The 49,315-nt window shown below is 73.5% G+C and carries 41 protein-coding genes and 1 pseudogene; 19 read left to right on the forward strand and 23 right to left on the reverse strand.

Annotation, left to right across the window (positions count from 1 at the left end):
* Positions 1-155: 155 nt before the first annotated feature.
* Genes eccB through ACYVPE_RS24115 form a run of 3 tightly spaced genes read left to right on the forward strand, consistent with a single transcriptional unit; the run spans position 156 to position 3,465 of the window.
* Entirely contained in the window at positions 156-1,613 is a 1,458-nt protein-coding gene (gene eccB / locus ACYVPE_RS24105) for a type VII secretion protein EccB (RefSeq protein ID WP_461035781.1), read from the forward strand.
* Positions 1,610-2,794, forward strand: coding sequence for a type VII secretion protein EccE (locus ACYVPE_RS24110; protein ID WP_461035782.1), 1,185 nt, complete (start codon positions 1,610-1,612; stop codon positions 2,792-2,794). Before eccB ends, ACYVPE_RS24110 begins: the two co-directional genes overlap by 4 nt.
* Positions 2,791-3,465: a hypothetical protein gene (locus tag ACYVPE_RS24115; protein ID WP_461035783.1), complete on the forward strand. Its 675-nt coding sequence runs from the start codon at positions 2,791-2,793 to the stop codon at positions 3,463-3,465. The genes ACYVPE_RS24110 and ACYVPE_RS24115 overlap by 4 nt, the downstream gene beginning before the upstream one ends.
* Here the strand turns inward: ACYVPE_RS24115 and ACYVPE_RS24120 are convergent.
* On the reverse strand, positions 3,442-3,948 hold the full coding sequence (locus ACYVPE_RS24120; protein ID WP_461035784.1) for a hypothetical protein: 507 nt from the start codon (positions 3,946-3,948) through the stop codon (positions 3,442-3,444). The genes ACYVPE_RS24115 and ACYVPE_RS24120 overlap by 24 nt on opposite strands.
* A gap of 263 nt (positions 3,949-4,211) precedes the next feature.
* Entirely contained in the window at positions 4,212-7,103 is a 2,892-nt protein-coding gene (locus ACYVPE_RS24125; RefSeq protein WP_461035785.1) for an AfsR/SARP family transcriptional regulator, read from the reverse strand.
* Positions 7,104-7,237: 134 nt separating this feature from the next.
* Here ACYVPE_RS24125 and ACYVPE_RS24130 point away from each other — a divergent pair.
* Positions 7,238-7,432: pseudogene (locus tag ACYVPE_RS24130) on the forward strand (transcriptional regulator); the annotation flags it as partial.
* Between the two features lie 33 nt (positions 7,433-7,465).
* Here the strand turns inward: ACYVPE_RS24130 and ACYVPE_RS24135 are convergent.
* Both ACYVPE_RS24135 and ACYVPE_RS24140 read right to left on the reverse strand, forming a co-directional pair.
* Positions 7,466-8,671, reverse strand: a complete 1,206-nt coding sequence (locus ACYVPE_RS24135; RefSeq protein WP_461035786.1) for a heparan-alpha-glucosaminide N-acetyltransferase domain-containing protein — start codon at positions 8,669-8,671, stop codon at positions 7,466-7,468.
* A gap of 37 nt (positions 8,672-8,708) precedes the next feature.
* Positions 8,709-9,665 carry a LysR family transcriptional regulator gene (locus ACYVPE_RS24140; protein ID WP_461035787.1) on the reverse strand — a complete coding sequence of 319 codons (957 nt, stop codon included), beginning with the start codon at positions 9,663-9,665 and terminating at the stop codon, positions 8,709-8,711.
* Positions 9,666-9,761: 96 nt separating this feature from the next.
* Here ACYVPE_RS24140 and ACYVPE_RS24145 point away from each other — a divergent pair, with 96 nt between their 5' ends.
* On the forward strand, positions 9,762-10,766 hold the full coding sequence (locus ACYVPE_RS24145; protein ID WP_461035788.1) for a YeiH family protein: 1,005 nt from the start codon (positions 9,762-9,764) through the stop codon (positions 10,764-10,766).
* Positions 10,767-10,817: 51 nt separating this feature from the next.
* Here the strand turns inward: ACYVPE_RS24145 and ACYVPE_RS24150 are convergent, their stop codons facing one another.
* Positions 10,818-13,991, reverse strand: coding sequence for an amidohydrolase family protein (locus ACYVPE_RS24150; RefSeq protein WP_461035789.1), 3,174 nt, complete (start codon positions 13,989-13,991; stop codon positions 10,818-10,820).
* A gap of 168 nt (positions 13,992-14,159) precedes the next feature.
* Positions 14,160-14,837, reverse strand: a complete 678-nt coding sequence (locus ACYVPE_RS24155; RefSeq protein WP_461035790.1) for a lytic polysaccharide monooxygenase auxiliary activity family 9 protein — start codon at positions 14,835-14,837, stop codon at positions 14,160-14,162.
* Positions 14,838-15,056: 219 nt separating this feature from the next.
* Between ACYVPE_RS24155 and ACYVPE_RS24160 the strand changes: the two genes are divergently transcribed.
* Complete coding sequence (locus ACYVPE_RS24160) at positions 15,057-16,799, forward strand: cholesterol oxidase substrate-binding domain-containing protein (protein WP_461035791.1); 1,743 nt, start codon at positions 15,057-15,059, stop codon at positions 16,797-16,799.
* 43 nt (positions 16,800-16,842) lie between these two features.
* Here the strand turns inward: ACYVPE_RS24160 and ACYVPE_RS24165 are convergent, their stop codons facing one another.
* The 3 genes from ACYVPE_RS24165 to ACYVPE_RS24175 form a co-directional block, all read right to left on the reverse strand.
* On the reverse strand, positions 16,843-17,253 hold the full coding sequence (locus tag ACYVPE_RS24165) for a hypothetical protein (protein ID WP_461035792.1): 411 nt from the start codon (positions 17,251-17,253) through the stop codon (positions 16,843-16,845).
* A 196-nt stretch (positions 17,254-17,449) separates the two neighbouring features.
* On the reverse strand, positions 17,450-17,836 hold the full coding sequence (locus tag ACYVPE_RS24170) for an ATP-binding protein (RefSeq protein WP_461035793.1): 387 nt from the start codon (positions 17,834-17,836) through the stop codon (positions 17,450-17,452).
* A gap of 11 nt (positions 17,837-17,847) precedes the next feature.
* The gene (locus ACYVPE_RS24175) at positions 17,848-18,195 is read right to left on the reverse strand and encodes a hypothetical protein (RefSeq protein ID WP_461035794.1); all 348 of its coding nucleotides are present in this window, start codon (positions 18,193-18,195) and stop codon (positions 17,848-17,850) included.
* 221 nt (positions 18,196-18,416) lie between these two features.
* On the opposite strand from ACYVPE_RS24175, the gene ACYVPE_RS24180 reads away from it, so the two are divergent.
* The 4 genes from ACYVPE_RS24180 to ACYVPE_RS24195 all read left to right on the forward strand — a co-directional run bounded on the left by ACYVPE_RS24180 (position 18,417) and on the right by ACYVPE_RS24195 (position 19,931).
* Positions 18,417-19,298, forward strand: a complete 882-nt coding sequence (locus ACYVPE_RS24180) for a helix-turn-helix domain-containing protein (protein ID WP_461035795.1) — start codon at positions 18,417-18,419, stop codon at positions 19,296-19,298.
* A complete protein-coding gene (locus ACYVPE_RS24185) occupies positions 19,288-19,491 on the forward strand; it encodes a DUF397 domain-containing protein (RefSeq protein ID WP_461035796.1) in 204 nt (67 codons plus the stop codon). The genes ACYVPE_RS24180 and ACYVPE_RS24185 overlap by 11 nt, the downstream gene beginning before the upstream one ends.
* A gap of 61 nt (positions 19,492-19,552) precedes the next feature.
* Positions 19,553-19,711 (forward strand): type II toxin-antitoxin system prevent-host-death family antitoxin, encoded by a 159-nt coding sequence (locus ACYVPE_RS24190; RefSeq protein WP_461035797.1) that lies wholly within the window; start codon positions 19,553-19,555, stop codon positions 19,709-19,711.
* Between the two features lie 22 nt (positions 19,712-19,733).
* Complete coding sequence (locus tag ACYVPE_RS24195) at positions 19,734-19,931, forward strand: hypothetical protein (protein WP_461035798.1); 198 nt, start codon at positions 19,734-19,736, stop codon at positions 19,929-19,931.
* Here ACYVPE_RS24195 and ACYVPE_RS24200 read toward each other — a convergent pair.
* Both ACYVPE_RS24200 and ACYVPE_RS24205 read right to left on the reverse strand, forming a co-directional pair.
* Complete coding sequence (locus tag ACYVPE_RS24200) at positions 19,897-22,038, reverse strand: glycoside hydrolase family 127 protein (RefSeq protein ID WP_461035799.1); 2,142 nt, start codon at positions 22,036-22,038, stop codon at positions 19,897-19,899. The genes ACYVPE_RS24195 and ACYVPE_RS24200 overlap by 35 nt on opposite strands.
* 43 nt (positions 22,039-22,081) lie before the next feature.
* Positions 22,082-23,257 (reverse strand): M6 family metalloprotease domain-containing protein, encoded by a 1,176-nt coding sequence (locus tag ACYVPE_RS24205; protein WP_461035800.1) that lies wholly within the window; start codon positions 23,255-23,257, stop codon positions 22,082-22,084.
* Positions 23,258-23,466: 209 nt separating this feature from the next.
* Here ACYVPE_RS24205 and ACYVPE_RS24210 point away from each other — a divergent pair, with 209 nt between their 5' ends.
* The 3 genes from ACYVPE_RS24210 (at position 23,467) to ACYVPE_RS24220 (ending at position 30,085) form a co-directional block, all read left to right on the forward strand.
* The gene (locus ACYVPE_RS24210; RefSeq protein WP_461035801.1) at positions 23,467-27,414 is read left to right on the forward strand and encodes a glycoside hydrolase family 2 TIM barrel-domain containing protein; all 3,948 of its coding nucleotides are present in this window, start codon (positions 23,467-23,469) and stop codon (positions 27,412-27,414) included.
* A 147-nt stretch (positions 27,415-27,561) separates the two neighbouring features.
* Positions 27,562-29,187 carry an alkaline phosphatase D family protein gene (locus tag ACYVPE_RS24215; RefSeq protein ID WP_461035802.1) on the forward strand — a complete coding sequence of 542 codons (1,626 nt, stop codon included), beginning with the start codon at positions 27,562-27,564 and terminating at the stop codon, positions 29,185-29,187.
* 10 nt (positions 29,188-29,197) lie between these two features.
* A complete protein-coding gene (locus ACYVPE_RS24220; protein ID WP_461035803.1) occupies positions 29,198-30,085 on the forward strand; it encodes a hypothetical protein in 888 nt (295 codons plus the stop codon).
* 63 nt (positions 30,086-30,148) lie between these two features.
* Here ACYVPE_RS24220 and ACYVPE_RS24225 read toward each other — a convergent pair whose 3' ends face one another.
* Positions 30,149-30,733, reverse strand: a complete 585-nt coding sequence (locus ACYVPE_RS24225; protein ID WP_461035804.1) for a TerD family protein — start codon at positions 30,731-30,733, stop codon at positions 30,149-30,151.
* A gap of 248 nt (positions 30,734-30,981) precedes the next feature.
* On the opposite strand from ACYVPE_RS24225, the gene ACYVPE_RS24230 reads away from it, so the two are divergent.
* From ACYVPE_RS24230 to ACYVPE_RS24240, 3 genes are all read left to right on the forward strand, one after another.
* The gene (locus tag ACYVPE_RS24230) at positions 30,982-31,488 is read left to right on the forward strand and encodes a SigE family RNA polymerase sigma factor (protein WP_461035805.1); all 507 of its coding nucleotides are present in this window, start codon (positions 30,982-30,984) and stop codon (positions 31,486-31,488) included.
* Positions 31,489-31,503: 15 nt separating this feature from the next.
* A complete protein-coding gene (locus tag ACYVPE_RS24235) occupies positions 31,504-31,872 on the forward strand; it encodes a cellulase (RefSeq protein WP_461035806.1) in 369 nt (122 codons plus the stop codon).
* 137 nt (positions 31,873-32,009) lie between these two features.
* Positions 32,010-33,266 (forward strand): mannosyltransferase family protein, encoded by a 1,257-nt coding sequence (locus ACYVPE_RS24240; protein ID WP_461035807.1) that lies wholly within the window; start codon positions 32,010-32,012, stop codon positions 33,264-33,266.
* Here ACYVPE_RS24240 and ACYVPE_RS24245 read toward each other — a convergent pair.
* On the reverse strand, positions 33,241-33,750 hold the full coding sequence (locus ACYVPE_RS24245; RefSeq protein ID WP_461035808.1) for a nuclear transport factor 2 family protein: 510 nt from the start codon (positions 33,748-33,750) through the stop codon (positions 33,241-33,243). The two genes, ACYVPE_RS24240 and ACYVPE_RS24245, sit on opposite strands and share 26 nt — an antisense overlap.
* A gap of 59 nt (positions 33,751-33,809) precedes the next feature.
* Positions 33,810-34,694 carry an AraC family transcriptional regulator gene (locus ACYVPE_RS24250; RefSeq protein WP_461035809.1) on the reverse strand — a complete coding sequence of 295 codons (885 nt, stop codon included), beginning with the start codon at positions 34,692-34,694 and terminating at the stop codon, positions 33,810-33,812.
* A 44-nt stretch (positions 34,695-34,738) separates the two neighbouring features.
* On the opposite strand from ACYVPE_RS24250, the gene ACYVPE_RS24255 reads away from it, so the two are divergent.
* Positions 34,739-35,209: a YbaK/EbsC family protein gene (locus ACYVPE_RS24255; RefSeq protein WP_461035820.1), complete on the forward strand. Its 471-nt coding sequence runs from the start codon at positions 34,739-34,741 to the stop codon at positions 35,207-35,209.
* A 25-nt stretch (positions 35,210-35,234) separates the two neighbouring features.
* Here ACYVPE_RS24255 and ACYVPE_RS24260 read toward each other — a convergent pair whose 3' ends face one another.
* The 3 genes from ACYVPE_RS24260 to ACYVPE_RS24270 all read right to left on the reverse strand — a co-directional run bounded on the left by ACYVPE_RS24260 (position 35,235) and on the right by ACYVPE_RS24270 (position 38,648).
* A complete protein-coding gene (locus ACYVPE_RS24260; RefSeq protein WP_461035810.1) occupies positions 35,235-36,395 on the reverse strand; it encodes an NAD-dependent formate dehydrogenase in 1,161 nt (386 codons plus the stop codon).
* Between the two features lie 116 nt (positions 36,396-36,511).
* Positions 36,512-37,429, reverse strand: a complete 918-nt coding sequence (locus ACYVPE_RS24265; protein ID WP_461035811.1) for a LysR family transcriptional regulator — start codon at positions 37,427-37,429, stop codon at positions 36,512-36,514.
* Positions 37,430-37,772: 343 nt separating this feature from the next.
* Positions 37,773-38,648, reverse strand: a complete 876-nt coding sequence (locus tag ACYVPE_RS24270) for an AraC family transcriptional regulator (RefSeq protein WP_461035812.1) — start codon at positions 38,646-38,648, stop codon at positions 37,773-37,775.
* Positions 38,649-38,739: 91 nt separating this feature from the next.
* On the opposite strand from ACYVPE_RS24270, the gene ACYVPE_RS24275 reads away from it, so the two are divergent.
* Positions 38,740-39,738, forward strand: a complete 999-nt coding sequence (locus tag ACYVPE_RS24275; protein ID WP_461035813.1) for an aldo/keto reductase — start codon at positions 38,740-38,742, stop codon at positions 39,736-39,738.
* A 10-nt stretch (positions 39,739-39,748) separates the two neighbouring features.
* Here the strand turns inward: ACYVPE_RS24275 and ACYVPE_RS24280 are convergent, their stop codons facing one another.
* The 5 genes from ACYVPE_RS24280 to ACYVPE_RS24300 form a co-directional block, all read right to left on the reverse strand.
* Complete coding sequence (locus tag ACYVPE_RS24280; protein WP_461035814.1) at positions 39,749-41,818, reverse strand: glycoside hydrolase family 31 protein; 2,070 nt, start codon at positions 41,816-41,818, stop codon at positions 39,749-39,751.
* A gap of 84 nt (positions 41,819-41,902) precedes the next feature.
* Positions 41,903-42,739, reverse strand: coding sequence for a carbohydrate ABC transporter permease (locus ACYVPE_RS24285; protein ID WP_461035815.1), 837 nt, complete (start codon positions 42,737-42,739; stop codon positions 41,903-41,905).
* Between the two features lie 8 nt (positions 42,740-42,747).
* Positions 42,748-43,596, reverse strand: a complete 849-nt coding sequence (locus ACYVPE_RS24290) for a carbohydrate ABC transporter permease (protein WP_461035816.1) — start codon at positions 43,594-43,596, stop codon at positions 42,748-42,750.
* Positions 43,597-43,796: 200 nt separating this feature from the next.
* The gene (locus tag ACYVPE_RS24295) at positions 43,797-45,011 is read right to left on the reverse strand and encodes a sugar ABC transporter substrate-binding protein (RefSeq protein WP_461035817.1); all 1,215 of its coding nucleotides are present in this window, start codon (positions 45,009-45,011) and stop codon (positions 43,797-43,799) included.
* Between the two features lie 92 nt (positions 45,012-45,103).
* Positions 45,104-46,087 carry a LacI family DNA-binding transcriptional regulator gene (locus ACYVPE_RS24300; RefSeq protein ID WP_461035818.1) on the reverse strand — a complete coding sequence of 328 codons (984 nt, stop codon included), beginning with the start codon at positions 46,085-46,087 and terminating at the stop codon, positions 45,104-45,106.
* 231 nt (positions 46,088-46,318) lie between these two features.
* Here ACYVPE_RS24300 and ACYVPE_RS24305 point away from each other — a divergent pair, with 231 nt between their 5' ends.
* A complete protein-coding gene (locus ACYVPE_RS24305) occupies positions 46,319-47,317 on the forward strand; it encodes a chymotrypsin family serine protease (protein ID WP_461035819.1) in 999 nt (332 codons plus the stop codon).
* Between the two features lie 25 nt (positions 47,318-47,342).
* Here the strand turns inward: ACYVPE_RS24305 and ACYVPE_RS24310 are convergent, their stop codons facing one another.
* Entirely contained in the window at positions 47,343-49,289 is a 1,947-nt protein-coding gene (locus ACYVPE_RS24310) for an APC family permease (protein WP_461035821.1), read from the reverse strand.
* Between the last annotated feature and the right edge of the window lie 26 nt (positions 49,290-49,315).

A 49,315-nucleotide genomic window follows, 5' to 3' on the forward strand; every position in this document is an offset into this window, starting at 1 on the left:
GGGCCACCGCACGCGGCTGGCGCGGCGGGCCGGGGCCGGAGGACGGCCGGGCGGCGCCCACCGGGCCCCGGCGCGCCGCCCCGAGCCTGCGCTGGCTCGACGGCGACGACGCCACCACGACCACCACGCCGCGCGGCGGGAAAGGGGACTGACGGATGGCCACGACACGCGAACGGGCGGACGCCTACGCCTACGACCACCTCCGCAGAAGCACCAGCGTCTTCCGCGGCGCGGACGAGGCCATCCTCGACCCCCGCCGCCGGCTGAACCGGGCGCTGGCCGGCGGAACGGCCATCGCCGTCCTGATCCTGGCCGGCTTCGGCGTCGTCGGCTGGCTCGGCGGCGGCCGGGGCCCGGCACTGCCCACGGCCGGCGCCGTCGTCGTCGGCGACGACGGGAACAGCTACGTCGTCAGCGACGGGACCGTGCACCCGGCGCTCAACCTCAGCTCGGCGCTGCTGGTCGGCGGCGGCCAGCTCACCAAGGTGCGGCAGACCACCCTCGACCAGGCGCCGCGAGGACTGCCCGTGGGCATCCCCGGTGCGCCCGACGCGCTGCCCGGCGCCGACCAACTCGTCGACGGCGACTGGACGTTGTGCGTCACACCGGCGGAGACCGAAGGGCCGCCCACCGCGACCGTGCTGTACGTGTCCGTGCCCGGCGTGGCGCCGGGCGACGGGGCGGCCGGCAGCACGGTGCTGGCGCGGACGGACGACGACGGTCTGTGGCTGCTCACCGAGGGCCGCAGGTACGCCCTGACCGAGACCGTGCGCGACCTGCTCGGCCTCCAGCGGGTGCGCCCCGTCCCGTTGCCTTCCGAGGTCGTCGAGACCGTGCCGGAGGGGCCGGAGATCGCCGTCCAGGAGTCCGGCGGCACCGGCCGCCCGCCCGAGGCCGAACTGCCGTTTCCCGCCGAGGTCGGGGACCTGGCCCACACCGGGGCCGGCGGCGCGGAGCCGCAGTACTACCTGGTGCGCCCGGACGGCCTGGTGTCCGTCTCGCCGCTGACGCACGCGCTGCTGGGGGCCACCGCCGCGGCGGACCACGAGCTCAGCGGCACCCAGGCGGCCGCCGCCCCGCGCTCCGCGGAGCCGTCACCCGGGAACGCGGCGTGGCCCGACGCCCTGCCCACGGCGGCGGAACCGGGGCGCGACCAGCCGGTGTGCGTGAGCACCCCGCCCGGCAGCCGGCCGGGCGACGCGCCCTGGCAGGCCACCGTCCACCTGCCCGAGGCGATGCCGGAGCCGCCCGGGCTCACGCCGGTCAGCCCGGCCAACGGCGACCCCCTCGGCCTCCTCGACGCCGTCTACCTGCCGTCCGGCGCCGGCGCCGTCGTGCTGGCCACCACCTCGGGGGGCGCCGCCGGCACCCACACGCTGATCACCGACGCCGGGATCGCCTACCCGTTCGTCTCCCCCGACGCGGTGCGACGGCTGCGCTACGCGCCCGAGGACGCGCCCTCGATGCCGCGCGCCTTCGTGGACCTGCTGCCCCGGGGGCCGGAACTCGACCCCGAGGAGGCGGCCCAGGAGCGACTCGTCCCGACCGCGAGCGAGGACGAGGACGACGATGCCGACGACGCCGCGGAGAGCGAAGGAGAGCCGACGCCATGAGGGTTCCCACCGCGTGGACACACTTCGGCCGGGCCCGGCTGGTGGCCGTGGAGAGCGGCCTCGCCCTGCTCGTCGCCGGGCTCGCGTTCACCGACCGCGGGGGCTGGGCCCCGGCCGCCGCCGGAGCCCTCCTCCTCACCGGGGCGCTGCTGCGGCGCCAGGGGGCCTTCGCCGACCGGCGGTTGCTCGACCGGCTGCGGAGCGACGCCTTCGCCCCCGCGACGCCCGCCACCCCCACGCCGTCCACGCCGTCCACGCCGCCCGAGTCGGGGGACGAGGAACCGCTCGGTCTCGCGCACACGCTGCTCCCCACGCTGGACGTCACCGAGGTCGCCGACCGCAACCTGCCCGCCGAAGCCCCGGACCTCGGCGTGCTGTCCGACGGGCGTGGCTGCGCCGCGGTCCTCGCGTTCCCCGCCGGCACGCTGCCTGGACTGCCCGCCGCCCCCGTCCGCGACTGGCTCGACAAGGACCCGGCGCGGCCGGCCGCCGCCCAGCTCGTGGTCGAGCAGTTCGGCCTGCCGCCCCTGGACTTCCAGCACGGGTACCGGCCCACCGTCGCCTACCGCCAACTGCCCGGCGGCCCGCGGCCCGTGGCCGTGCGCTCCTGGCTGGTGCTGCGCTGCGAGAGCTTCGGCGAGCCCGCCGCCGCCGAGCGGCGCAGCGGCGGCACGGCCGGCACGCGGGCGGCGACGGCCGCCGCCACCGCCCGCATCCGCGCCCGCCTCGCCTCGGCCGGCGCCCCCACCACCCCGTTGAGCGCCCCCGAACTCCGCGACCTGCTGCGCGGGACCGGAGACGCGGCCGGCGAGGGGCGGGCGCTGCGGACCAGTTGGGCGGGCATCGACTTCACCCACTGCTCCGTCGCCGTGCCGGTCGCCTCCCAGGAGGAGTGGTCGCGGCTGCTGAGCGGCCTGGCCGGCTGCGCGGCGGAGCGCGTGGTCGCCGCCGCCACCTTCACCAGGGACGGCTCGGCGCTGCGGGTCCTGACCGCGGTGCGGGTGGTCAGCGTGATGGCCCAGCACGCGGCGACCGAGCGCGAGCGCCTGCTGCGGGCCGGGGTCCTCCCCGACACCCCGACCGACCAGCGGGCCGGACTGCTGGCCACCCTGCCCGTCGCCCACCCCTTCCGCTCGCTGGTCGAGACGGCCGGTATCGGCTCCCCTGGAGTGCCACGATGAACCTCCGCGACCACCCGGAACCACCCACCACGCACTGGCGGGACGACGACACCGGGGCACCCTTCCGGCTCACCTGGGCCGACGCCGGCGTCCACCTGGGCACCAACCGCGACGGCCGGGTCGTCACGCTGCCCGCGGGACCGGCGCCGACCCGCATCGCGGTCCTCGGGGAGTCGCTGTTCGGCCGCCTCTTCGGCCTCCGGATGCTGGCCGTCGGCGCCCGGGTCACGGCGGCCACCCGCGTGCCCGACCAGTGGCGCCCGCTCGCGCGGGTGGCGGCCGACCGGCTGACGGTCGCGGACGGCGTGGCCGCCTGGCCGCCCGGCCCACCGCCCGCGCCGCCCGCTCAGGAGGGCGGCCCGCAGGCCCTCGTCTGCGACCTGCGCCGCCCGCCGTCCGCCGCGCTGGCGAACGCCCCCTGGCGAACGGTCCTGCACGTCACCAGGGACGCGCCCCGCCGCTCGTACTTCTGGTCGGCGCCCGACGCGCTGCTCGCCCTCGACGCCCGCTTCGCCGACACGACGGGCCGCCTCCTCGGTGAGGAGGCGGCCCGTCGGACCGCGAGTCTTTCCCCTGGCGAGATCATCCTCTTCCGCCCCACGGGCACGGAGATCCTCCGCCCCGACATCTCCCCGGCGGAGACGACCCTACTGACCCCGGGCCACGCGTGAGGACGCCGCCGAGAGCCGCCGGACGGCCCGCCGCGAGACCTGGTCCGGGTTTCCCCGGGCCGCGAGCTGCCAGGCGGCGGTGCCGCAGGCGGTGGCGAGGAAGGCGAGGACGAGCGCGGGCCGCCGCCACTGGTGCCAGGGGGCGGTGGGCTGGTCGGCGGGTTCCGGGGTGGGAGCTCGGTGCGGTGCCGGGTGGTGGGCCAGGGCGGCGACCGCGTTCCGGGCGAGGAGCCAGGAGCGCACGGTCTGTTCGTCACCGGTGCAGGCACGGACGAAGGCGGCGAGCAGTTCCTCGCTCGGCAGGGTGTGCCGGGAGAGCGCGCCGGCCAGCGTGCTGGACGGCAGGAAGTCCCCCGCGTCCCGGGCGCGGGCCGCGATCTGTCGGTAGGTCATGCCCGACTGGTCCTTCAACCGGTGCATCTGGCGGATCAGTTCGGCCGGAGTGGAGACGGCCTCGGGTCGCATGGTGCGGATGTCGGTCATCGGTCCTCCCGAGGACATGGAATGCCGGGGTCCCGGGGCACCGAGACCGTGGAGGGCCCGCGGTGCGCGGGCCGTCGGAGTCCGTCGCCTGTCCGCGACGGCCGCGGCCCAAGGAATCTGAACAGCCATGTCCTCAAATCCCCCCGTGAAGAGCCGTGTTCCCCCTCCAAGGTCCGCTCGCGACCTTGAGCTTTCCCTGTACCGACCTTGCACCGGGTGCCTGGACCTCCCGCCGGTCGCGGCCCGGCGGGAGGCCGCGTCCCTCAGAGCGGGGCCGAGTCCGTCAGGACGACGACGAGCCGGTCGCGCAGCTGGTCGGCGTTGGGGTGGCCGACGGTGTCCAGGATGGCGAGGGCCTCGTTCCAGGCCCGGAGCGCGGCCGGGGTGTCGCCGGCCGCCTTGTGGGTCTCGCCGAGCCGGGTGAGCGTCTCGGCCTCCCAGTACCGGTCGCCGACCTCCTGGTAGAGGTCGATGGCGTGCCGGTAGCAGTCGGCTGCCTCGGCGTGGTCGCCGTGCCACTGGTAGGCGCTGCCGAGGGTGTCCCAGGTGGCGGCCTCGCCGGTCCTGTCTCCGATGTCCCGCAGGATGGCCAGCGCCTGGCGGCACTGCTCGACGGCCCGCTCGTGGTCGCCGAGCCGCGTTCTCGACCAGGCCCCGGCGTTGAGGGCCCGTGCCTCGCCCACCACGTTGCCGCCGGCGCGGAACAGCGCCAGGGCCCGCTCGACGTTGTCGAGGGCCTCCCGGTGACGGTTCTGCTGGTCGAGCAGCCAGCCGAGGGAGAGGTGGGTGCGCGCCTGCTCGCCCTCGTCCCCGAGTTCGCGGAACAGGGCGAGGGCCAGGCGGCCGTGGTCCTCCGCGTTGGCGTGCCGCCCGAGCCGGGTCTCGATCCGGGTGAGGGCGCGGTGCGAGAGCGCCTGGCCGAGGACCTCGCCCGCCCGCTCGGCGGCCCGCAGCCCGGTGGTGACCGAGCTCAGCCATTCGTGGAGGTGGCCCTGGGCGGCGTGGAAGTGGGAGAGGACCCAGGTGAGCCGCCAGGTGTGGATGTCGAGCCCGGCCCTGGTGGTGGCGTCGATGAGGGTCAGGAGCACCGGGTGCTCGGTGGTGAGCCAGCCGAGACCCTCGGCGGCGCCGGCCGGGCGTTCTGGCACGACTCCCGGCTCGACAGGACCGAGGTCGATCCCCGACCGGTGTTCGTCAAGCTGGCCGACGGCCGCGCTCGCGGTGTGCGTGTAGTGGCTGACGACGCGGCGCAGCGCGGCGTCGCGTTCCCCGTCGCCCTGCCCGCCGCCTCGCCCGTCGCCTCGCCCGTCGCCTCGCCCGTCGCGTTCCGCGTCGTGGGCGGCGTCCTCGGCGAGTTCGACGGCGTAGGCGCGGATCAGGTCGTGGAGCGTGTAGCGGCCGGGTCGGTGTTCGGCGACCAGTTGGGCGCGGACCAGTTCCCCGAGCGCGGCCCGGGCCCGCGGGGCGGCGACCCCGGCGAGGCTGACCGCGGCCGACCGGCTGAGCTCCGGGCCCGGATGGACGCCGAGCAGCCGGAACATCCGGGCGGCGTCCCGGCTGAGCGTCCGGTGGGACGAGGAGAACACCGACCGCAGTCCCAGCGCGGTGCCCGCCAGGCCGAAGGCGTCGAGCCCGCCCTGGCCCTCCCGCAGCTCGTCGGCCAGCATGGTCAGGCTGAACTCGGTGTGGGTGGCCGCGCGGGCGGCGACGACGGCCAGCGCGAGCGGCAGTCCCGCGCAGGCGGCGACGATCGCGTCCGTCGCCCTGGGCTCGGCGGCCGTCCGGCGCTCGCCGAGCCGGCGGGTCAGCAGGGCGCGGGCGTCGTCGCCGCCGAGCACGGCCGGCGCGACCGGCAGGGCGCCGTCGGCCGCCACCAGCTCCGGCATCCGGTCCCGGCTGGTGACGAGCACCGCGCACGCGGCCGATCCGGGAAGCAGCGGGCGGACCTGGTCGGCGTCGCGGGCGTTGTCCAGGACGATCAACAGGCTCCGGTCGACGACGAGGCTCCGGTAGAGCCTGGTCTGGGCCTCGGGGTCGTCGGGCACCGCGTCGCTCGCCACACCGAGCGAGTCGAGGAAGCTCCGCACCGCCCCCTGGGGCGGGAGGGGCTCCTGGTGCGGTTCGAAGCCGCGGAGGTTGAGGTAGAGCTGCCCGTCGGGGAACCGCGCCGCGTTGTCGTGGGCCCACCGCAGGGCGAGCCAGGTCTTGCCGATGCCGCCGATACCGCTGAGCACGGCCACGCCGCCGCCGGTCAGCGTCTCCGTGAGCCGGACGAGTTCGCGCTGGCGGCCCACGAACTGGTCGGGCGCGGCGGGCAGTTGCCGCGGCAGCGGAGCGGGAGCCGGCTTCACGGCCGACGGCGGTGACGGCGGTGACGGCGGTGACGGTGTGACCAGCGGGACGGGGCGGTCGGCCGGCGGGTCGAGGTCCTGGCCGCCGTTGAGCATCCGCTGGTGGAGATCGCGGAGGTCGGGGCCCGGGTCGATGCCCAGTTCTTCGGCGAGGTGCTGCCGGGTCCGGTGGAACTGGTCGAGGGCGTCGGCCGAGCGGCCGCACCGGTAGAGCGCGAGCATCAACTGGCCGGCCACGCGCTCGTCGAAGGGGTGCTCGGCCGCCCTGGTGGTCAGCGTGGTCAGGAACTCGGTGTGGCGGCCGGCTCCGAGCATCGCGTCGGCGTGGTCGAGCTCCGCGGCCCACCGCTCCGCCTCGAGTAACTCGCGGACGCCGTCGAGCCAGGGGGAGCTGAGGCCGGCCAGCGGCTCGCCCCGCCACAGCCCGAGACCCTCCTCCAGCAGCGCCAGCGCGGCCCGGCCTTCGGCGGCCGCCCTGGCCCTGGCGGTCAGGCCGCGGAAGCGGTGGAGATCGACCGCGTCCTCGTCGACGGCGAGCAGATAGCCGGCGGTCGTCCTGGTGAGCCGGCCGCCGTCCGGGCCCAACATGCCGCGCAGTCTGGAGAGATAGGCGTAGAGCGTGTCCCTGGCCCGACGCGGCGGGACGTCGCCCCACACGCGGTGCAGCAGTTGGTCGGTCGACACCGGGCGGCCGAGGTCGGTCAGCAGCGCCGCGAGCACACTCTGCTGCCGGGCGTGACCCAGCGGCATGAGCCGGCCTTCGACGTGTGCCTCCAGCGGACCCAACAGCCAGAACGTCACCATGCCCCGTGTTTCCCCTCCGTGCCGTTCCACCCGCGGCGGAACGTGTTCGGACCCAGCACATCACTGATCTGACCTGCCGCATCAAGGTTTCCGCAAGGTCGCGGTCGGCGGGTGTGCGGGGCCGGGGGCCCGCGGCCGCCCTCTCCCAGCAACTCGCCGTCCTGCGCCGGGCGAACCTGGTCACCACCCGCCGCGAGGGCTCCGCAGTCCACTACCGGCTCGCCAACGACGAGCTGGCCGAACTCCTGCGCGTGGCCCGCGGCATCCTCACCGGCGTCCTCCAGAGCCAGGCCGAACTGCTGGCCGGCCTGCGCGCCGCCCCCCAGTAGCGGGCGGTCACCCGGGCCGCGCCGCCGGTGCGGTCATCGCCCGCGGGCGGCGCGTTGGCGGGTCATGGCGTGCATCAGGTGTTCCAGCGGGCCGCGGCCCAGGAAACGACGCCAGAGGAGGGCCACGGCCGCGGTGACGACCACGAAGCCGGCCAACACGGGCAGCCTGCGGTCCAGTTGCTCCATGCCCAGGAACTCGATGGCCAGCAGATGGCCCACGTAGGCGCTCAGCGACATGCCGCCCACCGCGATCAGCGGCGCGGCCGCCCGGTGGGCGGCCGGCCAGCGGTCGAGGGCGGTCAACGCGGCGGCGATCACGGAGATCGCGACCCCGGCGTTGCCCAGCGTCGCGAAGGTGGTCTCGGTGTGCGGGGCGCCGACCAGCAGCCAGGCCGGGTCGTCCGTGACGACGGTGATCTCGGCCTCTGACCACCAGGCGCTCGGCGCGCCGCTGATCCACACGACGTAGGGGAAGAGCTGGAGCGCCAGCCACGAGCCGCCGTAGCCGAGCAGCGCGAGCGCGGGACCGACCACCAGGAGCCTGGCACGCACCGCCGCGGCGGTGAGGTCGAGCCGGCCGAGTGCCATGCCCACGAGGAAGAACGGCAGCCAGGCCGGCACCGGGTAGTTGCCGGTGATCAGCAGGTCGACGACGCCGTCACCGCCCAGCCGGCTGGCCGGGTCGTGCGCGTACACGGCGCGCGCCCAGCCGGCGAGCCCGCCGGTCTCCTCGTACGTCAGGCCACGGAGCAGGTAGAGGAGTTGCGGGCCCACCAGCGCCGAGCCGGCGGCGATCGGTACGAGGGTCCTGGCGGGCAGCCGGGTGAGCGGCAGGGCCAGCAGCAGGCAGAGCCCGTAGTAGGGGAGGATGACCGCTATCGGTGTTCCCATCCTCGTCAGCAGGGTGCCGGCGACGATCAGCACGCCGGCGCGGATCGCGATCCTGACCAGCGCCCGCACCCGCTCCCCACCGACTTTCGGGGTGGGGCGACCGGCGAGGTACGCCAGGGTTATCCCCGCCAGCACGGCGAACAGCGCGGAGGAACGACCCCGGGTCAGCTCGGCGAAGAAGGCCGAGGCGCCGCCGAACGCCGGGTCGGGGGCGAGGTGCGCGGTGAACATCCCGAAGACCGCGAGCCCCCGGGCCAGATCGAGCCCGACGAGCCGGACCGTGGACGGCGGCCCGACCGGCCCCCTCGCCGTCTCGGCCGTCTCGGCCGTCTCGAGATTCCCGGTCATGCCCCCAGTATCCGCGTCCGCACCACCCACGACAGCGTCAACTCGGGCGTCGGGCGGGGGACATGGCACCGGAGGCCGCGGGCGGCGCGGCGTTGGGGCGGTGGCGTCTGGACACGGCGAGGAGTTCGGCGGCCGGGCCGGCCAGCGGGCGTTCCGCCGCCCAGACGGCGCGCAGCACCCGGCGCAGTTCGAGGCCCTCGACCTCGACCGCCACCAGGCGGCGGTCACCGAGATCGGTGCGGACGGCGAGCTCGCTGATCACCGCAGGTCCCGTGCCGGCGATCACGGCGTTGCGCACGGCCGTCGCCGAACCCAGCTCCAGCAGGGGCCTGGGCTCGGCCGCGCCCGCTCGGCGCAGCGCCTCGTCGAGGGTCTCGCGGGTGCCGGAGCCGCGCTCCCGCAACACCAGCGGCGCCGCGGCGAGTTCGGCGACGCTCAGCGGGCGCCGGCGCCGCGCCCAGGGGTGGTCGGGCGCGACGACCACGAGCAGCCGGTCGTGGGCGACCCGCCGGGTGGGCAGCCCGGCCGGGGCCCGCGGCGACTCGACGAAGCCGAGATCCACCACGCCCTCGCGCAGCAGCTCCGGGACGTGCTCGCTGTTGGTCACCTGGAGCCCCACGTACAACTCGGGCCGCAACCGCCGCAGTTCGCCGAGCCACCCCGGCACCAGGTACTCGGCCACCGTCATGCTCGCCGCGACCCGCAGCTCGGCGTCCCGCTTGGTGCGCAGCGCCTCAGCGCCGGTGAGCAGGGCGTCCAGGTCCTGGAGCACCTGCTGGGCCCAGCCCGCCACCGCCCGACCGGCGTCGGTGAGCCGGGATCCGCGCCGCGACCTCTCCACCAGCACCAGGCCCAGCCGGCGCTCCAGGGTGGACAGCCGCTTGCTGGCCGACGGCTGCGTGAGGCCGAGCCGCGCCGCCGCCCCGCTCAGGCTCCCCACGTCTCCGACGAGGACCAGCAGGCGCAGCGATTCCAGGTCGGGCAGCTGGCTCATCACCCCAGGGTAGGGCCGCCGGTCATGCCGCGGGGGAATGACATCCCACCGAATCGACCGCTACCGCGCCCCGCGCCGCGCGAAGACGATCAGGACATGAGCGGTGCGGGACTCCTCGTCGGGCGGCGGCTCCCGGAGCTGGCCCCCGGGCTGTTCGCGGTGTCCCTCGGCACGGCCGCCGCGTTCTGCCTCAACGCGCTGCTGCCCGCGGTCAGCGCGCTCACGGTCGCGGTGGTGCTCGGGGTCGCCGTCGGCGGCCGCCTGCCGGCGCGGACCAGGGAGGGTCTCGCCTGGGCGACGCGGCGGCTGCTGCGGCTCGGCGTGGTGCTCCTCGGCCTCCAACTCGGGCTCGGCGAGGTCGTCGGGCTCGGCGCCGGCCGGGTCCTGGCGGTCGTGGTCACCGTGCTGGTGGCCTTCTTCGGCACGCTGCTGCTCGGCCGGCTGATCGGGGTGTCGCGGGGGCTCGCGCTGCTGGTGGCGACCGGATTCTCCATCTGCGGGGCGTCGGCGATCGCGGCGATGGACAGCGTCACCGAGAACGACAGGGAGGACGTGGCGACCGCCGTCACCCTCGTCACGCTCTACGGAAGCGCCGCGATCGCGCTCGTGCCGTTCTTCGGCCAGGCGCTGGGCATGACCCCCGAGCACCTCGGGGCCTGGGCCGGGCTCTCCGTCCACGAGGTCGCCCAGGTCGTCGCGGCCGCCTCGCCGGCCGGCGCCGGGGCGGTCGCCCTCGCCGTCGTCGTCAAGCTGACCAGGGTCGTGCTGCTCGCCCCGATGGTCGCCGGCGTCAGCGTCGTGTGGCGCCGACGATGCGCGGCGGCCGGGACGGGGAAGCGGCCGGCGCTCGTCCCGCTGTTCGTCGTCGGCTTCCTGGCGATGATGCTGGTGCGCAGCGGCGGACTCGTCCCCTCGACCGTGCTGTCCGGCGCCGAGGTCGTCACCACGCTGCTCTTCGCCGCCGCGCTCTTCGGCCTCGGCAGCGGCGTCAGGATCGGCGCGCTGTTCCGCGCCGGCCGGCGCGGTCTCGCGCTGGGGGCGCTGTCCACGCTGCTGGTCGCGGCCGTGGGGTACGGCGCGCTGGCCGCCGTCGGCGGCTGAGGGCGGGGCGGCCCCGGCGGCGACCTGACGGCCGCCGCCGGGGCCCGCCGGTCAGCAGCAGGTGTGCGAGGCGTGCTCCTCGCGGTGCCACCAGTAGCGGTCGTGGGCGGGGGACTGGGGGACGTCGGGCAGGGTCGCGTGGGTGACGGTGGCGGCGGACGCGGTGCGGGCCGCCGTCGTGGCGGTGGCCAGCTCGTCGACCTGGTGCACGGTGCCGCCCAGCACGACCTGGCGGACGGCGGCGGCCGCCGCGATGTCGGTGAGCGGGTCGCCCTCGACCAGCGCCAGGTCGGCGAGCTTGCCAGGCTCGACGGTGCCGAGGTCGCGGCTGACGCCCAGGGTGCGGGCGCCCTCGACGGTGGCCGAGCGCAGCGCCTGGTACGGGCTCACCCCGTACCGCACCATGGCCTGCAGGTTCAGGTGGTAGTAGACGGCCGGCGGGACGAGCGGCGAGTCCGTGCCGACGGCGACCCGGCCGCCGCCGTCGAGCAGCCGGCGGATCGTCTCCACGTGCCGGCGGACGAACTCGGTCTCGGCCACCGGCTCCCTGGCCAGCGCGGCCTCGACGCCCTCGGCGAACTCCGCGTACTCGGCGGGGGAGAGCAGCGCCGTGAGGCGGGGGTCGTTCACCGCCCACTGGGCGTACCGGTAGAGCGCGCCCCGCACCGAGGGCAGCCCGAGCCCCGAGAGACCGAGGGTCGGGGTGACGGACATCCCGGAGGCGGCCAGCGGTCCCGTCACGTCCTGGTAGGTGTGGCCGAGGTGGGTCTCCTTCTGGCGGCGCCCGTAGCGGCTGGTGCCGCCGAGGTGCTCCACGCCGTCCCCGCCGAGGGCGAGCGGCCCGAACAGGTAGTGCGAGGTGGCGGGCAGGCCCAGGCGGTGGGCGCCCTCGATGGCCTGGCGTTGCAACTCGTAGGGCAGCCGCACGTACACCTTGACCAGGTCGTGGCCGAGCGCCTCCGCCTTGTCGAGCTCGCGCCGCAGTTCGGCGCGGCTGGTGATCGGGCGCCCCGAGGAGTAGTAGACCCGGGAGCCGTCGACCAGGTCGCCGGCCGAGAACACCCGGGGCCCGGTACGGCGTCCCGAGTCGACGGTCTCCTTGGCCTCGACGGCGTGGTAGTGCGCCGTGCCAGGGGAGCGCACGGCGGTGACGCCGAAGGACAGCCAGAGCCGGCTCGTGGCGTCGCGCTCCCACGGCCCGTGTTCGTGGACGGCGATCAGCCCCGGCATGGCGGTGAGGTGGGAGGCGTCCACGATCCGGTCGCCCGGCCTGGTGCGGCCGCGGCCGCGCGGGGAGACGTCGGCGATCCGGTTGCCCTCGATGGTGATGTCCACGTCGCGGCGCGACGTGGCCTCGGTGCCGTCCCACAGGGCGCCGGCCCGGATCACGGTGCGCCCCGACGGTTTGGCCGCCCGCCACGAGAGACGCAGCGGGACGGCGCGCGCCCGGCCGCCGCCGGCGGCGTCGGCGAGCCGCAGCCGGCCGTCGGAAAGGTAGAGCAGCGAGCGGGAGTCGCCGCTCCAGCTCGGCGCGTCCGCGGTCTCCCCGTTGAGCTCGCGGGGATCGCCGGTCGGCCGTCCCGCGGCGTCGGCCGCGCTGATCCGGAGCGTGCCGCCGACGACGTAGGCGACCTGCCGGCCGTCGGGCGAGTGGACGGGCCCGGCGTCGACGCGGTTGCCGAGCGAAGCGCCGGGCACCGGCTCGCTGTAGTGCGCCTCGCCGGTGGCGAGTTCGACGGTGAGGATGTGGTTGCGGCCCTCGCGGAAGCGCGGCGTGACGGGCACCAGGACGGCGGCGGACAGGTGCCGGCCGTCGGCCGAGAAGCTGGGCCGGCCAGGGGAGTTGAGGGGGCCGGCGACCTTGCGGACGGCTCCGCCCTCGACGTCGACCGTGTACAGGGTGCCGGAGTCGCCGACGAACGCCACCGACGAGCCGTCCGGGTGGAACGTGGGGGAGCCGGCGCTGCCGCCGAGGGCCGTGAGCTGGCGTCGGCTGTCGCTCGCGGTGTCGTACAGCCACAGCTCCACGGCGTCGCCTGCGCGGTCGCTGGCGTACACCAGGGCGGTGCCGTCCGGGGACCAGGCGGGCGAGGTGTTGTGGTGCCCGTCGGCCACCACGGCCCGCGGGGTGTCGCCGCGGCGCATGATCCACAGGTCGCCGAGGGCGGCGAAGGCGACCCGGCTGCCGTCGGGCGAGAGCGCCGGGCTGACGACACCCCTGACCTGGCGCGGGTTGGTGCGGTCGAAGTCCCGGGCGGTGGGCCGCTCCGCGACGCGGGGCAGGGTGAGCCGGGCGGTGAACGCGACGTCCTCGACCGCGCCGCCGAGGGTGCGGCGCCGCGGCTTTCCGTCGGCGGTGTAGAGGAGTCGGTCGTCCGAGATCCAGCGGGCGGGGAAGGGGAAGACGTCCTCGCCCTCGTCGCTGACGGTCTCGCCGTCGACGACCAGGGCGGTGCCGGCCGAGGTGAGGTGGACATAGGCCAGGCCGCCGGCTTCCGGGGAGTCGGCGGAGAAGGCCGGTGCGAGGGAGGGGCCGGCGAGGAAGCCGTCGGGGACGGTGGCCAGGGTGCGGCGCCGGCCGGCGGAGTCGACCAGCTCGATCGCCCGCGGCGCGCTGCCGGTGCCCGAGGTGAAGGCGATCGCGGAGCCGTCCGGGGTCCAGACCGGCTGGCCCTCCTGGGCCGTTCCCTCGGTCCAGACCTCGCTCTCGCCGCCGTCCGCCGGCAGGACGTGGACGGCGTAGCGGCCGCCGGTCTCGACCGCGCAGGCTATCCGGGTGCCGTCCGGGGAGAACCGGGGTTCGCGGTGGTCGGCCGCTCCGCTGGTCAGCCGGCGCAGCCCGGTGCCGTCCGTGTCGACGAGCCAGAGGTGGAAGTTGCCCTCGGTGTAGGAGACGAAGACGATCCGGCGGCCGTCGGGCGAGAAGTCCGGCTCGGTCGCCTCCTGTTCGACGCCGGTGAGGCGGGTCGCCTCGCCGCCGGAGGCCGGCACGGTCCAGAGGAGGTTGAGCAGGTCGAAGGCGATGGTCCGGCCGTCCGGGGAGACGGCGGCCGAGGCGTTGGTCATCTCGGTGACGGTGACCCGCTCCTCCCGGGAGCGGTTCCGTCCCTCCTGGGTGGCCGCCGCGGCCGGCGTCTCGAACGCCGCCGCCCCGCCGCCCAGCAGGAGGGCTCCGGCCGCGGCCTGCCCGCCACGCTTGGTGAAGGTCCTTCGGGTGATCTCCAAGACCCCTACCTCCTAGATCAGTTGCATCCGGGAGACCGTAGGGCGTTTTTCGGCCACGTGGGTATATGCGTTCGGAAATTGCCACGGGAAAGTAACGTGCGGCACACGAGGCCCACCGGGCCCCGTGGGGGCCCGGTGGGCGAGGGGTGGGGATCAACGCCCCACGGCTCAGGTGAAGTTCACGTCGCTGCAGATGAAGTAGGTCTGGTCCAGGTGCGATGCCTGCCAGATCGTGTAGACGATGTGGTGGCCGCTGCGGCCCGGGGCGCTGACGTCGAAGGTGATGTCCTGGGCCGGCGGGTAGCTGCCGGTCGTCGCCACCCGTTCCAGGTCACCCCAGCCCAGGGCGTCCGTGGTGGGGTCGAAGCCCTGCCGGGTGACGTACACCTCGAAGAAGTCGGCGCCGTGGCTGGCCGTGTCGTACAGGTGGACGCTGAAGTTGTTGCCGACGTCCGTCGTGGTCCAGGCGCCCGGCCGGTCGAGCGAGGTGGCGAGGCCACCCTGGGCGTCGTTGGCGCTGCACAGCTTCCCGTCGGGGATCGCGGGCTGCCAGTTTCCGGCCAGGTTCTCCCGGTACAGGCTCATCCAGTTCCACATGGTGTTCGGGTTGGCCTGGAAGGCCTGCCAGCACATGGGGTCTTCCTGCGCCATGGCCGGATTCAGGTGGTCGTTGCCCCAGCGCTCCCAACAGCCGTAGCTGCGGGACGCGGGGTCCACGATCGAGCCGTGCGCGCTGGCCGACTCGGTCCAGGGGCCGATGAACAGCGCGAGCAGGGCGACGATGCCGGCCAGCACCGTCGAGACCACCCGCGGCGTTCGGCGGCGTGTGGGGGTGTCTGCGTACATTGCGCGGTCTCCGTCTTCCGGAAGGGTGTGGGGGGTCAGGGTTTTCCGGTGCGGGAGCGCTCCCAATCCCGGGACCGTAGCCGAGGAAACACCGGCGAAACAGTCCCCTTCTCCGCCAACTTCGGCCCCCGGCCCCCGGGTCGGGGCGGAGGGGCCTGGCGGCGGTGGGCCGTGGCGGCGGTGTTCCCGTCGGCCGTCGGGACGCCTACATTCTGTGCCATGTCGACCAAACCTGGATTACCTGGATTACCTGGATTACCCTCGCGGCGCGGGGTGTTGCGCGCCGCCGCCGCTGCCGGGGCGGTGGGGCTGGCCGGTGGGCGGGCCTTCGCGGACGGTGCCGCGCCCGAGCTGCCCGCCGGGCTGACCGCGCACCGGCTGCCGTATGTCAACTGGGCCGGCGAGATCGCCCATCCCGGGCTGTGGACCTGCGCGCCGCGCACCGCCGCCGAGGTCGTCGAACTCGCCAACTGGGCGCGCGCCGAGGGCTGGCGGCTGCGGCCGCGGGGGAAGGCGCACACCTGGTCGCCGCTGACCATCACGCCCGACACCGCCCCGGAGGCCCGGGTGTTGCTGGTCGACACGACGGCGCACCTGACGGCGATGGAGCTGGTGGCCCCGCCGCCCGGCGCGCCGGGGGCGGTCAGGGCGGGGACCGGGGTGACGCTGGAGACCCTGATGGGGTTCCTCGCCGAGCACGGTCTCGGCGTGACCAACACCCCCGCGCCCGGCGAGTTGACGCTCGGCGGCACGCTCGCCATCGACGCGCACGGCACGAGCGTCCCGGCGGACGGCGAGACGCCGCGGCCTGGCCACACCTACGGCACGCTCAGCAACCTCGTGCTGGCCGTGACCGCCGTGGTGTGGGACGAGGCGAGCGGGGCGTACGTGCTGCGCACCTTCGAGCGCGGCACCGATCCCGAGTGCGACGCGCTCGCCGCCCACCTGGGGCGGAGCTTCGTGGTCGAGGCGGTGCTCCAGGCCGGCGAGGAGAGCGCGATGCGGTGCGTCAGCCGGGTCGACGTCCCGGTCGACGAGCTGTTCGCCGCGCCCGGCAGCCAGGCGGCGGCCGGCGGGCGGACGTTCGCGGACTTCCTGGCGGCCGGCGGGCGGGTGGAGACCATCTGGTTCGCGTTCACCGACCGGCCCTGGCTGAAGGTGTGGAGCCTCAGCCCGCAGCGGCCGGCGACCTCGCGTCCGGTGCTCGGGCCCTACAACTACCCGTTCTCGGACTCGGTGCCCACCCCCGTGTCGCGGCTCGCCGGGCGGCTGGTGGCCGAGGGCGCCTGGTATCTCGCGCCGACGCTCGGCGCGTTGCAGTACACCGTCGCGGCGACCGGCCTCACGGCCACGCTCGCCGGCGACCTGTGGGGCGCCTCGCACCACCTGATGTTCTATCTGCGGCCGACGACCCTGCGGGAGACGGCCAACGGGTACGCCATCCTCACCCGGCGGTCCGACGTGCAGCGGGTGATCGCGGAGTTCGCCGGCTTCTACCGGGAGCGCCTCGAAGCCTGGGCGGCGGCCGGGCGGTTCCCGGTGAACGGGCAGGTCGAGATCCGGGTCGGCGGCCTCGACCAGCCGGCCGACGTGGCCGTGCCGGGCGCGCGGCCGCCGCTGCTCTCGGTGGTGCGGCCGCACCCGGACCACCCGGAGTTCGACTGCGCGGTGTGGGTGGACGTGCTGACGCTGCCCGGCACCCCCGGCGCGGCCGAGTTCTACCGGGAGTTGGAGCGGTTCTGCCTCGCGACGTTCGACGGCGGCCACGCGCTGACCCGCGTCGAGTGGTCGAAGGGCTGGGCCTACACGGAGACCGCCGCCTGGGCGGACCGGGAGGTCATCGGGACCGCGGTGCCTGGCTCGTACGGCGCGGGCCAGTGGGCCGAGGGCACCGAGACGCTGCGCCGGCTCGACCCGCACGGCGTCTTCGGCAACGCGTTCCTCGACGACCTGACGACCTGACGACCTGACGGCTCCCCGCGGCTGAACGGGGCACGGCGCGGTGTCAGTCGTCCACGCAGCAGCCGAAGTCCTGGCCGTCGCGGTCGTCGTACTCCTGCCGTGACTCCGTCTGCTCGCTGCCGAAGACGACGTTCCCGGCCGCCAGTTGCTCCGGCCGGAACGTCAGGTAGCCGCGGCCGCCCCAGGCGAAGTCGGCGCGCAGGAGGTACGTGGCCGCGGCGTCCAGGGGGACGGTCAGGGGGTGGAGCGTCGTGTAGCCCTCGGTCGCGACGCCGAGGCGCACCTCGCGCGACGGCCCGCTGGGCCCGGCCTCGACGCGCCACAGCAGGAACTGCTTCTCGAACTCGATGTTCTCGCCCACCAGATGGAGGCTCAACTCGACGATGCCGTCGTCCTCCGAGCAGACGCGTTGGCCGACGACCGGATCGGCGGCGTCGCCCTGGATGTAGAGCATGTTGTACGGGGGTGTGCACGCGCTTGACAGGAGTGCCAGACAGAGGACGGCTAACGCTCTTCCCCACCGCATGCCTGGAGTCTAGGAGCGGCGGGGCACCGTGTGGTCCCGGGCGGATATCGGTCGGATCGCGGTCGCACGGCCCGTGGTGGCGGGGTGCGGCGCCGCACCCGTGCGGTGCTCGGCGTCGCACAGCTCAGAAAACGAGTTTGAACTCGGTCAACACGAGCTTGCCTGGCCCGTTTCTGGCGGTGACGCCCCAGCCGTCGGCGAGTTGCGAGACGAGGAGGAGGCCGCGACCGCCTTCGTCTGTGTCGGTTGGGTTGTGGAGGCGCGGCTGGCCGTCGCCGCTGTCATGGACTTCGGCCCGCAACCGGTGGTCCGCCAGGGTGAGACGCACCAGGAAGCCGCGGCCGGCAGGCGCCGCGCGCAGGGCGTTGGTGGCGAGTTCGGAGACGCAGAGCCGGACGTCGTCGGCGCGGTCGGCGACCTGCCAGAGGCGCAGGGTCGCGGCGGCGAAGTCGCGGGCCCTCCGCACCGCCGTTGGATGGCGGTTGAACAGTTCTTTGCGGTGTCGGTGCATGGATGTCGGCCTCATCTCTCGGGCTCGGTGGTGGCCCGCACGTGACGGGCGGCCCGTTCCAGGAGCAGGGCAAGGAGCGGTGCATGGTCCTCGACCGTGTGCTGTTCGGCGTCCAACTCGCGCCAGGCGCGGGCGATGACGAGGCGCAGGTCGAGCGGGGTGGTTACGTCGACGGCGGTTGCGTCCTCCGTCAACTCGGCGCAAGCCTCGACCACGTCGCGCACGAGCGTCTGGGCGGACAGGGGCAGTTGGGCGATGGCTGAGGCAACGGCGTAGATCAGCGCGCCGCACTCCTGGCAGTGCCGGCCGTCACCCTCGGTGGACAGCTCGCCGGGGTGGGGACAACCGGGGTTCGTCATACCGCCTCTCAGGGGGGAGTGCGGATCGCCTGTGTGTGCCCGGATCGACACACACGGCGACCATCACCAGTAGAGTGCACGCGGAACTCGCTACTTGCAACACTTCAAAACCCGTTTGTGTAACGAGATTTCGGCTCGGTTGTCGTGCTTTGCAGAACGGGGAATCACATGCTTTCATTTTGCTGCGACAAGGCGTTGCAGATCGCGACAGCGGAGGGGTTATGGCGGACGCAACGAACTCGACGGTTCCTCGTCGTCAACTTGGCCGGCATCTGCGGGAGCTGAGAAATCAGGCCGGCTACACCATCAAGGGCGCCGCGAAGGCGCTGGAGATGTCTGACACGAAAATCTGGCGTGTTGAGACCGGGCAGACCAGCCTGCGTAGCTTCGACGTGGAGGTCATGTGCCGCATCTACGGCGCACCCCCGGATCTGACCGAGGCGCTGATGGCTCTTGCCAAGGAGACGAAGGCGCGCGGCTGGTGGCACAGCTTCGGTGAGGTCATCCCCGAAGGCTTCAACATCTACATCGGGTTGGAGGAGGCGGCGGCACGCCTCGACTGGTACGAGCCGATTCTCGTGCCCGGGCTGCTCCAGACCGAGGACTATGCGCGGGCGATCATGCGCGCCCACCGCCCCGACGGGACGGAGGAAGAGATCGACCATCGCGTTGATCTGCGCATGAGGCGGCAACGGCTGCTCACTCGGGTTGTGTCTCCCCCTGAGCTGCGTATCGTGGTCGACGAGTCCGTGCTGCGGCGCCCTGTTGGCACTCCGGCCCTTATGGGGGCACAGCTTCGCAGGATGGTGGAGTTGGCCGAGTTGCCGACGATGGCCCTGCGTGTGACACATTTCGGCGGTGGGCTGCATATCGGCATGTTGAGCGGACAGTTCACCATCCTGCGGTTCCCAGTCACCGAGGGCGGCAGGGACACCGAACCGCCGACGGTTTACGCGGACGGCTTCACCGGCAGTCTCTATCTCGACAAGCCTGGGGAGATCGCCCGGTACGACGTGGCGTTCGGCAACCTATGGCATGCCGCGCTCGACGAAGCCGCGTCGGAGCGCCTCATCTTGAAAGTGGTAGGAGAGCATGAACGGTAAGAACACGGGCTGCCGGCACTGGTCCACGTCGTCGTACAGCAGCAACGGCGACCAGTGCGTCGAGGTGGCCCTCGGCGAAGCCGTCGGGATGCGGGACACCAAGCACCACGGCGACGGCCCGGAACTGTGGGTGTCGGCGGAGGGCTGGCAGGCGTTCGTCGCCGGAGCCATCGGCAGGGGACTGACCGCGTAGCCCCGCACGACGAACGGCGTCCCGGCGATCCGCCGGGGTGCGTCGCGCCACGGTGGCCGGCATGTCCTCCCAGCTTCCTGGCCAGGTCGACGAGTCCGAACTGCCTGCCCTGTTGCCCGCGCTGCTGAACCGAGCGGCCGACGGTAGCGCGACGGTGGTCACCCGTGGTGGGGAGCCCATCGCGGCGATCGTGTCGATGCGGGATTACGAGGTCGCGTGACGTGTACCGCTGATCGTGGGGCATGGGCGCTCCGTACCCGGCACTGCGCTCGCCGAGTGTGACGCTGGGCCCGTCCGAACTGGCGGATCGTGGGCCCGGCGTCACACTCGGCGTGGTCGGCGTGGTCGGCGTGGTCGGCGTGGTCGGCGTGGTCGGCGTGGTCGGCGTGGTCGGCGTGGTCGGGGTTACGGGGTCAGGTCGGCGTCGTCGGCCGCCGTGAGGACGGTGGTGTGTTCGGTGGGGGAGAGGAGGCCGGCCGACTGCCATTCGTCGGCGACGGCGCGGGCGGTGCGGAGGAAGGCGGGGCGGTTGCGGAAGGGGGCCTGGGACCAGAGGCGGTCCAGGTAGCTGGTGCCGGTGTCGTCGGCGCGGTTCGGGACGCCGGAGTCGGCGCCGCGGAAGGCGATGACGGTCTCGGCGCGGCGGAAGTAGGCGTGGTAGGGGGTGGTGTCGCCGATGTGGAAGGGCGCCAGGGTGCGGCCGTCCAGGGTGAAGTGGCCTGGCCGGTCGGCCGGTTGGACCACGGCGGAGAGGTCGCCGGTCAGGGTGAGGTGGGGGTAGAGGGCGTGTTCGAGGAGTTCCGTGGCGGGGTCGTGGGCGGCCAGCAGGACCGGGCCGTTGAAGAGTGACTGCACGGTCGGGTCGTCGGGGGCGGCCTCGGTGCGGAGGGTGTAGGGCATCTGGACGCGGATCACGTCGCCGCGGCGCCAGTCGCGGCGCAGGCTCGCGTAGCCGCCGGGGCGGGCGTCGACGCGTTGGCGGACGCCGTTGACGGTGACGGTGTAGCCGCCGGTGGCCCAGTACGGCACGCGGAGCCGCAGCTCCAGCGGGCCGCGGCCCTCGGTGACGGTCAGGACGGCGTCGCCCTCGTGGGGGAAGGGGCTCTCCTGGGTGAGGGTGAACCCCCGGTCGGCCCAGGTGAGGGTGGACGCGAGGTAGAGGTTGACGTACAGGGTCTGGCCGTCGGCGGAGCGGAGGTAGATCGTCTCCTGGTACTTGGTGTGGTTCTCCATGCCGGTGCCGCCGCAGCAGGTGCCGGTGTTGCCGAAGCCGCGGGTGACGCCGGGGCCCATGCCGATGAAGTAGGTCACCTGCGGGTCGCGGGTGGAGGGCCGGTCGAGGCGGGAGGCGAGGATCTGGTTGGTCAGCGCCCGCTCGTAGTAGTCCATCAGGGCCGGGTCCGGCTCGTGGAGGAACAGGTACCGGCTGAGCTTCAGCATGTTGTACGCGGCGCACGTCTCGGCGTTGTTGTCGTCGAGGGTGGCGGCGACGGCGTCGCGGGCGCGGAACATCTCGCCCTGTCCTGTGCCGCCGAGCGCGTAGGTGCGGTGGCCGACGACCATGCCCCAGAAGTTCCGCGCGGCCGTGAGGTAGTCGGCCTCGCCGGTCTCGTCGTGGAGCCGGACGTAGCCGGAGAACTGGGGGATGTGCTGGTTGGCGTGCCGGCCGTCGAGGATGTCGCGGTCCTCGGCGCAGGCGGTGAGCAGCGTGGTGTTGTCGAAGAGCCGGGCGGTGGCGAGGTGTTCCGGCTTGCCGGTCAGGGTGTGGAGGTCGACGAGCACCTCGTTCATCCCGCCGTACTCGCCGGCGATGTAGATGCCCCACATGCGTTCGAGCTGTGCGCGCGGCAGCCGGCTCAGCCTGCTGTGGGCCCAGTCGCCCATGGCGGAGACGATGCGCAGCGCTTCCTCGTTGCCGCCGAGCAGGTGGGCGTCGAGCAGCCCGCGCATGATCTTGTGGCAGGTGTAGTAGGGCGCCCAGATGGTGGGGTAGGTGGTGTAGCTCTCCAGCAGGACGAACTGGGTCTCTGGGTAGGCGGCCAGGTAGCCGGGGTGGCTGGCCGGGGTGTCGGACTCGGCGATGGCGGCCTGGCACTCGCCGAGGGCGGTGACGAGGTAGTCGAGCTTCTCGCGGAGCGCCGGCTCGCGGGTGTCGGCGTAGGCCTGGGCGACGAGGGTGAGGAAGTGTCCCGCGTAGTGGCCGCGGAGGTTGCCGTCGGCGGTCTCCCAGCCGCCCGGCGGGTTGGCGCCGCGGGTGTCGAGGCCGGCGTTGGCGCGGAAGATGCCGAGGATCCGGTCGGCCGGGTAGGCGCGCGCGTACTCGAGCATCAGGTCGCGCTTCTCCCGGAACACGCCGTCGCCCAGGGTGACCTGGTCGAGGCGGAACGGGTGGACGCGCCAGGTGTCGGGGACGGGGAGGGAGTTCGCCGCGGGGGGCGCCGGTGGTTGGGCGGCTGCCGTCGCGGTGGGCAGGGAGAGGTGTGGCAGCGCGGCGGCGCCGGCCGCTGCGGCGCCCAGGACCGTGCGGCGGGACGGCGGTCTGGTCATGAAGGTCCGCCTTTCGGGGTGAGGGTGTCTCGGGAGGGCGGGCTCACGCGGGGGCGACGGTGACGCGGAGGTCGTCGGCGCGGCCCGTTTCGAACGTGAGGACGGTGCCGGTGGCGGGGTCGGTCCAGGAGGTGCCGGGCTGGAACGGGGCGTCGTCAAGTCCTTCGGGGGAGCCGGGCGTGGCGTCCACGACCCGGATCGGGCCCTGGCCGGTGCGCACGGCGGTGTCGATGGTGTAGACGAGGGCGCCGGGGGTCAGCAACTCCCGGTCGTAGCCGATGCGTTGCCGGTTCTCGACGACGACGGCGCGGGTCTCGGAGACGGGCAGCACCAGCATCACGTCGTCGGACGGCCGGGCGGTGGTGGACTCCTCGACGGGGACGAGGGTGACGGTGGTCGGGGCGGCCGGCGCGCAGACCACGTGGCGGTCGGCCAGCCAGCCGAGTTGCCAGCGCTGCCAGGCGAAGTACTCGGGCGCCTGGCCGGAGATGAGCCCCATCAGGTCCCAGTCGCCCACGGCCGCGTGCCAGTTGGCCGGGTCCTCGGGCGGCGCCTCGAAGAGGTAGAGGTCGGGCAGGCCGAGGGTGTGCCCTGTCTCGTGGGCGAGCACCAGGCCGCCCCACCGCCACTGGTCGTAGCCGAAGGTGACGGCGTGGGTGAGGTGGTTGCCGTCGGCCGTGACGTCGAGGTGGTTGGTGGTGGGGGAGTAGGTGATGTTCTCGGCCTCCTCGGTGGCGACCACCCAGACCACGTCGGTGTCGGAGAAGTCGAACTCCGCGTCGGCGGCGGCGATCGCGTCGCCGATGTAGCGGACGTGGTCCTCGTAGCTGAGGCCCCGTTCGAAGGGGTAGGCGGTGGAGGGCTCCGGCATGCGGACCCAGCGGTCGGAGCCGGTGACGTCGATGTCGAGGGCGCCGCCGGAGACGTTCTCCAGGTACTCGATGCCGGAGCGCAGGTTGGACTCGGCCTTGAGCAGCGAGCCGCGCGGGGCCGGGTGGTCCTCGAAGTCGACGTAGATCATGGCCGCTTCGAGGGTGCCGACGGCGGGCAGCGCCTGGTCGTCGACGGGGAAGCCGGAGCCCAGGCCGTTGGTGGCGGAGGGGAGTTGGCAGCGGGTCGGGTCGGTGGCGGGGGCGGCCGGGGCGGCTGCCGCGACGCCGGTGGCGGCGGTGAGGAGGAGGGCGGCGAGCACCAGGGAGGTGGTTCGTCGTTCGGGCAACGTTCTCTCCTCTGCATCTTCGTGACGCGATGGGGGACGAGGCCGTGCGCGCGGGCAACGCAGGTGTCACGTGTGATATTGCACATGGCATTGGGGGTCTGTAAACCGTTGTCGCGCCAACATCGTTGAACAGAATGCGACATGTACATACCATTCCTCACGCGTTCCCCGCTCGCTTCTGCCCAAGATCGATCAGGGGGTTCACTCTCATGTCACCCGCGCATTCCGACGACCACCGGGCCACCTTCAGCCGCCGCCGACTCCTCGAGGTGGGGGCCGCCGGCTTCGGCGCGCTCGCCCTCGGCGGCCTCGTCGGCGCCGGCACCGCCCGCGCCGCCACTCCGCGGGCCGCGACGGCCGGGCCGGCCGGGCCGGCCGGCTGGGAGCCGCCGGCCAACGGCTATCCGGAGTGGAACAACAACATCGCCGTCTACGACATCGGTTCCGAGCCGCCGCACACCACGCTGATGCCTTACGCGGACGTCGAGCAGGCGCTGGCCGCCGACCGCACCCGGTCGCCGTGGCGGCTCGACCTCGACGGCACCTGGCGGTTCGCCCACGCCGACCGCCCGGAGGACCGCGACCCCGAGTTCCACCGCACCGACCTCGACGACAGCTCCTGGGACACCCTCCCGGTGCCGTCCTGCTGGCAGGTGCACGGCTACGACCGCCCGATCTACGTCAACATCACCTACCCCTGGTGGGGCCCGAACGGGCTCGGCGAGGAGGCCCAGCCGCCGTTCGCCCCGACCCGCCACAACCCGGTCGGCCAGTACCGCCGTTCGTTCACCGTGCCGGCCGACTGGGCCGACCGGCGGGTCTTCCTGCACTTCGAGGGCGTCAAGTCCGCCCACTACGTGTGGATCAACGGGCAGCCGGTGGGCTACCGCGAGGACTCCTACACCTCCGCCGAGTACGACATCACGCCGTATCTCACCGAGGGCGCCAACCAGATCGCCGTCGAGGTCTACCGCTTCTCCGACGGCGACTGGCTCGAGGACCAGGACATGATCCGGCTGAGCGGCATCTTCCGCTCGGTCCACCTGTTCTCGACGCCCGTCGTCCACCTGCGGGACTTCAAGCTCGACACCCCGCTGAGCGCCGACTACACGGCCGCCGAGCTGTCCGTGACCGCCGCCGTCCGCGCCTACGCCGAGGACGCCGCCACCGGCCGCTACACCGTCGAGACCCAGCTCTACGACGCCGAGGGGCGCCCCGTCTGGTCGCGGCCGCTGAGCCAGCAGGCGGACCTCGGCTCGGCCCCGGCCGGCGAGGACGTCACCGTGCAGGCCGCCAGGGCCGTGCCACGACCGCGGCTCTGGTCCGCCGAACAGCCCTACCTGTACACGGCGGTGCTGCGGCTGCGCGACCCGCGCGGCCGGGTGATCGAGACGCTGTCGCACCGGGTGGGGCTCCGCGAGTTCGCGCTCAGGGACGGGCTGATGCGGATCAACGGGCGGCCGATCTCGTTCCGCGGCACCAACCGGCACGAGAACCACCCGGACCGCGGCCTCTCCCTGACCCGCGCCGACCTGGTCAGGGACGTCGAGGTCCTGAAGCGGCTGAACATGAACACGGTCCGCACCTCGCACTACCCGAACGACCCGCGGTGGCTCGAACTCACCGACGCCTACGGCCTGTACGTGGTGGACGAGACCAACCTGGAGACGCACGCCATCCGCGACCGCTTCCCGGGGAACCACGCCGACTGGACCGAGGCGTGCCTGTTCCGGGCCAGGAACATGGTGCACCGCGACAAGAACCACGCCTCGGCCGTCATCTGGTCGCTGGGCAACGAGGCGGGCGGCGGCTCCACCTTCGTCGCCATGCGTGACTGGATCCGCTCCTACGACCCGACCCGCGTCATCCAGTACGAGGGCGACGACCGCCCCGAGATCAGCGACATCCGCTCCGAGATGTACACCAAGCCGGCCCAGGTCGAGCAGCGCGCGCTCGACACCGCCGACCGCCGGCCCTTCGTCCTCATCGAGTACTCCCACGCGATGGGCAACTCCAGCGGCAACTTCCGGAAGTACTGGGACGTCATCCGCCGCCACGACGTGCTCCAGGGCGGCTGGATCTGGGACTTCATGGACCACACCCTCAGCTGGCCCACCCCGGAGCGCACCCTCCTCACCGAGGCCGGGCCCGGCGGGCTGCGCGGCGAACTCCTCGCCCCCAGCGGCTCCTTCGACCGCGAGCGCGGCGTGCGCGGCGGCACCCTGTTCGCCCGCGACGCCGGCCTCGACATCACAGGCTCGCTCACCCTGGAGGCGTGGGTCACCCAGGACGTGACCGGCGGCCACCAGCCGATCCTCGCCAAGGGCGACACCCAGTACGCCCTCAAACTGACCAACGCCAGGCTGGAGTTCTTCCTCCACGCCGACGGCCAGTGGGTCACCGCCGGCTGGCCGCTGCCGGCCGGCTGGACCGGCGCCGAGCACCACGTCGCCGGCGTCTTCGACGCGGCCGCCGGCACCCTGACCCTCCACGTCGACGGCGAGCTCCGGGCCACCACGACCACCACCCGGCGGCCCGCGGTCACCGCGGCGCCGCTCGCGCTCGCCACCGACGCCGACAGCCAGACCAGGGAGTTGAGCGGCACCGTCCGGCGGGCCGCCGTGTACGCCCGCGCCCTGACCGCCGCCGAACTCCGCTCCGCCGACCGCGGCCCAGGCGACGACGGCGTCCGGTTCTGGTTCGACGCCGCCACCGTCGAGGTCGACCGGGTGCGGCCCGCCGAGCCGACGTTCTACGCCTACGGCGGCGACTGGGGCGACAACCCCAACGACGGCGCGTTCATCGCCGACGGCGTCATCACCGCCGACCGCGGGTTCACCGGCAAGGCCGCCGAGGTCAAACGCGTCTACCAGGCCATCGACGTGGCGGCCGCAGACGGCGACGCGGCATCCGGGCGGCTCACCGTCACCAACGAGTACCTGTTCACCAACCTCCAGGAGTTCGCCGGCGGTTGGGCCCTCGTCGCGGACGGCGAGGAGATCCGGCGCGGCCGGCTCTCCCGCTCCCAACTCGACGTCCCACCCCTGTCCAGCAAGGAGATCACGGTGCCCCTCCGGCTGCCCGCTGAGCCGGCGCCGGGCACGGAGTACCTCCTGCGGTTGTCCTTCACCACCAGGGAACGCACGGCCTGGGCGGACGCCGGCCACGAGGTGGCCGCGTCACAACTCCCCGTCGACGCGGGCGCCCCGGCCGTGACGCCGCGACCCCTGGACTCCGTCCCCGCGCTGACCCACGAGGACGGCGACGACGCGGTGACGGTCACCGGCGAGGACTTCTCCGTCACCATCGACAAGGACACCGGCGTCATCACCTCCTACGAGGCCGGCGGCGCCCGGCTGATCACCTCGGGCCCCGCCCCCAACTTCTGGCGCGCGCCAACGGACAACGACCGCGGCAACGGCCAGCACCTCCGCAACCAGACCTGGCGCGACGCCGGCACCCACCGGACGGTGACGGACGTCCGGGTCCGCGCGCTGCGCGACCGGGCCGTGGAGATCACCGTCAGCGGCACCCTGCCCACCACCGTGGAATCCGCCTACACCACCACCTACACGGTGTTCGGCAACGCCGAGATCCGGGTCGACAACACCCTGCGCCCCGGCGCCGCCAGCCTCCCCTACCTCCCGGAGGTCGGCACCCTGCTGTTCCTGCCAGGCCGGCTCACGCACGTGCACTACTACGGGCGCGGGCCGCACGAGAACCACTGGGACCGCAACACCGGGACGGACGTGGGCCGTTACTCCGCCACCGTCGCAGACCTCTGGACCCCCTACCTCCGGCCGCAGGAGAACGGCAACCGGACGGACGCGCGGTGGGTCGCGCTGACCGACGGCCGCGGCGCCGGGCTGCTCGCCACCGGCGAACCGCTGCTGGAGTTCAACGCCTCCCACCACACGCCCGAGGACCTGTCGGTCGGCGTCCGGCACGACTACCAACTGGAGCCCAGGGAGGACGTCGTGCTCCGGCTCAGCCACCGCCAGATGGGCGTCGGCGGCGACGACACCTGGGGCGCGCACACCCACGACGAGTTCAAGCTGTTCGCCGACCGCGAGTACGCCTACACCTACCGGCTGCGGCCGCTCGCCGACGTCCGCGACGCGACGGCGGCCGCCCGCCGCCCGACGGGGACCGAGTAACCACCGACCGACCGCCGCGGCCCGGCGCCTCCCGCGCGCCGGGCCGCGGCGGACGTCGGGTCCAGCCGTCACGGACCGGGGGACACCAGCCGCCTCGAACCTGGTGGTCGGCTGCCCGCCCGCCTTCGGAAGACCGAGGTATGCCCCATGTTCATCGAGTCCCGATTTCGTGCCCGGGTGATTTCCAGACCTGCTCTGCCCGCCGCGTTCACCGCGGCCACCCGCCGACGGTTCCTGACCGTCACCGGCGCGGCCGCCGCGCTCGCCCTCTCCGGCGCCCTGCCCGGAACCGGTCCGGCCTCGGCCGCGACCACCGCCCGCCCCGCGGACGATCCGTTCACCCTCGGCGTCGCCTCCGGTGACCCACTGCCCGACGGCGTCGTCCTGTGGACCCGGCTCGCCCCCGACCCGCTCGCCCCGTTCGGCGGCATGGACCAGCGCACCTACTCGGTCCAGTGGGAGGTGGCCACCGACGAGCGGTTCCGCCGGGTCGTGCGGCACGGCACCACCCGGGTCGCCCCCGAGTTCAGCCACACCGCCCACGTCGACGTCCGCGGCCTGGAGCCGTGGCGCGAGTACTTCTACCGGTTCCGCAGCGGCGGCTTCATCAGCCCGGTGGGCCGGACGAAGACCGCGCCGTCCCCCGAGCAGCAGGTGCCGAGCCTGTCGCTCGCCTTCGCGTCGTGCCAGGCGATCTTCGACGGCTGGTTCACCGCCCACCGGGACCTGGCCGCCCGCCACCACGACGTCGTGCTGTTCCTCGGGGACTACATCTACGAGTTCGGCAACAACAAGGGCATCCGCCCCGGCGACGCCGACGAGCACAACGCCCGGCAGACCGTCACCCTGGACGACTACCGGCTGCGCTACGCCTACTACAAGCTCGACCCCGACCTCCAGGCCGCCCACCGGTCAGCGCCGTGGATCGTCGTCTTCGACGACCACGAGGTCGTCGACAACTGGGCCGACCTCAACGCCGGGAACACCCCGTCCGACCAGTTCCTGGTGCGCCGGGCCAACGCCTTCCGGGCGTACTGGGAGCACATGCCGCTGCGCGCCCCCCAGTTGCCGCAGGGCCCCGACATGCAGTTGTACCGCAGGCTGCGTTACGGGCGGCTCGCCGAGTTCTCGATGCTCGACACCCGCCAGTACCGCGACGACCAGGCCAACGGCGACGGCACCAAGCCGCCGAACGACGCGACCGCCGACCCGGCGCGCTCCATCCTGGGCTTCCCCCAGGAGCGCTGGCTGCTCGACGGACTCGCCGAGTCGCCGGCCAGCTGGAACGTCCTCGGCCACCAGACCGCCATCACCCTGCTCGACACGGTGGCCGGGCCGAACGTGGCCGTCCCGATGGACACCTGGGACGGGTACAGCGCCTCGCGCGACCGGCTGCTCGGCGGCATCGCCGACCGGGGGATCCAGAACGTCGTCAGCCTCGCCGGCGACCTGCACCGCAGCGTCGTCAGCGACCTCGCACTCGACTTCCACGACCCGGACTCCCGTGTCGTGGCCACCGAGTTCGTCGGCACGTCGATCTCGTCCGGGGAGGACGGGCAGGACCTCGACGCCGGTGGACAGGTGCTCCTCGACGAGAACCCCCACATGAGGTTCGGCAACTTCCAGCGCGGCTACGTCAGTTGCGAGATCACCCCGGATCTGTGGCGGTCCGAGTTCCGGGTGTGCGACCGGGTCACCGTCCCGGACGGCACGGTGAGCACCCGTACCGTCCTCGCCGTCGAGAACGGCGTCGCCGCCGTCCAACAGGCCTGAGGAGCACCACATGAAGAAGACCCTCATCTCCACCGTGGCCGTGGCCATGCTCGCCACCGCCATCGCCGCCGGCGGCCCGTCGGACGAGGCGCGTGCCGCCGGCGGCCAACCGCGGGGCGGCCCCGCTCGCCCGGGCGTCGTGCTCTCGGCGTCACCCACGAGCCTGGTCGCCAACGAACTCCCCTGCCTGCCCACCACGCTCGCCGTCAGCATGACCAACACCGGCGCGGAGCCCGTCTTCGCCGACGCGACGATGGCCGCCGAGGACCCGATCGTGCTCACGGACACCGTGTTCTCGACCTACCTCCCGGCCACCGACCCGGACCAGCCGGTCTCCCGCGACGTGGGCGTCCGGGTGCCCCGGGGCACGGCGCCAGGAACGTACGACATCACGCTGGCCAGCGGGCGGCAGCGGGTCGTCGTGCCCCTCACGGTCGAGGCCGTTCCCGAGCCGGGGCCCGGGACCAACCTGGCCTACGGCCAGCAGGCGACCGCCTCCTCCACCCACGGCAACTTCCGGGTCTGCGGCGCCGTGGACGGCGACAGCGACTACCGCAACTGGTCGACCAGGACCGGGTGGAACGACGCGACCAGGGGGACGTTCCCCGACTGGCTGGCGGTCGCCTGGCCCGAGCCGGTGGAACTCGGGCGGATCGAGACCGTCACGTACGGCACTCCGACGCGTCCTGCGGCGCTCCAGGGCGTCAAGGACTTCGACGTCCAGGTGCGGTCGGGCGACGAGTGGCTGACCGTCGGCTCCTACCGCGGCAACACGCTCGACCGGATCGTGACCACGTTCGATCCGGTCACCACGGACGCGATCAGAGTCGTCGTCCACGCGTCGAACAGCGGCGACTACTCGCGCATCCTGGAACTGGAGGCGTTCGCGCCGCGGTGAGCCGCCGTCTCCCGCTCCCGGGCACCTCGCGGGCGCCCGGGCAGCGGGGCGGGCCCCCGGGGGCTACTTGCTGGTGGCGAAGCGCATCAGGGCGTGCTCGTCACCCTGCTTGATCTTGCCCGTCTCGTTGATCACCTCGAGCTTCCAACTCCCCGCGACCCGGATGGCCTTGGCCACCGCGCAGCCGTTGTCCTGGCCGAGCAGGCTCGGCCAGATGTCGGCGACCTGCTGCGGGGTGCCGCCGGTCGCGTCGTACACCTTGAAGCTGATGTTGCGGGCCTTCTGGAAGGAACTGCCCTTCTTGAAGGCGGCGGCGACGAACACGATCGACGTGATGTTCCCCGGTATCCGGGCGAACTCGACCGTCACCGTCTCGTCGTCGCCCTCCCCGCGGCCGGTCTGGTTGTCACCGCTGTGCACCAGGGATCCGTTGCCCATCGGGTCGAGCGAGTCGAGGCCGGCGAGCCGCACCGGGTCCCCGCCCTGTAGGGCGATGGCGATCAGGTCGAGGTCGGTGCCCTTGCCGCGGCGGAGCATCCCCATCATGCCGCCGCTGGTGCCGGCGGTCGGGTCCCAGGACACCCCGATGGACATGTGCGTCACCCCGTCGAGGTCCGCCGGGCCGTCTTCCTTCGTGAGCGTGATCATGCGTGGTCATCCTTCTGATCAAAGCGAGACAGCTATGCGCACAAGTGTGCCGATAGTCGGCGAAGTTCCACACAACGTTTCCGTTTCGCCCTGAGACGCCGCGTGTCGGAACGACCTCCCCCGAGAGGGGGACGCGTGATCAGGGTCACAGGTTGCGTGTGCATAGTGCGGTGGATGCCAGTGTCTCTCCCAGGACGGAGGCGTCGGAAGAGGCGCCGGAGGCGAGCGGTGAGGGCGGGGCGGCACGGATGGACCGGGCGTGGGCGGGTGAGTTCGACGAGTTCGTGGCGGCCCGCTGGCCGGCGCTGCTCCACCTCGCCCGGCTGCTCACCGGCGGCGACCGGCACCGCGCCGAGGACCTGGTGCAGGAGTCCCTGGTCAAGCTCTGGTTCGTCTGGCCGAAGGTCGCCGAGGGCGCTCCCGAGGCGTACGTGCGGAAGGTGATGGTGCGGGCGGCGGCCCGCTCGGCCCGCCGGCGCTGGTGGGGCGAGCGGCCCACCGAGCGGCTGCCCGAGACGCCGGTGCCCGGCGACGTGTCCACGACCGTCGCCGAGCGGTCCCGACTCGAGGCGGCCCTCGGCCGGTTGCCGGCCAAGCAGCGGGCCGCGGTGGTGCTGCGCTACTACCAGGACCTGCCTGAGGGCCAGGTGGCGGCCGCGCTCGGCTGCCCCGTGGGCACCGCGCGCTCGCACGTCTCGCGCGGCGTCGCCCGGCTGCGGCACCTGCTGTCCGACGCCGTCGAGCCGGTGGGCTGAGGGAGAGGCGAAGCGATGGACGAGTTCGAACAGCGGCTGACGCGGCTGATGCGCGGCGGCCAGGAGCCCGCCCCCTTCGAGGCGCGGCACCGGGAACGCCTGCGGGCCGGGGTCAGGGCCCGCCGCCGGGCCCGGGCGGCCCGGCGGGCCGTCGGCTCGGTGCTCGCGGTCACCGCGATCGCCGTCGGCGCGTTCCTGCTGCCCGGCGCGCCGTTCGCGCCCGCGCCCGCCGAGCCGCGCCCCGAGCCACCCGCGTCACGCCCGTCGCCCGGCGAGACCAGCGCCCCCGAACTCCAGGACCCGGCCCCCGGCGTCACTCACCCGCCGCCGACGACCACGTCGGAGGCGACCGAAGCCACCGAAGCCATCGAAACGACCGACTGAGCAGTCCCGTTGAAGCCCGACGTGGCGCCCCGGGCGGATCCGCCACGTGGACGAGACGGGACACAGCCGGCTCGTGGTCGTCCGCCGAACCGCCAGCGCAGCGCCTCGCACCACCGTCCCGAAGGAGCGGACGCCCCATGAGCACCACCACGTCCATCGACCCGGCGCCGGCCGCCGCGCCGGCGCGCCGGCCGATCGGCGAGACGCCCACGGGCGCCCGGGCGGTCCTGGGCCGCCGCGACGTGGGACGGCGGCTGCGCGGCCTGCTGACCCCGGCCGACCGCCAGGTGCTGTGGATCTACCTGCTCACCAGGCTCGGTCTCGTCGCCGTCTCCTACGTCGTCACCTGGCTGGTCCCCGGGCCCGACCCCAGGACCCCGGCCAACTGGCTCTCCGTGTGGGAGCGTTGGGACTGGGGGCACTACCAGGCGATAGCCGAGCACGGCTACTTCGGGTCGACCCCCGGGGTCGACCCCGCCCTGGTCGACCGGGTCGCGTTCTTCCCCGGATTCCCGCTGGCGCTGCGCGCCGTGCACGCCGTCGTCGGGCACTGGACCGTCGCCGGCCTGCTGATATCCCTGGTGAGCGGCGCGGTCGCCGTGGTCGCGCTCGGCCGGCTCGCCGGACTCGGCCGCCAGGAAGGCCCCCTGGCCGGCCGGCGGGCCGTCGCCTTCCTGCTGCTCTCGCCCGCCGCGATCTTCCTCGCCGCCGGCTACACCGAATCCCTCTTCCTCGCGTTCGCGCTCCCCGCCTGGCTCGCCGCCCGCCGCCACCACTGGGCGCTCGCCGGCCTGCTCACCGCCTGCGCCACCACCGTGCGGATCAGCGGCGTGTTCCTGGCCGCCGCCCTCGTCGTCGAGTTCCTGCTCGCGCACCGCGGACGCTGGGCCAGGGCGCCGCGCTCCGCGCCCTGGTGCCTGCTTCCCGCGCTGCCGGTCGCCGGCTACTTCGGCTACCTGTGGGCCAGGACCGGCGACCCGATGGCCTGGAAGCACGCCCAGGAACGCGGCTGGCACCGGGAGTTCCACTGGCCGCACGAGGCCTTCCAGAACACCTGGCGGGCCGCCTTCGACAACCTCCAGACCGCTGGGTTCGCGCTCGGCTTCCAACTGGAGCTGCTCGCCGTGACGGTCGGGATCCTGCTGCTCGCCGCGCTGCTGCTCCGCCGCCGCTGGGCGGAGGCCGTCTACGTCGGCCTCACGCTCTGGGCGCTCACCACGTCCTACTGGTTCTTCTCCGTGCCGCGCGCCACGCTGCTCTGGTGGCCGCTGTGGATCGGCCTGGCCCACCTGAGCCTGCGCCGCCCCTGGGTGCGGGAGGCGTATCTCCTCGTCGTGGCCCCGCTGATGGTCGTCCTCGCCGTGATGTTCACCTCGGGCCGCTGGACGGGCTGACGGGCGGGCCGACGGGCGGCGCGAGGCGTTCCGTGGGGCCGCCGAAGGTCAGCGTCAGGGTGCGGTGCGCGAGCAGCCACTCGCCGTCGAGCCGGCGGAACGTGTCCGTGTAGTGGCCCATATTGGTCGGGGCCCGGGGCGGCAGCAGGCCGCCGTGGTAGCCGTCGACGCGGTAGGTGGCGAAGTAGGAGGTCGCCCGTGCCGTGGTCGGGGAGTCGACGGTGACCAGCAGATTGGTGCTCATCCGGCGGGAGAGCCGGTCGGCCGGGCGGCCGGCGAAGTAGTCGCGCAGGGCGTCCCGGCCCGCGAAGCGGCGGCCGTCCGCCGGCCACTCCCAGACGCCGTCCGGGGCGAACAGCTCGGCGACGCTGCCCGGTTCGCCGAGATCCAGCCGGTGGACGAGCTCCAGGATCAGCCGCTCGCAGGCGCGTTCGGCGAGCAGCCGGTCGATCGGGCTGAGGGTGGCGTGGGCTTCCTGGTCCATGTCCCAGTGGTACCAGCCGACTTCGCGGTGCGCGCGGTGTTTTTCCCTGTCCCCGGCGGCTACGCCGGCGCGCACTCCGCGCCGACGCAGTCGGCCTCGGGGCGGCAGGACGCGCGGTACGCGGTCGGGCTGCGCCCGTGGAACCGTTTGAACGCCGCGCTGAAGCCGAACGCGTCCGCGTAGCCGACCCGGCGGGCCACCTCGGCGACCGTCGTGTCGGGGGACTCGGTCAGCAGGTCGGCGGCCAGCGTCATCCGCCAGTCGGTCAGGTACGCCAGCGGCGGCGCGCCCACCAGCCTGGTGAACCGGCCGGCCAGCGTGGTGCGCGACACCCCCGCCTCGCGGGCCAGCGCGGCGAGGGTCCACGGCCGGTCGGGCGCGGCGTGCATGGCGCGCAGCGCCGGGCCGACCGTCCCGTCGCCCAGGGCGCCGAACCAGCCGTCGCCCCCGGCCTCCTGGCCGTCGAACCACTCGCGCAGCGCGCACACCAGCACCCAGTCGAAGAGCCGGTCGAGCACCACCTGCTGCCCGGGAGCGCAGCCGGCGGCCTGCGCGTCGAGGAGGTCGAGGACCGGGGCACACTCGTCGCCGCCCGGCACGACGAGCACCGGCGGCAGCACGCCGAGCAGCCGCCCGGCCACCCCGCTCCGCAGCCGGTAGCTGCCGACCAGCAGCACGGTGTCCTCGGCGGCCGGCCCGGCGGACGGCGGCCGGTCGGCGAGGACGAAAGGACCAGGGCCACGGACGACCACGGTGTCGCCGGCCGCCACCCGCCGCGGCTCGCCGTCGGCGACCGTGAGCCAACTGGCGCCGCGCACCGGCGTGTACAGCGTCAGGGACGCGCCCTCCACCGGCCGCAGGACCCACGGCGGCGACAGCACCCGGCGACCGAGGCCGACCCCGTTCGCCCGGATCCCGCGCAGCAACTCGTCGAAGGCGTCCACGCGCTTCACGATAGCCGGACCGCTCGCTACGCTGCCGCATCGTGATGACAGCACTGGAGCAGGTCCGGGTGGCCCTGGCGCGGCACGGCCGCGACGACGGCATCGTCGAGTTGTCCACCGAGGTGCCGACGGCGGCCGCCGCCGCCGAGCAGTTGGGCTGCCAGGTCGGCGCGATCGCCAACAGCCTGGTCTTCGAGGCCGACGGCGCCGCGCTGCTCGTCGTCGCCAGCGGCGGCCACCGGGTGGACGTACGGAAGGCCGCCCGCCACCTCGGGGTGCGCAAGGTGCGGCGCGCCAGCCCGGAGTTCGTGCTGGCGGCCACCGGCCAGCTGGTCGGCGGGGTGGCCCCGGTCGGCCACCCCGCCCCGCTGCGCACCCTGGTGGACACGGCGCTGGCCGACCACTCCGAGGTGTGGGCAGGGGCCGGGGTCTCGCACGCCATGTTCCGCACCAGCTTCGCGGAGCTGGTCGCCATGACCGGCGGCGAGCCGCTGGCCGTCGGCGTCGACGGTTGAGGCGTCAGGCGTCAGGCGTCAGGCGTCAGGCGTTGGCCGAGTACGAGTGGGCGCCGGTGCCGGCCAACGCGCCGCCCTGCACGATCAGGTACTCGTCGCGGATCGGCCGGCCCGCGAACCAGCTCTCCAGGATCTCCCGGGTGCCGGCCGCGTAGCGGGCCTGCGCGGAGAGCGAGGAGCCGGAGATGTGCGGCGTCATCCCGTGGTGTGGCATGGTCCGCCACGGGTGGTCGGCCGGCGCCGGCTGCGGGAACCAGACGTCGCCCGCGTACCCCGCCAACTGCCCCTCGCGCAGCGCCCGGTCGACGGCGTCGCGGTCGACGATCCTGGCCCGCGCGGTGTTGATCAGGTAGGCGCCGCGCTTCATGGTGGCCAGCAGCTTGTCGCCGAACAGGCCCTCGGTCTCCGGGTGCAGCGGCGCGTTGACGGTGACCACGTCGCAGTGCGGCACCATCGCCTCGGTGCTCTCGTGGAAGGTCAGGCCGAGTTCGTCCTCGACCTCCCGCGGCAGCCGGTGCCGGTCCGTGTAGTGCAGCTTCACGTCGAACGGCGCCAGTCGGCGCAGCACCGCGAGGCCGATCCGGCCGGCGGCCACCGTGCCGACGTGCATGCCCTCCAGGTCGTACGAGCGGGCCACGCAGTCCGCGACGTTCCAGCCGCCGTCCAGCACGACCCGGTGGGACGGCAGGTAGTTGCGGACCAGCGACAGCGTCATCATCACCACGTGTTCGGCGACGCTGACGCTGTTGGAGTACGTCACCTCGGCGACCGTCACGCCGTGCGCGATCGCGGCGTCGATGTCGACGTGGTCGGAGCCGATGCCGGCGGTGATCGCCAGCTTCAGGTTCCGGGCGGCGGCGATCCGCTCCGGGGTCAGGTAGGCCGGCCAGAACGGCTGCGAGATGACGATGTCGGCGTCCGGCAGCTCGCGGTCGAAGACCGATCCTGCGCCGTCCTTGTCGGAGGTGACGACCAGGGTGTGCCCGGCCTCCTCCAGGAAGCGGCGGAGCCCGAGCTCGCCTGAGACGCTGCCGAGCAGCTGCCCGGGCGTGAAGTCGACGGCGCTCGGCGTGGGCGTGGTCTGGCCGCCCGGGTAGTGGTCGATCACGGGAAGGTCGTCGCGGGCGTACGAGGTCGGGTATCCGTCGGCGGGGTCGTCGTACAGGACGCAGAGCACCTTGGCCATCGGAGCGGCTCCTCAACTCGGGCGCGGAATCGGCCCTTTCACGGTCCTCGCGGGTGGGGGCGCGGGTCAAAGCGAAAGTCGCTATCGCGGGATAGCCGGCTCCTATCGGGACGCGGTCAGCGGGGGGTGAGATGCGACTCCAACAACTCGTCGAGGGACTCCCGCACCCGCGCCTCCCTGGCGACGTCGAGCAGCGCCCCGGCCAGCACCGAGCGCGGCTCGTGGTCCGCGACGACCAGGCCGACCCGCGGCCCGTGCGCGGGCCCCTCCAGCGGGACGACGCGCATGCCGGGCGGCACGCCGAACATGTGCAGCCAGGCGTGCGAGATCACGCTCGACCAGCGCCCCGCCGACAGCAGGGCGTAGAGGCCGGCCACCGTGTCCGACTCCACCGCCGGCGTGGCCGTCGCCCCCTCGGCGGCGAAGTACCCGTCGATGATGCGGCGGTTGCGCATCCGCGGCGAGAGCAGGCAGAGCGGCAGCGCGGCCGCCCCGGCCCAACTCACCGTCGCCGCCGTCGCCTCACGGGTCAGCAGCATGTACCGCTCCTCGTAGAGCGGGATCCGGCGCACGTGGCGCAGCGTGGCGTCGTCCAGGTACGTCATCGCCACGTCGAGCTCGAACGCGGCCAGCCGGCGCGTGATGTCGGCCGAGGACAGCGACTCGAGGCCGACCCGGACGCCGGGGTGCCGCTCGCAGAACGGCGTGGTGAGCAGCGAGGCGGCGGTCAGCGCGGTCGGGATGACGCCGACCCGCAGGGTGCCGGTCAGGCCGCCGCGCAGCAGCGACAACTCCTGCCGCAGCGCGTCCCGTTCGGCGAGGATCCGGTGCGCCCAGGCCAACACCCGCTCGCCCTCGGGGGTCAGCCCCTCGAAGCGGCGGCCACGCCGCACGATCGGCACGTCCAGCTCGCGCTCCAGCTTGCGGATGGCGGCCGAGAGCGAGGGCTGCGAGACGTAGCACGCGGCCGCGGCGCGGGCGAAGTGGCGCTCCCTGGCGAGGGCCACCAGATACTCCAGCTGGCGCAGCAACATGTCCCCACGATGGTCGGCGCGACGCCGACCGTCCAGCGTTCAACTGCGGTTGCCGGTGAGGTAGCCGCCGGCGACGCGGACGCGCGGATCTGCCCCACCCCTCCCCCAGCTAACGGCCCCCAGCCATGGGGGTCCCCCCGGACGGAGTCTGGGGGAGGCTGGGAGGTGCCCCCAGGGAGGTGCCCCCACAAGCCCTCTTCCGGCCTTCGGCCGGGGCCGAGACCCCCCGCGCGCTTCGCGCGGCAGGCGCGCCAGCGGCGCGGGGTTCGCGCTCGCGCGGTGGTGGCTGCGCCGGACTGCGTCCGGCGGGCCCGTGTCGAGGGCTGTCCGCGCCGCGCGTGGGTCAGGGTGGGGGTGGGCCGCCGCGTAGGCGGGTCGCGTCCTGGGCGGGGGGTAGGCCGTAGACGCGGCGGTATTCGCGGTTGAACTGGGTGGGGCTGACGTAGCCGACCTGGCGGGCGACCTCGGCGGCCGTGGTGTCGCCGGCGAGCAGGCGGTGGCGGGCGTCCTGGAGGCGCAGGTGCTTCTGGAAGCGGAGTGGGCTCATGCCGGTGGCGGCCTTGAAGTGGCGGTGCAGGGTGGCGGGGCTCATGTGGGCCACCTCGGCGATGGCGGCGACGGTGAGCGGTTCCGTGTAGTGCGCGAGGATCCAGTGGGTCGCGGCGCGCACCCGGGAGATGGCGGAGTCGGCGATCGACCACTGCCGCAGCGTGGGGCCGAGCGGGCCGCGCAGCAGTCGGTAGAGGATCTCGCCCTCGATGCCGGCGGCCAGCGGGCGGATGTCCTCGGGGGCGTCGAGGAGCGCGACCCACCGGGTGACGGCGTCGACGAGTTCCGGCGACATCGGCGCGGTCGCCGGGCCGCTGGGGACGGTTTCCTCGGCGGGGTCGCCGTCGAGGTCGAGCAGCACGTCGGCCAGGGCGGCGCCGTCGATCATCATGACGGCCGAGCGGTAGGGGACCTTCTCGAACTCGGCGCGAATCGGCAGGTCGTACGCCGTCAGCATCATCTCGCCGCGCTCCGTCAGCCACTGCCGCTCGCCGGAGGTGACCCGCTTCGCGCCGTCGGCGACGAAGCAGACCATCGGCTCGTAGCGCATGTCGGTGGGTTCGGGGGACGCGTCGACCGCGACCAGGCCGAGGCGGGGAACCGGGGTCCGGCGCCAGTCGCCGCCCCGGTGGCGGTCGATCGTCTCTGCGAGTCGGTCGAGCACGGGCACCCTCCGATCCATCCGACAGTGAGAGGATCGGGCAAGTCTATGCGATCAGCGGCCCATGACGGGGTGGCCGCGGCTTCCTAGCGTTGACGGCATGACAGAGACGAACCTTCCCACCAGGCGGCTCGGCGGTCAGGGCCTGGAGGTCGGGGCGATCGGCCTCGGCACGATGGGCATGACGATGGCCTACGGCGCGGCCGACGAGGCCGGCGGGGTCGCCACCATCCGCCGCGCCCACGAGCTCGGCGTGACGTTCTTCGACACCGCCGAGTTCTACGGCATGGGCACCGGAAGCAACGAGCGGCTGCTCGGCGAGGCGGTGCGCGGATTCCGCGACGAGGTGGTGATCGCCACCAAGTTCGGCTTCGACCTGAGCGACCCCAGCCGGCTCGACCGCCTCGACAGCCGTCCCGAGCGGATCAGGCAGGTCACCGAGAACAGCCTCCGCTACCTCGGCACCGACCGGATCGACGTGCTCTACCAGCACCGGGTGGACCCGAACGTACCCGTCGAGGACGTGGCGGGCACGGTGGGCGAACTGATCGAAGAAGGCAAGGTGCGGTTCCTCGGGCTCAGCGAGGCGGGACCCGACGTCATCAGGCGCGCGCACGCCGTCCACCCGGTCTCGGTGTTGCAGACCGAGTACTCGGTGTTCGAGCGGGCCGTGGAGGCCGAGGTGCTGCCGGTGGTGCGGGAGCTCGGCATCGGCTTCGTGCCGTACTCGCCGCTCGGCCGCGGCTTCCTCACCAGCGCCGTGCGGCCGGCCGCCGACTACCCGGCCGACGACATGCGCAGCTGGGACGAGCGCTGGCAGCCGGGCAACTACGAGAAGAACCTGGCCGCGGTGCGCGAACTCACCGCGCTCGCCGACGCGAAGGGCGTCAGGGTGACCCAGCTGGCCCTGGCCTGGCTGCTGGCGCGGGGCGACGACATCGTGCCGATCCCCGGCACCCGCAGCCCCGAGCGTCTCGCCGAGAACGTCGGGGCGGCGGGCGTCGACCTCACCCCAGGGGACCTGGACCGGATCCTGGAGATCCTGCCGCACGGCGCGGCCGGATCCCGCTACCCGGAGTCGATGATGCCGACCTGGTGACGCCGGGGCGTCACTCCTCGGCGATCGGCAGCCGGGCGTCGTCCCGCAGCAGCAGCGGGATCCGGTCGAGCGGCGCGTCGAGGCGGACGGTGGCGCCGCCGGGGTGGGTGGCGCCGGTCCAGGCGCAGGTCCAGCGGGCGCCGGCCGGCAGGTGGACGTCGCGGTGGGTGGCGCCGGCCTCCGTCACCGGGGCCACCAGCAGGTCGGGGCCGAGCAGGAACTGGTCGGTGACCGTCCAGGACGGCTCGTCGTCGGGGAACTCCAGGAACAGCGGCCGCATCACCGGCAGGCCCTCGCGGGCCGCGGTGCGCATCTGTTCGTCGACGTAGGGGCGGATGCGTTCCCGCAGCCGGAGGTAGCGCGTCATGACGGCGTAGGCCTCCTCGCCGTAGGACCAGACCTCGTTGGGGCCGCCGGTCATCTCGCCGCCCAGCGGCAGCCAGGGCAGTCGGAAGCCGTGCAGCCGGAAGATGGGGCAGAGGGCGCCGAACTGGAACCAGCGGACCAGGACCTCGCGGTAGGCCGGGTCGTCCGGGTCGCCGCCGTGGAAGCCGCCGATGTCGGTGGTCCACCAGGGGATGCCGGAGAGCCCGATGCTGAGCCCGGCGGTGATCTGGGCGCGGAGCGACGCGAAGTCGGTGCCGATGTCGCCCGACCAGACGGCGGTGCCGTAGCGCTGGCTGCCGGCCCAGGCCGAGCGGCTGAACGACATGCCGTCGGTGTTCCCCGATGCGGCCATGCCCTCGTGGAAGGTGCGGGCGATCTCCCGGGGGTAGAGGTTGGCGACCTCCTGGCCCTGCCCGGCGTGGTAGCGCAGGTTGGCGGGGTGAGCCGGCTTCATCTCGGGCTCGCAGGCGTCGAGCCACCACAGGTTGATGCCCAACTCCTGGTAGTTCTCCTGAATCCTCGACCACACGAAGTCGCGGGTGGCCGGGTTGGTGGGGTCGAGGAAGGAGACGGTGATCCGGTGGTCGGCGCCCTTGTCCACCCAGGTGGCGTGGGCCGCCGTGCCGTACTCGTTGGCGGCGAACAGGCCGCGGCGGGCCAGCTCCTGGTAGTTCTCGCTCGACTGGTTGACGGACGGCCAGATGGAGACCATCAACTTGACGCCCAGCTCGTCGAGTTCGCGCACCATGGCCGCCGGGTCCGGCCACTCGGCCGGGTCGAACCGCCAGTCGCCGAGCCTGGTCCAGTGGAAGAAGTCGGCGACGATCACGGACATCGGCAGCCCGCGCCGCTTGTGTTCGCGGACCACGGCCAGGAGTTCGTCCTGGCTGCGGTAGCGCAGCTTGCACTGCCAGAAGCCGGTGCCCCAGGCCGGCATCTCGGGTGCGTGCCCGGTGGCGTCCGCGTAGGACCGCAGGATGTCCGCCGGGGTGTCGCCCGCGGTGATCCAGTAGTCGATCTGGCGGGCCGCGTCGGCGACCCACCGGGTGCCGGTGTCGACCAGCTCGACCCGGCCGACGGCCGGGCTGTTCCACAGCAGCCCGTAGCCGCGGTCGGAGAGCAGGAAAGGGATGGAGATCTCGGTGTTGCGCTGCACCAGGTCGACGACGGTGCCCCGGCGGTCGAGCCGGCCGTGCTGGTGCTGGCCGAGGCCGTAGAGCCGCTCGTCCCGGTAGGCGGCGAAGTGCTGTTCGAGGCGCCGGTAGCCGTGGCCGACGGGGGTGTGCGTCCGGGTGCCTGGCCACCAGAAGTGGGCGCGGCGCTCGGCCAGCAGCTCCCGGCCTTCGCCGGTGCGGACGAAGCGGAGTTCGCCGTCGACGGTGAGCTCGGCGGTGATCCGGCCGTTGACGAGGCGGGCCGGCGCCACCGGGTCGGTGGGGGAGCCGAGGCCGTTGGCGAACACGGTCAGCCCGGTCAGGTCGGGCAGGGTGATCCGGGCCTGGCCAGGGGGGCGTTCCGGGTCCTCGAGCAGCGCGCCCGGGACGTCGTCGCGGATCGGGCCCAGGGTGGCCCTGACCCGGACGGCGTCCCGGCCCCAGGGCTCCACGCGCAGCGTCTCGTGTTCGCCGGTCCATTCGAGGCCGCCCGCGTGTTCCCGGAACGGGGCGGCGGTGGCCTGGTCGGTGCTCGGCATGGTGCGGTGTTCTCCAGGTGAGGTGGGTGGGTGGGTGGACGGGGTGAACTGCTCGGTCCTGGCTCGGTCCTGGCTGGTCCTGGCTCAGTCCTTGACCGAGCCGCCGGTGAGGCCGACCGAGATGTACCGCTGGGCGACGACCAGCAGGACGGCGGCCGGCACCGACGCGAGGACGGCGGAGGCCATCAGCGCGTTCCAGTCGGTGGCGTTGGCCCCGACGAAGCGGTAGATGCCGACGGTGACCGGGGTGATCGCGTCCCGCGAGGTGAGGGTGACGGCGAAGAGGAAGTCGGCCCAGGAGAACAGGAACGCGAACAGCCCGGCGGTGATCACGCTGTTGCGGCTCATCGGCACGACGATCCGCAGGAAGGTGCGCCAGGGGCCGGCGCCGTCCAGCGCCGCCGCCTCCACCACCTCGTCCGGGATCTCCCGGAGTTGGGCGCGCAGCAGGACCGCGGCGAACGGCACGGACAGCGTGGACTGGGCCAGCATCAGGCCGATCGTGTTGTTGAGCAGCCCGATCTCGCTGTAGAGCTGGAAGAGCGAGTTGGCCTTCACGATGCCGGGCAGCATCTGCACGATCAGCAGCACGAAGAGCAGCAGCGCCGCGTAGCGCAGCCGGAACCTGGCCAGCGCCCAGGCCAGCGGCGCCGCCAGGGCCAGCGTGATCACCACGTTGCCGCAGGCGACGAAGAGGCTGATCACCAGGTGCCGGCCCTGGGAGTCGAAGGCGGCGCGGTAGCCGTCGAGCGTCGGCTCGGTGGGGAACCAGCGGGGCGGGATGCTCAGCAGCTCGTGGCTGGGCTGGAGTGAGGCGTTGAACATCCAGTACAGCGGGAAGAGCAGCACGCCGACGATCAGCAGCGCCAGGCAGGTGAGGGCCCACCTGCGCGCGCCGGCCCGGGAGTTGGGTGCGGACATGGTGGTGGCTACCTCCCGGCCTGTTCGCGGCGTACGGCCCGCAGGTAGACGAGCGCGAACAGCATGGCGATGACGATCAGCACGTTGCCGACGGCCGCTCCCTGGCCGAAGTGCAGTTGGGTGAAGGAGAGTTGGTAGGACCAGGTGGAGAGCAGCTGGGTGGCGTCGGCCGGCCCGGCCTGGGTGAGCACCATGACGACGTCGAACGCCTTGATGGTGTAGATGAGTCCGAGCATCAGCACCACGGAGGTGACCGGGCGCAGCAGCGGCCAGGTGAGGTGCCTGAACCGCTGCCAGGGGCCGGCGCCGTCCAGCGCGGCGGCCTCGTAGATCCCCGGCGGGATGGAGGTGAGGCCGCCGTAGAGGATCACCATGTTGAAGGGGATGCCGATCCACACGTTGGCGATGACGACGGCGGCCATCGCGTGGTCGGGGCTCACCAGCCAGGGCACCGGGTCGTCGATCAGGTGGAGGTTCAGCAGGACGTGGTTGACGACGCCGTAGTCCTGGTCGAGCAGCCAGCGGAAGACGGTGCCGGAGACCAGCAGCGGCAGCAGCCAGGGCAGCAGGAGCAGGGCGCGCAGCACGCCGGCGAGCGGGAAGTGGCGGCGGAAGAACAGCGCGAGGGCGAGGCCGATGGCGAACTGGAAGGCCAGCGAGGCGACGGTGAAGACCACGGTGTTCCACAGGGTGGTGGAGAACAGCTCGTCGCCGAGGACCGCGGCGTAGTTGGCGAGGCCGTTGAAGGGCGCGCCGCCGTCGTAGAACGAGGTCACCGTGTAGTCCTGGAAGGACATCACGACGTTGGCGGCGAGCGGGTAGCCGAAGAACACCGCCAGGTAGAGCACGGCCGGCACGTAGAAGCTGAGCTTGGCCAGGGCCTGTCGTTTGGATGTTCGTGGATCAGCGAGCGGCGCATGGCGCCCGGCTGGCAAGGCGCCGGATCGCAGCTCGTACTTGGCCGTACTCGCGCGATTCGGCAACGCGGCCAGGCGGGATGCCAGGCGTCGCGAGCCCGCGAAGATCCAAACGACAGGCCCTCGGCGTGGGGTCATGGTCATGATGCGTCGGCCGCCTCTCGCTGGGCCCTGGCCAGGGCCTCCGCCGGGTCCGCCTGCCCGGTGGCGACCCGTTGCAGCGCGGTGGATATCGCCTGCGACACGGCCGGGTAGTCGGTGCCGAGCTCGGCGGTGCGGGCCTCGGCGCTCGGCGCGCTGGCCACGAAGGGCGCCAGCTCGGGCCGTTCCTCGACCAGCCGGGCCGCGACGTCCGGGTGGGCCGGCACGTCGGCGCGCAGCCGCGCCCACTGGAGCATGTTCTCGGGGGCGAGCACGCAGTCGAGCAGCGCGACGGCCCGCTCCTGCCGCTCGCCCTCGGGGACGGCCCAGACCTCGCCGCCCAGCGGGGTGGCCGGCTGGTCGCCGGCCTCGGGCACCGGCAGCGGCACCACGCCCCAGTCGACGTCCTGTTGGGCGTCGAGCGAGGCCAGCTGCCAGGAGCCGTTGATCATCATGGCGGCGTGGCCGCCGACGAACTGCTCGGCGACGTCGGACTGTTGCCAGTTGAGGGCCGAGGAGGAGACGGAGCCGTCGGCGAAGAGCGAGGCCCAGAAGGTGAGGGCGGTCTCGGCCTCCGGCGAGTCGAGGTCGGTGAGTTCGGCGCCGGCGCCCCAGAGGAACGGCTCGAACTGCCAGGTGCCCTCCTCGGTGCCGATCGCGGAGAGCGCGAGCCCGTACCGGTCGCCGTCGGTGAGCGCGGCGGCCGTCTCCCGCAACTCGTCCCAGGTGGTGGGCGGTTGGAGGCCGGCCTCGGCGAACACCCCCCGGTCGTAGAAGAGCGCGAGGCCGTTGACGCCGGGCGCCACCCCGTAGAGCTCGCCCTGGTAGCTGCCGGCGGCCAGCACGCTGTCGTAGAAGCCCTCGGTGTCGACGCGGCCGTCGAGCGGCAGCAGCGCGCCGGTCGAGGCGAGCTTGGCGAGGTCGGGGTTGTCGCTGAGCACCAGGTCGGGGAGGGTGTCGGCGGCGCCGTCCCGCAGCAGCTTGGGTACCAGCTGGGAGCGTGGCATCACCTCGCGCACCACGGTGACGCCGGTCTCCTCGCCGCAGGAGCGGAGGATCTCGGTGAGCGCGGTGTTGCCGGGTTCTGCGGTGTAGTAGTCCGCGACCGTCAGCGTGTTGGGCCCGGTCTCCGCGGTGATCAGCCCGCAGCCTGGCACCGTGACGAGGACGGTGCTGGCGGCGGCGATGGCTATGCGTCGTCGGTGGGCGGGCATGGCGCGTCCATGGGTGTCGGCTCTCCGAACGGTGGTCTGGGGAAGGGGTGTTGGGGCAGGGGGCTGCCGGGGAAGGGGCTGCGGAAGGGGAGTCAGTCGGTGCTGCCGGGCGCGGGCGGCGCGGTGCTGCCCCTGGCGGTCAGCCGGGGGGTGAGCAGCACCGGCGCGGCGCCCGGGCCCCGGTCCGCCATCAGCAGGTCGATCGCGGTCGCCGTCATGTCGGCGGCCGGCACCGCGACGGAGGTGAGCGGCGGGGTGCCCGCGGTCGCGACGGCGTCAGAACCGAGCACGACGACGGACAGGTCCTCGGGGATGGCGCGCCCGTAGCCGCGCAGCAGCGGGGCCAGGTGCGGGGTGGCGGCCTCGTTCTGGACGATGAGCGCGGTGGCGCCCGGCCGTTCCTGGAGCACCCGGGTCAGGGTGCCGGCCGTCGAGTCCCAGTCGCCCTCGGTGGGGCGGTGGGTGAGCCGGACGCCCCGGGCGGCGGCCCGCTCGAGCGCGCCGGCCACGGTGCGCTCGGCGAATCCGTACCGCCGCCGGTAGACGGCGGGCGGCGCGCCCAGCATGACGACCTCGCGGTGCCCGAGGTCGGCGAGGTGGTCGACGCACAGCCGGCCGGCGGCCCGGAAGTCGAGGTCGACGCAGGCCAGCCCCGCCGGGTCGCGGGGCAGGCCGAGCAGCACGGTGGGCACCGGCAGCCGGCGCACGGTGTCGAGACGCGGGTCCATGACCTCGATGTCCATCAGGATCAGGCCGTCGAGCAGCGCCGCGTCCAGCAGGCCGTGTTCGGCCTCCTCGGTGAGCAGCAGCACGTTGCGGCCGTGGCGCCGGGCGGCGACGCTCGCCGAGAGCATGAACTCGGCGAGCAGCGGCCGGTGGGTGCCGTCGTCGACGCGCAGCGCGAGGCCGATGATCCCGCTCCTGCTGCCGCTCGACGGCCGGTAGCCGAGGCTGACGACGCTGTCCAGCACCCGCTGCCTGGTGGGCGGCGAGATCGGACGCTTGCCGCTGAGGACGTAGGAGACGGTGCTGACCGCGACGCCGGCGTGCCGTGCGACCTCGGTGATGCTGACCATGCCCTACCTCCTCGTGGGCGCGCGCGGCGACCGTCGAAATCCTTCGACGGAAGTCGTGCCCTCTGCCGTGCTCCACGCGCGGCGTCGGCGACATTAGGGCCGGTTGGATGGGCTGTCCATAGCTTCGGGCCGGTTTCGACGGATTTCGACGCGGGGCGGGTTTCCGGCCGTCGAGGGCGGTTACTCGCCAGCTCTCACACCCGGAGGCACCGGAGGCACCGGAGGTTGGTCATGCCCGCATCGCCGGAACTGCTCGCCGTCAAACAGGCCCTGGAGGCTCAGATCTTCTCGTTCGACGAGGTGACCGGCATCGACATCGGGTACCGGGACGAGGAGGCCGCCGACCCCGAGGACCTGGCGATCCGGATCTTCGTCCGCGACGCGGACGCCGTGCCGCCGGCGCTCGACGTGGTCCTGGGGCAGTTCCCGGTGCCGCTGGTGATCGTCCAGCGCACCTTCGAGTCGCTCGGCACGTTGCCCGACACCTCGCGGCACCGGCCACTGGAGGGTGGCGTGTCGGTGGTCTCGGACCGTGGGCTCGCCAACGGCGTGGCCGGGACCCTCGGGGCGCTGGCCCGCACCACCGAGACCGACCCGCCGCTGCTCGTCGGCCTCTCCAACCACCATGTGCTCGCGGTGGACAGCGCACGGCAGTTCGGCGACGCCGTCATGCAGCCCGAGCCGGGTCCGGCCGGCGTGGCGCCAGGCGACCGGGTCGGCGAGCTGATCAGCTGGGCCTACCCCGAGCTGCTCTTCGAGGGCACCACGGACGCCGCCATCTGCACCCTCCAGCCGACGCCGCCGCAGGCGAACATCGCCGACATCGGCCCCACCGCCGGCACCGGCACGGACAGCCTGGGCATGCAGGTGCGCAAGCGCGGCCGGACCACCGGCCTCACGTTCGGGATCGTGACGACGGAGGGGCAGACCGGCGGGTTCATCGTGGACTGTCCGCGCTTCCCCGCCGTGAACGACCCGAACACCGGCCAGCAGACGACCAGACGCAGGCTGGTGGACCAGTTCCTGATCAGGGCCGACTTCGTCCTGTCGCCCTTCTTCAGCGACCACGGCGACTCGGGCGCGGTGGTGGTGGACACCCAGAGCCGCATCGTCGGGCTGCTGCACGGGCACGGCTACGTCACCCCGGGCGATCCGTCGCCCGTCGGCGTCGCCACCCCGATCGGCGTCGTGGAGCAGGACCTGCGGATCAGCCTGACCAACCCGATCTGACCGCCCGCCCGCCAGGGCACATGGCTCAGCCGACGTGTACGCGGGGCCGGCAGGGCGGTTCCGGCTCGGCGCGGCGCAGCACCTCGCGGGTCACCGGGGCGACCTCGCCGTCGCCGAAGACCAGGAAGCGCAGCAGGTGGCCGAGGGGGTGCCCCTCGGTCCAGTTGAAGTAGGCGTGCGGCACCGCGCCGGTGCGGTCGCGCAGGTGCAGCAGCACGGCCGCGATGGTGTTCGGCACCACCGGGCCCTCGACGCGCAGCACGTGGCAGCCGTACCGCCGCTCGCCGCGGACCGTGACGTCGGCGGTGAAGTCGGAGGAGTCGGGCACCGTGACCTCGAGGAACAACACCGGGCCGCCGTCCGGGATGTGGGTCTCCTCGCGCTGGCTGTACTCCTTCTCGCGGTACTCCGCCGCGCTCCGGTAGTACCGCTCGTTCGGCTCGTTGGCGATGATCCGCAGCGGGCCGCGGGCGGCCGCGTCGTCGATCATCCTGGCGGCGTCGTCGTCCAGGGTGATCTGCCGGGTGCGCAGCTCGAACGCGCGGTGGATCCGGGAGACGAACGAGGTGAGCAGGATGCCGAGGATGAACAGCGACGCGATCCGGATGCCGTCCGGGCGCTCGATGACGTTGATCACCAGCGTGTAGCCGAAGACGGCGGTGATCACGCCGAAGCCGAGGGAGGAGCGGCGGTTGCCCCGGCGCCGCGCCGAGATGGTGGCGGCGATCGAGGCCGAGACCATCAGCACCAGCACCCCGGTCGCGTACGCGCCGCCCTGGGCGTCGACGTCGGCCTGGAAGAGGACGGTGATGGTGAACGCGATGGCGGTGAACAGCAGCACCAGCGGCCGCACCGCGCGGGCCCACTCGGGGGCCATGCCGTAGCGGGGCAGGTAGCGCGGCACCAGGTTGAGCAGCCCGGCCAGGGCCGAGGCGCCGGCGAACCACAGGATGGCGATGGTGGAGACGTCGTAGAGCGTGCCGAACGCCTCGCCCAGGTAGTCGTGGGCCAGGAAGGCCAGCGCCCGCCCGTTGGCCTCGCCGCCCGACTCGAACTCCGCGGCCGGGATCAGCAGCGTGGTGGCGAGGCTGGAGACCAGCAGGAAGCCGCTCATGATGAGCGCGGCCGTGGTGAGCAGCTTCCTGGTGTCGCGGATCCGGCCGGCCGGGTGGGCCTCGGTGTCGGTCGCGTCGCCGCGCACCTGTGGCATCACGGCGACGCCGGTCTCGAACCCCGACATGCCGAGGGCCAGCCTCGGGAAGACCAGCAGCGCCACGCCGACCATCAGCCAGGGCGAGGAGTGCTCGGCGGTGGCGGCGTCCCACCAGTCGGTGACGACCACCGGCTCGGTCAGCACGTGCCAGGCGGCGGTCGCCAGCACGATCACGTTCAGGGCCAGGTAGACCGCGACCAGGACGACGGCGACGCCGATCGCCTCCCGGAAGCCCTTGAGGAACACGGCGCCAAGACCGGCGATCAGCAGCAGCGTGATCCACACGTTGCCGTCGTCCACGAAGGACGGGGCGAGGGGGTTCTCGACCACGTGGGCGGAGGCGTCGGCCGCCGAGAGCGTGATGGTGATCATGAAGTCGGTGGCGGCGAAGCCCAGCAGCACCAGCACGAACACCTTGCCCGACCACCAGGGCAGCAGCCGCTCCAGCATGGCGATCGAGCCCTCGCCGTGCGGGCTCTCGCGCGCCACCCGGCGGTAGACGGGCAGCGCGCCGAGCAGCGTCAGGCCGATCAGCACCACGGTGGCGAGCGGCGAGAGCAGGCCGGCGGCGAGCGCGGCGATGCCCGGCTGGTAGCCGAGGGTGGAGAAGTAGTCGACGCCGGTCAGGCACATCACCCGCCACCAGCGCTGGCCCCGGTGCTCGGCCGGGACGGTGGCGTGCGGCCCCGGATGGCGGGCGGCCCGCTCGCTGAGCCCGTCGAGCAGCCACGCCCGCAGCCGCCCGGGGCCGCGGCGCAGCCGGGCGTCGGCCGGCTTCGGGGCCT

The sequence above is a fragment of the Streptomyces mayteni genome (genome assembly GCF_054783955.1).

Coding starts and splice junctions, on each gene's coding strand:
- eccB (WP_461035781.1), top strand. CDS start 156: ATGGCCACGACACGCGAACGGGCGGACGCCTACGCCTACGACCACCTC.
- ACYVPE_RS24110 (WP_461035782.1), top strand. CDS start 1,610: ATGAGGGTTCCCACCGCGTGGACACACTTCGGCCGGGCCCGGCTGGTG.
- ACYVPE_RS24115 (WP_461035783.1), top strand. CDS start 2,791: ATGAACCTCCGCGACCACCCGGAACCACCCACCACGCACTGGCGGGAC.
- ACYVPE_RS24120 (WP_461035784.1), bottom strand. CDS start 3,948: ATGACCGACATCCGCACCATGCGACCCGAGGCCGTCTCCACTCCGGCC.
- ACYVPE_RS24125 (WP_461035785.1), bottom strand. CDS start 7,103: ATGGTGACGTTCTGGCTGTTGGGTCCGCTGGAGGCACACGTCGAAGGC.
- ACYVPE_RS24135 (WP_461035786.1), bottom strand. CDS start 8,671: ATGACCGGGAATCTCGAGACGGCCGAGACGGCCGAGACGGCGAGGGGG.
- ACYVPE_RS24140 (WP_461035787.1), bottom strand. CDS start 9,665: ATGAGCCAGCTGCCCGACCTGGAATCGCTGCGCCTGCTGGTCCTCGTC.
- ACYVPE_RS24145 (WP_461035788.1), top strand. CDS start 9,762: ATGAGCGGTGCGGGACTCCTCGTCGGGCGGCGGCTCCCGGAGCTGGCC.
- ACYVPE_RS24155 (WP_461035790.1), bottom strand. CDS start 14,837: ATGTACGCAGACACCCCCACACGCCGCCGAACGCCGCGGGTGGTCTCG.
- ACYVPE_RS24160 (WP_461035791.1), top strand. CDS start 15,057: ATGTCGACCAAACCTGGATTACCTGGATTACCTGGATTACCCTCGCGG.
- ACYVPE_RS24165 (WP_461035792.1), bottom strand. CDS start 17,253: ATGCTCTACATCCAGGGCGACGCCGCCGATCCGGTCGTCGGCCAACGC.
- ACYVPE_RS24170 (WP_461035793.1), bottom strand. CDS start 17,836: ATGCACCGACACCGCAAAGAACTGTTCAACCGCCATCCAACGGCGGTG.
- ACYVPE_RS24175 (WP_461035794.1), bottom strand. CDS start 18,195: ATGACGAACCCCGGTTGTCCCCACCCCGGCGAGCTGTCCACCGAGGGT.
- ACYVPE_RS24180 (WP_461035795.1), top strand. CDS start 18,417: ATGGCGGACGCAACGAACTCGACGGTTCCTCGTCGTCAACTTGGCCGG.
- ACYVPE_RS24185 (WP_461035796.1), top strand. CDS start 19,288: ATGAACGGTAAGAACACGGGCTGCCGGCACTGGTCCACGTCGTCGTAC.
- ACYVPE_RS24190 (WP_461035797.1), top strand. CDS start 19,553: ATGTCCTCCCAGCTTCCTGGCCAGGTCGACGAGTCCGAACTGCCTGCC.
- ACYVPE_RS24195 (WP_461035798.1), top strand. CDS start 19,734: ATGGGCGCTCCGTACCCGGCACTGCGCTCGCCGAGTGTGACGCTGGGC.
- ACYVPE_RS24200 (WP_461035799.1), bottom strand. CDS start 22,038: ATGACCAGACCGCCGTCCCGCCGCACGGTCCTGGGCGCCGCAGCGGCC.
- ACYVPE_RS24210 (WP_461035801.1), top strand. CDS start 23,467: ATGTCACCCGCGCATTCCGACGACCACCGGGCCACCTTCAGCCGCCGC.
- ACYVPE_RS24215 (WP_461035802.1), top strand. CDS start 27,562: ATGTTCATCGAGTCCCGATTTCGTGCCCGGGTGATTTCCAGACCTGCT.
- ACYVPE_RS24220 (WP_461035803.1), top strand. CDS start 29,198: ATGAAGAAGACCCTCATCTCCACCGTGGCCGTGGCCATGCTCGCCACC.
- ACYVPE_RS24225 (WP_461035804.1), bottom strand. CDS start 30,733: ATGATCACGCTCACGAAGGAAGACGGCCCGGCGGACCTCGACGGGGTG.
- ACYVPE_RS24230 (WP_461035805.1), top strand. CDS start 30,982: ATGGACCGGGCGTGGGCGGGTGAGTTCGACGAGTTCGTGGCGGCCCGC.
- ACYVPE_RS24235 (WP_461035806.1), top strand. CDS start 31,504: ATGGACGAGTTCGAACAGCGGCTGACGCGGCTGATGCGCGGCGGCCAG.
- ACYVPE_RS24240 (WP_461035807.1), top strand. CDS start 32,010: ATGAGCACCACCACGTCCATCGACCCGGCGCCGGCCGCCGCGCCGGCG.
- ACYVPE_RS24245 (WP_461035808.1), bottom strand. CDS start 33,750: ATGGACCAGGAAGCCCACGCCACCCTCAGCCCGATCGACCGGCTGCTC.
- ACYVPE_RS24255 (WP_461035820.1), top strand. CDS start 34,739: ATGACAGCACTGGAGCAGGTCCGGGTGGCCCTGGCGCGGCACGGCCGC.
- ACYVPE_RS24260 (WP_461035810.1), bottom strand. CDS start 36,395: ATGGCCAAGGTGCTCTGCGTCCTGTACGACGACCCCGCCGACGGATAC.
- ACYVPE_RS24265 (WP_461035811.1), bottom strand. CDS start 37,429: ATGTTGCTGCGCCAGCTGGAGTATCTGGTGGCCCTCGCCAGGGAGCGC.
- ACYVPE_RS24275 (WP_461035813.1), top strand. CDS start 38,740: ATGACAGAGACGAACCTTCCCACCAGGCGGCTCGGCGGTCAGGGCCTG.
- ACYVPE_RS24280 (WP_461035814.1), bottom strand. CDS start 41,818: ATGCCGAGCACCGACCAGGCCACCGCCGCCCCGTTCCGGGAACACGCG.
- ACYVPE_RS24285 (WP_461035815.1), bottom strand. CDS start 42,739: ATGTCCGCACCCAACTCCCGGGCCGGCGCGCGCAGGTGGGCCCTCACC.
- ACYVPE_RS24295 (WP_461035817.1), bottom strand. CDS start 45,011: ATGCCCGCCCACCGACGACGCATAGCCATCGCCGCCGCCAGCACCGTC.
- ACYVPE_RS24300 (WP_461035818.1), bottom strand. CDS start 46,087: ATGGTCAGCATCACCGAGGTCGCACGGCACGCCGGCGTCGCGGTCAGC.
- ACYVPE_RS24305 (WP_461035819.1), top strand. CDS start 46,319: ATGCCCGCATCGCCGGAACTGCTCGCCGTCAAACAGGCCCTGGAGGCT.